Origin of the sequence: Pseudomonas sp. NBRC 100443 (genome assembly GCF_030268185.1) — a bacterium.
Lineage (GTDB): Bacteria > Pseudomonadota > Gammaproteobacteria > Pseudomonadales > Pseudomonadaceae > Pseudomonas > Pseudomonas citronellolis.
This window is the reverse complement of sequence record NZ_BSQE01000015.1, coordinates 57,672-114,869: the sequence shown is the minus strand read 5'-3', so window position 1 is coordinate 114,869 and position 57,198 is coordinate 57,672. Positions and strand designations below refer to the sequence as shown.

The 57,198-nt window shown below is 66.4% G+C and carries 45 protein-coding genes (2 of these 45 running past the window's edge); 28 read left to right on the top strand and 17 right to left on the bottom strand.

Annotation, left to right across the window (positions count from 1 at the left end; all coding sequences use genetic code 11):
- Together QSJ95_RS19880 and QSJ95_RS19875 are read right to left on the bottom strand one after the other, a co-directional pair.
- Positions 1–631: the 5' portion of a YebC/PmpR family DNA-binding transcriptional regulator gene (locus QSJ95_RS19880; protein ID WP_285644778.1), read on the bottom strand. 71 nt of this gene lie to the left of the window's left edge; 631 of the gene's 702 nt are visible here — the first part of the coding sequence; its start codon is at positions 629–631; its stop codon lies beyond the left edge, outside the window.
- Between the two features lie 179 nt (positions 632–810).
- Positions 811–2,208: an aminotransferase-like domain-containing protein gene (locus QSJ95_RS19875; protein WP_285644777.1), complete on the bottom strand. Its 1,398-nt coding sequence runs from the start codon at positions 2,206–2,208 to the stop codon at positions 811–813.
- Positions 2,209–2,374: 166 nt separating this feature from the next.
- Between QSJ95_RS19875 and QSJ95_RS19870 the strand changes: the two genes are divergently transcribed.
- Together QSJ95_RS19870 and QSJ95_RS19865 are read left to right on the top strand one after the other, a co-directional pair.
- Positions 2,375–3,148: a class II aldolase/adducin family protein gene (locus QSJ95_RS19870; RefSeq protein WP_285644775.1), complete on the top strand. Its 774-nt coding sequence runs from the start codon at positions 2,375–2,377 to the stop codon at positions 3,146–3,148.
- An 83-nt stretch (positions 3,149–3,231) separates the two neighbouring features.
- On the top strand, positions 3,232–4,263 hold the full coding sequence (locus QSJ95_RS19865; RefSeq protein ID WP_285644773.1) for an ABC transporter substrate-binding protein: 1,032 nt from the start codon (positions 3,232–3,234) through the stop codon (positions 4,261–4,263).
- Here QSJ95_RS19865 and QSJ95_RS19860 read toward each other — a convergent pair.
- From QSJ95_RS19860 to QSJ95_RS19850, 3 genes are all read right to left on the bottom strand, one after another.
- Positions 4,260–4,889 carry a class I SAM-dependent methyltransferase gene (locus QSJ95_RS19860; protein WP_043273758.1) on the bottom strand — a complete coding sequence of 210 codons (630 nt, stop codon included), beginning with the start codon at positions 4,887–4,889 and terminating at the stop codon, positions 4,260–4,262. The genes QSJ95_RS19865 and QSJ95_RS19860 overlap by 4 nt on opposite strands.
- A gap of 403 nt (positions 4,890–5,292) precedes the next feature.
- The gene (locus QSJ95_RS19855) at positions 5,293–7,059 is read right to left on the bottom strand and encodes an acyl-CoA dehydrogenase C-terminal domain-containing protein (protein ID WP_285644769.1); all 1,767 of its coding nucleotides are present in this window, start codon (positions 7,057–7,059) and stop codon (positions 5,293–5,295) included.
- Between the two features lie 57 nt (positions 7,060–7,116).
- Positions 7,117–8,739, bottom strand: a complete 1,623-nt coding sequence (locus tag QSJ95_RS19850; protein WP_043314566.1) for an acyl-CoA synthetase — start codon at positions 8,737–8,739, stop codon at positions 7,117–7,119.
- 166 nt (positions 8,740–8,905) lie between these two features.
- On the opposite strand from QSJ95_RS19850, the gene QSJ95_RS19845 reads away from it, so the two are divergent.
- The 5 genes from QSJ95_RS19845 to QSJ95_RS19825 all read left to right on the top strand — a co-directional run bounded on the left by QSJ95_RS19845 (position 8,906) and on the right by QSJ95_RS19825 (position 14,152).
- Entirely contained in the window at positions 8,906–11,155 is a 2,250-nt protein-coding gene (locus QSJ95_RS19845; RefSeq protein ID WP_285644767.1) for a PAS domain-containing sensor histidine kinase, read from the top strand.
- A 23-nt stretch (positions 11,156–11,178) separates the two neighbouring features.
- Entirely contained in the window at positions 11,179–11,826 is a 648-nt protein-coding gene (locus QSJ95_RS19840; protein WP_058489422.1) for a response regulator transcription factor, read from the top strand.
- A 451-nt stretch (positions 11,827–12,277) separates the two neighbouring features.
- A complete protein-coding gene (locus tag QSJ95_RS19835) occupies positions 12,278–12,889 on the top strand; it encodes an eCIS core domain-containing protein (protein WP_285644765.1) in 612 nt (203 codons plus the stop codon).
- 115 nt (positions 12,890–13,004) lie between these two features.
- Complete coding sequence (locus QSJ95_RS19830; RefSeq protein ID WP_285644763.1) at positions 13,005–13,901, top strand: universal stress protein; 897 nt, start codon at positions 13,005–13,007, stop codon at positions 13,899–13,901.
- 11 nt (positions 13,902–13,912) lie between these two features.
- Positions 13,913–14,152 carry a hypothetical protein gene (locus QSJ95_RS19825; RefSeq protein WP_009620020.1) on the top strand — a complete coding sequence of 80 codons (240 nt, stop codon included), beginning with the start codon at positions 13,913–13,915 and terminating at the stop codon, positions 14,150–14,152.
- A gap of 10 nt (positions 14,153–14,162) precedes the next feature.
- On the opposite strand, the gene QSJ95_RS19820 is transcribed toward QSJ95_RS19825, so the two are convergent.
- Both QSJ95_RS19820 and QSJ95_RS19815 read right to left on the bottom strand, forming a co-directional pair.
- On the bottom strand, positions 14,163–14,351 hold the full coding sequence (locus QSJ95_RS19820) for a hypothetical protein (protein WP_285644761.1): 189 nt from the start codon (positions 14,349–14,351) through the stop codon (positions 14,163–14,165).
- A gap of 136 nt (positions 14,352–14,487) precedes the next feature.
- Positions 14,488–15,693 (bottom strand): MFS transporter, encoded by a 1,206-nt coding sequence (locus tag QSJ95_RS19815; protein ID WP_285644758.1) that lies wholly within the window; start codon positions 15,691–15,693, stop codon positions 14,488–14,490.
- Between the two features lie 469 nt (positions 15,694–16,162).
- Here QSJ95_RS19815 and QSJ95_RS19810 point away from each other — a divergent pair, with 469 nt between their 5' ends.
- The 6 genes from QSJ95_RS19810 to QSJ95_RS19785 all read left to right on the top strand — a co-directional run bounded on the left by QSJ95_RS19810 (position 16,163) and on the right by QSJ95_RS19785 (position 22,953).
- Complete coding sequence (locus tag QSJ95_RS19810) at positions 16,163–17,338, top strand: acyl-CoA dehydrogenase family protein (RefSeq protein WP_061561579.1); 1,176 nt, start codon at positions 16,163–16,165, stop codon at positions 17,336–17,338.
- Positions 17,339–17,341: 3 nt separating this feature from the next.
- A complete protein-coding gene (locus tag QSJ95_RS19805; RefSeq protein ID WP_009620024.1) occupies positions 17,342–17,977 on the top strand; it encodes a TetR/AcrR family transcriptional regulator in 636 nt (211 codons plus the stop codon).
- Between the two features lie 21 nt (positions 17,978–17,998).
- The gene (locus QSJ95_RS19800) at positions 17,999–19,054 is read left to right on the top strand and encodes a hypothetical protein (RefSeq protein ID WP_285644755.1); all 1,056 of its coding nucleotides are present in this window, start codon (positions 17,999–18,001) and stop codon (positions 19,052–19,054) included.
- Complete coding sequence (locus QSJ95_RS19795; protein WP_285644753.1) at positions 19,054–20,244, top strand: CaiB/BaiF CoA transferase family protein; 1,191 nt, start codon at positions 19,054–19,056, stop codon at positions 20,242–20,244. The genes QSJ95_RS19800 and QSJ95_RS19795 overlap by 1 nt, the downstream gene beginning before the upstream one ends.
- A gap of 151 nt (positions 20,245–20,395) precedes the next feature.
- Entirely contained in the window at positions 20,396–21,733 is a 1,338-nt protein-coding gene (locus tag QSJ95_RS19790; protein ID WP_285644751.1) for an MFS transporter, read from the top strand.
- 332 nt (positions 21,734–22,065) lie between these two features.
- Complete coding sequence (locus QSJ95_RS19785; protein WP_285644750.1) at positions 22,066–22,953, top strand: alpha/beta fold hydrolase; 888 nt, start codon at positions 22,066–22,068, stop codon at positions 22,951–22,953.
- 6 nt (positions 22,954–22,959) lie between these two features.
- On the opposite strand, the gene QSJ95_RS19780 is transcribed toward QSJ95_RS19785, so the two are convergent.
- From QSJ95_RS19780 to QSJ95_RS19765, 4 genes are all read right to left on the bottom strand, one after another.
- Complete coding sequence (locus QSJ95_RS19780; protein WP_285644748.1) at positions 22,960–23,907, bottom strand: aliphatic sulfonate ABC transporter substrate-binding protein; 948 nt, start codon at positions 23,905–23,907, stop codon at positions 22,960–22,962.
- Entirely contained in the window at positions 23,904–24,950 is a 1,047-nt protein-coding gene (mgrA, locus tag QSJ95_RS19775) for an L-glyceraldehyde 3-phosphate reductase (RefSeq protein WP_009620036.1), read from the bottom strand. The genes QSJ95_RS19780 and mgrA overlap by 4 nt, the downstream gene beginning before the upstream one ends.
- A gap of 14 nt (positions 24,951–24,964) precedes the next feature.
- Entirely contained in the window at positions 24,965–26,293 is a 1,329-nt protein-coding gene (locus QSJ95_RS19770) for an LLM class flavin-dependent oxidoreductase (protein WP_009620038.1), read from the bottom strand.
- Positions 26,294–26,386: 93 nt separating this feature from the next.
- The gene (locus QSJ95_RS19765; RefSeq protein WP_285644744.1) at positions 26,387–28,633 is read right to left on the bottom strand and encodes a TonB-dependent receptor; all 2,247 of its coding nucleotides are present in this window, start codon (positions 28,631–28,633) and stop codon (positions 26,387–26,389) included.
- A 216-nt stretch (positions 28,634–28,849) separates the two neighbouring features.
- Between QSJ95_RS19765 and QSJ95_RS19760 the strand changes: the two genes are divergently transcribed.
- Together QSJ95_RS19760 and QSJ95_RS19755 are read left to right on the top strand one after the other, a co-directional pair.
- Positions 28,850–29,899, top strand: a complete 1,050-nt coding sequence (locus QSJ95_RS19760; RefSeq protein ID WP_061561585.1) for a LacI family DNA-binding transcriptional regulator — start codon at positions 28,850–28,852, stop codon at positions 29,897–29,899.
- 417 nt (positions 29,900–30,316) lie between these two features.
- Positions 30,317–30,748 (top strand): transporter substrate-binding domain-containing protein, encoded by a 432-nt coding sequence (locus tag QSJ95_RS19755; RefSeq protein WP_502945287.1) that lies wholly within the window; start codon positions 30,317–30,319, stop codon positions 30,746–30,748.
- Between the two features lie 230 nt (positions 30,749–30,978).
- Here the strand turns inward: QSJ95_RS19755 and QSJ95_RS19750 are convergent, their stop codons facing one another.
- On the bottom strand, positions 30,979–31,893 hold the full coding sequence (locus QSJ95_RS19750; protein ID WP_285644741.1) for a LysR family transcriptional regulator: 915 nt from the start codon (positions 31,891–31,893) through the stop codon (positions 30,979–30,981).
- Between the two features lie 104 nt (positions 31,894–31,997).
- Here QSJ95_RS19750 and QSJ95_RS19745 point away from each other — a divergent pair, with 104 nt between their 5' ends.
- From QSJ95_RS19745 to QSJ95_RS19735, 3 genes are all read left to right on the top strand, one after another.
- Positions 31,998–33,737, top strand: coding sequence for an amidohydrolase (locus QSJ95_RS19745; RefSeq protein WP_285644740.1), 1,740 nt, complete (start codon positions 31,998–32,000; stop codon positions 33,735–33,737).
- Positions 33,738–33,794: 57 nt separating this feature from the next.
- Positions 33,795–34,874, top strand: coding sequence for a C45 family autoproteolytic acyltransferase/hydrolase (locus QSJ95_RS19740; RefSeq protein ID WP_285644738.1), 1,080 nt, complete (start codon positions 33,795–33,797; stop codon positions 34,872–34,874).
- 78 nt (positions 34,875–34,952) lie between these two features.
- A complete protein-coding gene (locus tag QSJ95_RS19735) occupies positions 34,953–36,281 on the top strand; it encodes an MFS transporter (RefSeq protein WP_285644736.1) in 1,329 nt (442 codons plus the stop codon).
- A gap of 345 nt (positions 36,282–36,626) precedes the next feature.
- Here QSJ95_RS19735 and QSJ95_RS19730 read toward each other — a convergent pair whose 3' ends face one another.
- Positions 36,627–37,511 carry a DMT family transporter gene (locus QSJ95_RS19730; RefSeq protein WP_285644734.1) on the bottom strand — a complete coding sequence of 295 codons (885 nt, stop codon included), beginning with the start codon at positions 37,509–37,511 and terminating at the stop codon, positions 36,627–36,629.
- 259 nt (positions 37,512–37,770) lie between these two features.
- Between QSJ95_RS19730 and QSJ95_RS19725 the strand changes: the two genes are divergently transcribed.
- Positions 37,771–38,469 carry a B3/B4 domain-containing protein gene (locus tag QSJ95_RS19725; protein ID WP_285644732.1) on the top strand — a complete coding sequence of 233 codons (699 nt, stop codon included), beginning with the start codon at positions 37,771–37,773 and terminating at the stop codon, positions 38,467–38,469.
- A 94-nt stretch (positions 38,470–38,563) separates the two neighbouring features.
- Here the strand turns inward: QSJ95_RS19725 and QSJ95_RS19720 are convergent, their stop codons facing one another.
- The 3 genes from QSJ95_RS19720 to QSJ95_RS19710 form a co-directional block, all read right to left on the bottom strand.
- Entirely contained in the window at positions 38,564–38,836 is a 273-nt protein-coding gene (locus QSJ95_RS19720) for a hypothetical protein (protein ID WP_009620055.1), read from the bottom strand.
- A 404-nt stretch (positions 38,837–39,240) separates the two neighbouring features.
- Positions 39,241–39,591: a hypothetical protein gene (locus QSJ95_RS19715; RefSeq protein ID WP_285644729.1), complete on the bottom strand. Its 351-nt coding sequence runs from the start codon at positions 39,589–39,591 to the stop codon at positions 39,241–39,243.
- 32 nt (positions 39,592–39,623) lie between these two features.
- Entirely contained in the window at positions 39,624–39,950 is a 327-nt protein-coding gene (locus QSJ95_RS19710) for a low molecular weight protein tyrosine phosphatase family protein (protein WP_024128409.1), read from the bottom strand.
- Between the two features lie 627 nt (positions 39,951–40,577).
- Between QSJ95_RS19710 and QSJ95_RS19700 the strand changes: the two genes are divergently transcribed.
- The 7 genes from QSJ95_RS19700 (at position 40,578) to QSJ95_RS19660 (ending at position 55,058) form a co-directional block, all read left to right on the top strand.
- Complete coding sequence (locus QSJ95_RS19700; protein ID WP_285644725.1) at positions 40,578–42,800, top strand: hypothetical protein; 2,223 nt, start codon at positions 40,578–40,580, stop codon at positions 42,798–42,800.
- 437 nt (positions 42,801–43,237) lie between these two features.
- Positions 43,238–45,649: a DEAD/DEAH box helicase gene (locus QSJ95_RS19695; protein ID WP_285644860.1), complete on the top strand. Its 2,412-nt coding sequence runs from the start codon at positions 43,238–43,240 to the stop codon at positions 45,647–45,649.
- Positions 45,650–46,430: 781 nt separating this feature from the next.
- The gene (locus QSJ95_RS32880; RefSeq protein WP_352230821.1) at positions 46,431–53,483 is read left to right on the top strand and encodes a two-partner secretion domain-containing protein; all 7,053 of its coding nucleotides are present in this window, start codon (positions 46,431–46,433) and stop codon (positions 53,481–53,483) included.
- Positions 53,452–53,805, top strand: a complete 354-nt coding sequence (locus QSJ95_RS19675; protein ID WP_281687718.1) for a MafI2 family immunity protein — start codon at positions 53,452–53,454, stop codon at positions 53,803–53,805. The genes QSJ95_RS32880 and QSJ95_RS19675 overlap by 32 nt, the downstream gene beginning before the upstream one ends.
- A gap of 445 nt (positions 53,806–54,250) precedes the next feature.
- Positions 54,251–54,547, top strand: coding sequence for a hypothetical protein (locus QSJ95_RS19670; protein WP_281687717.1), 297 nt, complete (start codon positions 54,251–54,253; stop codon positions 54,545–54,547).
- Between the two features lie 167 nt (positions 54,548–54,714).
- Complete coding sequence (locus tag QSJ95_RS19665; RefSeq protein ID WP_285644721.1) at positions 54,715–54,846, top strand: hypothetical protein; 132 nt, start codon at positions 54,715–54,717, stop codon at positions 54,844–54,846.
- Positions 54,846–55,058 (top strand): TonB-dependent receptor, encoded by a 213-nt coding sequence (locus QSJ95_RS19660; protein ID WP_009620064.1) that lies wholly within the window; start codon positions 54,846–54,848, stop codon positions 55,056–55,058. The genes QSJ95_RS19665 and QSJ95_RS19660 overlap by 1 nt, the downstream gene beginning before the upstream one ends.
- A 13-nt stretch (positions 55,059–55,071) precedes the next feature.
- Here the strand turns inward: QSJ95_RS19660 and QSJ95_RS19655 are convergent, their stop codons facing one another.
- Positions 55,072–56,031 carry a DMT family transporter gene (locus tag QSJ95_RS19655; protein ID WP_285644720.1) on the bottom strand — a complete coding sequence of 320 codons (960 nt, stop codon included), beginning with the start codon at positions 56,029–56,031 and terminating at the stop codon, positions 55,072–55,074.
- Positions 56,032–56,120: 89 nt separating this feature from the next.
- Here QSJ95_RS19655 and QSJ95_RS19650 point away from each other — a divergent pair, with 89 nt between their 5' ends.
- Positions 56,121–56,990, top strand: coding sequence for a LysR family transcriptional regulator (locus tag QSJ95_RS19650; RefSeq protein ID WP_285644718.1), 870 nt, complete (start codon positions 56,121–56,123; stop codon positions 56,988–56,990).
- A 136-nt stretch (positions 56,991–57,126) separates the two neighbouring features.
- Positions 57,127–57,198, top strand: the start of a protein-coding gene (locus tag QSJ95_RS19645) for an SPFH domain-containing protein (RefSeq protein WP_285644716.1). Its footprint extends 819 nt past the window's final position; the window shows 72 of its 891 coding nt (coding positions 1–72); the start codon lies at positions 57,127–57,129; its stop codon lies beyond the right edge, outside the window.

The following is a 57,198-nucleotide window of genomic DNA, read 5'->3' as shown; positions in this document are numbered from 1 at the left end:
CCTCCAGCTCCGCGCCGGACAGGCTCACCGGGTTCTTCGCCTTGTAGCCGAGCTTGGCCGAGGCGACGCTGAAGCCGTGCTCGGGCAGGGCGCGGCAGACGGCGTCCAGGTCGGTGGCGTCGGTGAGGAACAGGGTGTCGCCGTCTTCCTCGCCCGGCTCGAAGTCCTGGGCGCCGGCCTCGATGGCGGCCAGTTCCGCGTCGGCGTCGCTGCTGGCCGGGGTGGCTTCGATCAGGCCCAGGTAGTCGAAGTCCCAGGCCACCGAGCCGGAGGCGCCGAGCTGGCCCTTGCGGAACAGCACGCGGATTTCCGCCACGGTGCGGTTCACGTTGTCGGTCAGGCACTCGACGATCACCGGCACGCGGTGCGGGGCGAAGCCTTCGTAGACCACGCGCTCGAAGCTGGCGCCGCCGTCGAGCAGGCCGGCGCCTTTCTTGATGGCGCGCTCCAGGGTGTCGCGCGGCATCGAGGCCTTCTTGGCCTGCTCGACTACAAGGCGCAGTTTCGGGTTCATGTCCGGATCGGCGCCATTGCGCGCGGCGATCATGATTTCCTTGGCGAGTTTGCCGAAGACGCGGCCCTTGGCGTTGGCGGCGGCTTCCTTATGTTTGGCTTTCCACTGGGCGCCCATGCTGTTCTCTTGGCTGGTTCATGATGGGCGGCAAGTCTAAGCGCTGGCGCGGCGCCTGGCGATATCCGCCGGATCGGCGCGACTGTCTTGCCGGCTGGACCGGGGCGCTCTTCGTAGGATGGGTTGAGCTTGCGAAACCCATCGGCCAGGGTGATGGGTATCGCTCCGCTCAACCCATCCTATGAAAGCTCGTCCTGGCGGGAGAGGAAGGCGTAGAGCCGTTCGTCCAGCGAGTGGGCGACGTTGAAGCGCAGCCAGGGCACGTGGCGGCCGTCGGGCATGAACAGCTGGCCGGGGAACAGCAGGATCTTCGCTTCCTTGGCCCGTTCGGCCAGATGGGTGGCGTCGGCCACCGCGCGGTGGCGGGCCCAGAGGAACAGGCCGGCGCGCGGTTCGTGGAATAGTTCCAGGCCGGCCGCTTCCAGGCGCCGGGCCACGCTGTCGTGGGCTTCGCCGAGCTGTTCGCGGAGCTGGCGCACGTGCTTGCGCTGGCGGCCCTGGAGGAGGATGTCCAGGGCCAGGGTCTCGGTGAGTTCCGAGCTGGTCAGCCCGGCCACCATCTTCAGCGGCAGCAGTTCCTCGATCAGCTCCGGGTGGGCGGCGATGAAGCCCACCCGCAGCGCCGGGGCGATGACCTTGGACAGGCTGCCGATGTAGATCACCCGCGCCAGCTGGTCGAGGTTGGCCAGCAGCAGCTGGCCGGCGGGGTCGAGGTCGGCGTAGATGTCGTTCTCGACGATCAGGAAGTCGTACTTCTCCGCCAACTGCAGCAGGCGGTGGCTGGCGGCCAGGGACAGGCTGGCGCCGGTGGGGCTCTGCAGCCGCGCCTGGGTGAAGTAGACCCTGGGCCGGTATTCGCGCACCAGTTGCTCCAGGCGCTCCAGGTCCAGGCCGTCGGCGCTGCGCGGCACGCCCAACAGGTTGGCGCCCTGCAGGCGCAGGTTGAGGAACAGGTTGTGGTAGCCGGGCTCGTCCACCAGCACCGGGTCGCCGCGCTGCACCAGGTAGCGCACGGCCAGGTCCAGGGCCTGGCTGGCGCCGCTGGTCAGCAGTATCTGCTCGGGGCTGGCGGCCACCCCGGCGTCGGCCAGGCGGTCGGCCAGCTTGCCGCGCAGGCGCGGGTTGCCCTTGCTGTGGCCGTAGTTGCCGAACTGCGCCGGTTCCTCCCGGGCCAGGGTGCGCAGGCCGCGCAGCAGGCCTTCGCCATCCAGCCAGTGCTCGGGCAGCAGGCCGACGCCGGGGCGCAGTTCCATGCCCAGGGGCTGGAACACCTTGTGCAGCAGCAGGTGGGCGTCGAAGTCGAATTCCGGCGCGGCCTGCTCGTCGGCGGTTTCCCCGGGCAGCGGGCCGCGCACGTAGAAGCCGGCGTTGGGCACGGCGTTCAGGCAGCCGCGCGCCACCAGGCGGTCGTAGGCCTCGACCACGGTGAAGTGGCTCACCCCGTGGGTCTGGGCGAACCGGCGGATGGAGGGCAGCTTGGCGCCGGGGCGCAGGCGCTGTTCGTCGATGGCCTGGGCGATGCCGTCGACGATCTGGGTGACGAGGGGCGTTTCGCTAGTGGGGTCGAGCAACAGCATCGAAGCGTCCGGTGGAAGGGAAACGGAAACTGTACAGGCCGCGCGGCCATAACAGCACTGCAGGCACTCCAGCGCCCCTGTGCATGGCGGCCGGGCGGGCGGCCCAGCACACTGCGGGGCACGACGCGGCAGCCAAGCCGCGCAAGCCTGATAACAAGGAATTGCCATGCGCGACACAGCTTACAGCATCGACCCCGCGAGTATTTCCGCCGAAGAGTGGCAGGTGCGCTGCGACCTCGCCGCGCTGTACCGGCTGGTTGCGCACTTCCGCTGGACCGACCACATCGACACGCACATCTCTGCCCGCGTACCGGGCGAGCCGGGGCACTACCTGATCAACCGCTACGGCGTGATGTTCCACGAGATGCGCGCTTCCGACCTGGTCAAGGTCGACCACGCCGGCGACGTCATCGACCCGCGCTTCGGCCCGGGCAGCGTCAACCGCGCCGGCTTCAACATCCACTCGGCGGTGCACGCCGCGCGCCCGGACCTGGCTTGCGTGATCCACACCCACACCGCCGCCGGCATCGCCGTGTCGGCCCAGGAAGAAGGCCTGCTGCCGATCAGCCAGCACGCGCTGAAGTACCACAACCGCCTGGGCTACCACGACTACGAGGGCATCGCCCTGGACCCGGACGAGCGCTCGCGCCTGGTCCGCGACCTCGGTTCGCACATGGCGATGATCCTGCGCAACCACGGCCTGTTGGCCACCGGGCGCTGCATCGCCGAGGCCTTCAACCAGATCTACTTCCTCGAACGCGCCTGCCAGGCCCAGGTCCAGGCCCTGGCCGGCGGCCGCCAGCTGCGCTACCCGCCCGAAGCGGTACGCGAACGCGTCGCCGTGCAGGAGGAGGAAGCCCTGGCCGGCGGCCTGCACCTGCTGGCCTGGGAGTCGGCCCTGCGCCTGATCGAGGACGGCGCGGCCGACTACCGCAGCTGATCCCTTTTGCGTGCGTCCCGGCCCGCAGAGGCCGGGCGCCTAGCGTGCTTGCAATCTGCCAACAACAAAGCCAAGAGGTGGAAATGAAGAACCCGATAGCGGCGGCCCTGCTCATGGGCCTGGCGTCCGGCGCCATGGCGGCCGACCTGAGTGTGATCTCCTTCGGCGGCACCAGTAAGGACGTGCAGACCGAAGCCTTCTACAAACCCTTCGCGAAGGCCACCGGCAACAAGGTGATCGCCGGCGAGTACAACGGCGAGATGGGCAAGATCAAGGCCATGGTCGACACCCACAGCGTCAACTGGGACGTGGTCCAGGTCGAGGGCCCGGAACTGCTGCGCGGTTGCGACGAGGGCCTGTTCGAACAACTGGACCCGGCGCGCCTGGGCAATGTCGCCGACTATGTGCCGGGCACCATCTCCGACTGCGGCGCCGGCCTGCTGGTGTGGTCCATGGCCATGGCCTACGACGCCAAGCGCCTGACGACCGCGCCGACCGGCTGGGCGGACTTCTGGGACACGCAGAAATTCCCCGGCAAGCGCGCGCTGCGCAAGGGCGCCAAGTACAGCCTGGAGATCGCCCTGCTGGCCGACGGCGTATCCCGGCAGGACATCTACAAGGTGCTGGCCACCCCCGAAGGCGTCGACCGCGCCTTCCGCAAGCTGGACCAGATCAAGCCGTCGATCCAGTGGTGGGAGTCCGGCGCCCAGCCCATGCAGTTCCTCGCCAGCGGCGACGTGGTGATGAGCACCGCCTACAACGGCCGGGTGTTCGCCGCCCAGGAAGAGGGCGCGCCGATGAAGGTGGTGTGGAACGACAGCCTCTACGCCATCGACTCCTGGGCCATCCCCAAGGGCAGCCCGAACAAGCAGGCGGCGGAGGACTTCATCGCCTTCTCGCTACGCCCGGAGCAGCAGAAGATCCACACCGTGAAGCTGGGCTATGGCTCGGTCAACACCAGGACCAACGCGCTGGTCGACCCGGCCCTGGTGGAGCGCCTGAACACCGCGCCGGCCAACCTGGAGCAGGCGGTGCCGGTGGACTTCGCCTTCTGGGTGGACCACGGCGAGGAGCTGGAACTGCGCTTCAACGCCTGGGCGGCCAAGGGCAGCTAGCCGACGCGCCGCCACACGCTGGCCAGCCAGGGCTGCTGCTCGCGCGGCAGTCCGGCGGGCCGGTAGTAGTGTTCCAACTGCTCGAAGCCTGCCGCTTCGAGCAGCTGTTTCCAGTTCTCCCAGTCGTGATAGGAACCGTAGCGCGGGCCGTTCCAGCCCTCGGCGTTGTCCCCGCGCGGGTTCGAGGCGAACAGCACGCCGCCGGGCTTGAGCGCCGCGCGCAGCTCGCCCAGCACCCGCGGCAGTTCCTGGCGCGGCACGTGGAACAGGCTGGCGTTGGCATAGATGCCATCGAAGCGCGCCGCCGGCAGGTCCAGCGCCAGGAAGTCCTGCAACCACACCTCGCAAGCGCTGGCCTGGCGGGCCATTTCCACGAAGTCCGGACAGCCGTCCAGGCCCACCGGCGCATGGCCCAGGGCCTTGAAGGTGCACAGATCGCGGCCGGGGCCGCAGCCGAAATCCAGCAGGGCAAAGGGCGGCTCGCCATGGATGTGCCGCAGCAGGGCGGCGATGTTCTGGCTGACGTCGTGGTCGCGGGTGCCTTCGCGGAAGGCCTCGGCGCTGTCCTGGTAGTGCTGCAGGGTGAGGCGGGAGATGTCGCGGAGGGTCTGGTCGTCTAGGGGCATGGCGGGCGTCGGTGGGTCGCTGGGGAGGTTATTCTACGCCGGGGTTTGGGGTGATGGGGGCTGGGGGGACTTGTAGGAGCGAGCTTGCTCGCGAACGGTGTTCTGCCGGTCGTGGGTGGTGCCTGTGCTGCAGAGCGCCCTCTCCCTAACCCTCTCCCTGAAGGGAGAGGGGACTGTTCGGAGTGCTCGGGTATTTCGGAGTTAGCCGGCAACACTGATGGTCCCCGGCTGAAACCATTCCTTCTCTCGGCACGGACTAGCCCCCTCTCCCTCTGGGAGAGGGTTGGGGTGAGGGGACGGCGTTCATCCCGAACACAACTGCTACCGGCCGACACCGTTCGCCAAAAATAAAAAAGCGCGGCACACCCCGAAGGACTGACCGCGCAACACGCTCAACAGGGAATCAGAACTGCTCAGCCTCCAGCCCATACAGGCTTTCGCTGCCAGCCCGCACCGCGCTGGCCAGGGACTGGGTGCGCGGCAGCAGGCGGGCGAAATAGAAACGCGCCGTCGCCAGCTTGCCCTGGTGGAAGTCATCGGCCTGGCCGCTGGCGGCGCGGGCCATGCGCGCCCACATGTAGGCGTAGGCGGTGTAGCCGAACAGGTGCAGGTAGTCCACCGCCGCGGCGCCGGGTTCGCGCGGGTTTTCCTTGGCGCGCTCCTGGAGTTGCCGGGTGAGGGCTTCCAACTGCTCCAGGGCTTCCAGCAGCGGAGCGCTGAACTCGTCGTCCACCGCAGCTTCGGCGAAGGCGCGGATTTCCCCGGCGAACAGCGCCAGCAGCTCGCCGCCGTTGGCCAGCACCTTGCGTCCGACCAGGTCCAGGGCCTGGATGCCGTTGGTGCCTTCGTAGATCTGCGCGATGCGCACGTCGCGCACCAGCTGTTCCTGGCCCCATTCGCGGATGTAGCCGTGGCCGCCGAATACCTGCTGGCCGTGCACGCAGCTTTCCAGCCCGGTGTCGGTGAAGAAGGCCTTGGCCACCGGGGTGAGCAGCGCCACCAGGCCTTCGGCGCGGCTGCGCTCTTCAGCGTTGTCGCCGTACTTGGCGATGTCCAGTTGCTGCCCGAGGTAGGTGGCGAAGGCGCGGCCGCCCTCGGTCAGGGCCTTCATGGTCAGCAGCATGCGCCGCACATCCGGGTGATTGATGATCGGGTCGGCGGCCTTGTCCTTGGCCACCGGGCCGGTCGGGGCGCGGCTCTGGATGCGCTCGCGGGCATAGCCCACGGCGGCCTGGTAGGACATCTCGGCGCAGCCGATGCCCTGGATGCCGATGGACAGGCGCTCGTAGTTCATCATGGTGAACATCGCCGCCAGGCCCTTGTTCGGCTCGCCGACCAGCCAGCCGGTGGCGCCGTCGAAGTTCATCACGCAGGTGGCCGAGGCCTTGATGCCCATCTTGTGCTCGATGGAGCCGCAGCTGACCGGGTTGCGCGCGCCGAGGGAACCGTCTTCACCGACCAGCACTTTCGGCACGAGGAACAGCGAGATGCCCCGCGAGCCGGCCGGCGCATCCGGCAGCTTGGCCAGCACCAGGTGGATGATGTTCTCGGTCAGGTCCTGCTCGCCGCCGGTGATGAAAATCTTGGTGCCGCTGATTTTGTAGCTGCCGTCGGCCTGGGGTTCGGCGCGGGTGCGGATCAGCCCCAGGTCGGTGCCGGCGTGGGGTTCGGTCAGGCACATGGAGCCGGCCCAGCGGCCTTCGTACATGGCCGGCAGGTACTTCTGCTTCAACGCCTCGCTGGCGTGGGCGTCCAGCGCCAGGCAGGCGCCGGCGGAGAGGGTGGAGTAGAGGGCGAAGCTGGCGTTGGCTGCGTAGACCATTTCCTCGAACTGCACCGAGAGCATCTTCGGCATGCCCATGCCGCCGAAGTCCGGGTTGCCGGCCAGGCCGACCCAGCCGCCCTCGGCGTAGGTGGCGTAGGCCTCGCGGAAGCCGGCCGGGGTGCTGACCGCGCCGTCCTTCCATTGCGCGCCCTGTTCGTCGCCGCTGCGGTTGAGCGGGGCGAGCAGGGTGCCGGTGATCTTCGCCGCTTCTTCGAGAATGGCCTCGGCGGTGTCGGCGTCCACCCGTTCGGCCAGGGCCGGCAGGCGGCGCCACAGGGCCGGGGCGTCGAATACGTCGGTGAGCAGGAAGCGCATGTCGCGCAGCGGAGCCTTGTAGTCGGGCATGAATGTACCTCGGCGCCCCGGTTTGGCCGGGGCGCTATCGCAAGTGGGAAGGGGAGGTCAGAGCTTCTGGGCCCAGTCGCGCAGGACGAATTTCTGCACCTTGCCGGTGGAGGTCTTCGGCAGCTCGGTGAAGACCACGGTCTTGGGCACCTTGAAGCCGGCCAGGTGCTCGCGGCAGAAGGCGATGATCTGCGCCGCCTCGGTGTCGGCGTGGCCGGCCTTGAGGGTGACGAAGGCGCACGGCGTCTCGCCCCAGCGCTCGTCCGGGCGCGCCACCACGGCCGCCTCCAGCACCGCCGGGTGGCGGAACAGCACGCCCTCGACTTCGATGGTGGAGATGTTCTCGCCGCCGGAGATGATGATGTCCTTCAGCCGGTCGCGGATCTCCACGTAGCCGTCGGGGTGCCACACCGCCAGGTCGCCGGTGTGGAACCAGCCGCCGGCGAAGGCTTCCTCGGTGGCGCTGGGGTTCTTCAGGTAGCCCTTCATCACGGTGTTGCCGCGCATGAAGATCTCGCCGACGCTCTGGCCGTCGCGCGGCACCGGCTCCAGCGTCTTCGGATCGGCGACCATCACGCCTTCCAGGGTCGGGTAGCGCACGCCCTGGCGCGACTTGATCCTGGCCCGCTCGTCCAGCGGCAGCTCGTCCCACTCCTCGTGCCAGGCGCACACGGTGACCGGGCCGTAGACCTCGGTGAGGCCGTAGACGTGGGTGACGCGGATGCCCATTTCCTCCACCGCGCCTATGACCTTGGCCGGCGGCGCGGCGCCGGCGACCATGGCGTGCACCGGGTGGTCGATGGCGGCCTTGGCCGAGTCGGGCATGTTGATCAGCGCGTTGAGCACAATGGGCGCGCCGCACATGTGGCTGACGCGGTGCTCGCGGATCAGGGTGAGAATCTTCTGCGGGTCGACGCGGCGCAGGCACACGTGGGTGCCGGCCAGCGCGGTGACCGTCCAGGGGTAGCACCAGCCGTTGCAGTGGAACATCGGCAGGGTCCACAGGTACACCGGATGCTGGCCCATGGACCAGGTCATCTGGTTGCCCAGCGAGTTCAGGTAGGCGCCGCGGTGGTGGTAGACCACGCCCTTGGGGTTGCCGGTGGTGCCGGAGGTGTAGTTCAGCGAGATGGCGTCCCACTCGTCGCGCGGCCAGGCCCAGGCGTACTCGGGGTCGCCCTCGGCCAGCAGGGCCTCGTAGTCCAGGCTGCTGACCGGCTCGCCCTCGCCGTATTCCGGGTCGTCGACGTCGATCACCAGCGGCGGGTGGTCGAGCATGCCCAGGGCGGCGCGGATCACGTCGTGGAACTCGCGGTCGGTGATCAGCACCTTGGCCTCGCCGTGCTGCAGCATGAAGGCGATGGCCTCGGCGTCCAGGCGCACGTTGAGGGTGTTGAGCACCGCGCCGATCATCGGGATGGCGAAGTGCGCTTCGAGCATCTGCGGGGTGTTGGGCAGCATCACCGCGACGGTGTCGCCACGGCCGATGCCGCGCCAGGCCAGGGCCGAGGCCAGGCGGCGGCAACGCTGGTAGGTTTCGCGCCAGGTGCGGCGCAGGCTGCCGTGGATCACGGCGGTGCGGTCGGGGTAAACGCTGGCGGTGCGTTCGATGAAGCTCAGCGGGGTCAGCGCGGTATGGTTGACCGAGGCAGGCGCGAGACCCTGTTCGAAGATCGACATATGGACACCCTGTGGCTGATTGTTAGCTCATTGTTCTTGGCTGCCCGCAGGCGGGTCGGGCGGCTGATGGGGCGATTTATAGCAATGCCGAGATGGTTATGGAAGTACAACCATATGCTTATGGTATAAATACTATATTCCAATAAAAGCACCCGGAACTGCCTCCATGCCTGAACTCAATACCCTGGTGCGCCTGCTCCGCGAGCCCGCGCCGGCCGCCGCCCAGGCCGACGCGCTGCTCGCCCTGTGCCGCGCCCGCGCGCCCCTGGAGCGCGCGCTCTACCTGGCCTGGCGGCCGCGTTCGCGCAGCTACGAGGCGCTTGGCGACGAACGCCTGCCGCCGGGCGCCGGCGACCCGCTGCAGGCCAACGACGAGGCCCTGCATGCGGCCTTCGCAGGCCGCCGCGACATGCCCCTGGACGAACTGCTGGCGCTGCCCGGCTGGTTGGGCGGGCGCCTGCGCCGCGCCGGCTGGAGCCATGGCCTGGCCTTGAACCTGGCGCTGGGCGGCGAACCCGGGTTGTTGCTGCTGGCCGCGCGGGATGCCGCCACGCCCTGGCTGGGTTGGGTCGGCGAGCTGCTGGGTGAAGTAATGGCGCTGGCCGGCGGCGCCCGCCGCACCGCGCCGTTGCTGGCCGCCGAGCCGCTGCCGGCGTTGCTGCTGGATGGCAACGGGCAGTTGCTCGACGGCAACCCGGCGCTGCATGGCCTGGCCGCCGAACTGGGTCTGGACGACGTGCGCGAGCTGCTGCCGAGCAACCACCGCGAGCTGCTGCGCAGCTGCCTGGCCCAGGCCCGAGCGGTGCAGGACGCGCCCAGCGAGCAGGGCGGCCGGCACTTCCTCTGGAGCTTCATCCCCGACGCCGGCCAGGCCGAGGTGCTGGTGCGCGGCCGCGAGGCCAGCGCGCAGATCCAGGGCGAGCGCGAGGCGGCCCAGGCGCGGCGGCTGTACCGGCAGATCATCGAGAACACCAGCGACCTGATCTCGCGGCGCACCCTCGACGGCGTCATCCTCGACGCCTCGCCCTCGTCCTGGCCGCTGCTGGGCTACTGGCCGGAGGAGATGCGCGGCCAGTCGGTGCTGCCGCTGCTGCACCCGGACGACCGCAAGCGCGTGGCCCGCCACACCCGCGATGCCCTGGAGCAGGACGGCTACGCGACCCTGACCTACCGCCTGCGCCACCGCGACGGCCACTACCTGTGGTTCGAGACTGCCAGCCGCGCCATCCGCGAGACCTACACCGGGGCGGTGGTGGAGGTGGTCAGCGTGTCCCGCGACATCACCGCGCGGGTGCGCGCCGAGGAGAACCGCCGGCGCCTGGCCGAGGTGGTGGAGGCCAACGCCGACCTGGTGCTGTTCGTCGATGTCGGGGCCCGCCCCAACTACGCCAACCCGGCGGCGCGCAAGGCGCTGAACCTGGGCGAGGATAGCCTGCCGGAAAGCCTTGCCGGGCTGTTCGACGAAGCCCTGTTGCAACGCCTGGCGGAGGAGGGCTGGAAGGCGGCCGACAGCCAGGGCGTGTGGCGCGCCGAGGGCCAGCTGCGGCCGCTGGGCGATGGCGCGCCGGTGCCGGTGTCGCTGGTGCTGCTGGGCCACCGCGCGGCCGGCGGCGAGCGCTACTACTCGCTGGTGGCCCGCGACATGACCGAGCGCGAACTGCGCGAGCACCAGCAGCGCCGCCACCAGGACGAGCTGGCCCACAGCGCGCGCCTGGTCACCCTCGGCGAACTGGCCTCGGGCATCGCCCACGAGATCAACCAGCCGCTGGCCGCGGTGGTCAACTACGCCGGCGCCAGCCAGCGCTACCTGGCGGCCCTGGGCAGCAACCCGGAGGCGGCGCAGCGCGTGGCCCAGGGCCTGGCGCGCATCACCGAACACGCCAACCACGCCTCGGAAGTCATCCGCCGCCTGCGCGCCTTCCTGCGCAAGGGCCAGCGCCGCCTGCAGGCGCTGGACGTCAACGAGCTGGTGCGCGAGTCCCTCGGCCTGTGCGCCTGGGAAGCGGGGCAGGGCGGGGTAGCCATCGGCCAGGCGCTGGCGGAGAATCTGCCGCCGGTCTACGCCGACCGGGTGCTGCTGCAACAGGTGCTGCTGAACCTGCTGCGCAACGCCATCGAAGCCAACCGCGAGCGCCACGCCGGCGCGCCTTCGGCCATCGCCATCGGCTCGGCGCTGGAGGCGGACGGCCGGCTCTGCGTGTGGGTGGAAGACAACGGCCCAGGGGCCGACGAAGAGACGCTGGGGCGCATGTTCACGCCCTTCTACAGCAGCAAGCCGGACGGCCTGGGCCTGGGGCTGTCGATGAGCCGCGGCATGGTCGAAGGCTTCGGCGGCACCCTGGACGCGCGCCCGGCGGCCGACGGCCTGCGCCTGGAGTGCCGGCTGCCGGCGGCCGGCGAAGGGGGCAGGGCATGATGGAAAAAGCACGGGAGCAAGGCATGGAAGTACCGCAAGAGGCGGTGGTGTACGTGGTGGACGACGACCCGGGCATGCTCGAGTCCACGGTCTGGCTGTTCGAGTCGGTGGGCCTGAAGGCGCTGCCCTTCACCAGCGGCCGCGATTTCCTCGAAGCCTGCCCGGCCGACGCCCACGGCTGCGTGCTGCTGGACGTGCGCATGCCCGGCCTGGGCGGCCTGAGCGTGCAGGAGGAAATGCGCCGGCGCGGCCTGGAGCTGCCGGTGATCTTCGTCAGCGGCCACGCCGACGTGCCCATCGTCATCCGCGCCTTCAAGGCCGGCGCGCTGGACTTCATCGAGAAGCCCTACAACGAGCAACTGCTGCTCGACAGCGTGCAGCAGGCACTGCAATCCCGCGCCCGCCAGCACGCCTCGCAGGCCGGCCTGGGCGAGGTGGACGAACGCCTCGCCGCGCTCACCCCGCGCGAGCGCGACGTGCTGCTGCCGCTGGTGCGCGGCTACACCAACCGCGAGGTGGCGGAGCAGCTGGATATCAGCGTGAAGACCGTGGACCTGTACCGCGCGCGGGTGATGAAGCGCATGCAGGCGCAGACACTGGCCGACCTGGTGGGGATGGCTATTGCCGCGGGGTTGGTGGATCCGCTGAGGTTGCGGCCGGAGGAGGCCTAAAGCACCCTCACCCCAGCCCTCTCCCGCAAGCGGGAGAGGGTGCCGTTCGGCGTCAACCTGTAGGAGCGGGCCCTGCCCGCGATTCGCGCGCAGGGCGCGCTCCTACATTGGAATGGCGTGGGTGGGGTTGCGTAGGAGCGGATCTTATCCGCGATCCGCGCCGGAGGCTCCGGTTATCGCGGATAAGGCCCTACGACTGTACTTGCATGGAGCCGTAGGGCGAATAACCGTTCGCGGTTATCCGCCGATACACCGGGGCCATAGCCAACGCCAAGGTCAACCCTGGCGCCGCCGGAAGCCAAGGCCAAACGGCGGATAACGCCATAGGCGTTATGCGCCCCACGTGAAACGCCGCTGACCACCGGGGCATTCCCGGGAGCTAACCCCCCATCGCCGTTGTCTGAAGCAAGGCGGGTATACTCGCCCGCCTGCCCGAACCCAGGAGCCCCGCTTGTCGAAGTCCCGTCCGTCGCGTCCGCTGCTTTCACTGCTCCTTGCCGCCGGCCTCAGCGCCAGCGCGGCGCTGTATGCCTGCCCGGCCGGGCAGTCGGAGGTCTGCCTGGGCGGCTGCATCTGCGTTGCCGACCCCAATGGGGTGTTCGGCGTACTCCAGGAAGATGCGCGCAACGTCGCGGCACCCGCCCTGGCGCAGTGGCTCAGCCAGTCCCGCGAGCGCATGGTGGCCGCCGGCGTGCAGCCGCTGCCGCTGGACCTGCGCGCGCAACTGCAGGCCTGGTACCCGGACGACCTGCTGCAGGCGGTGCGCTACCGCGTCGGCCAGGGCCAGGACGTCGACGCCGCCAGCGCCATGCTGCAGAACCAGGACGTGGTCGCCGTGACGCTGATCGACGTAGTGGTGTTCCGCAACGAGGACGACGCGCTGCACAACCTGGCGCTCTGGGCCCACGAGCTCAAGCACGTGCAGCAGTACCGCGAACTGGGCGTGGACGGCTTCGCCCGCCAGTACGTGCGCAACTTCAGCGCCCTGGAAGACCCGGCCTACGCCATCCAGAACCAGGTCTCCCGGGAAGTGCGCAGCGCCCGGGCGCCGGCCGGCGACTAGCCGGGTTCGCCGCCGGTTGGCAGGCGCTGCGGCGCGTTTGATGCACATCAAGGGGCCGATAACGACGAAGGCGCAGGCTTAGGGCACAACCCCTGTCCCCCTCCGGAGGTCCCCCATGAACGCCTACACGCGCCTGCTGCTGATCTGCGATCCCCTGCTCCGTGACTCCGCCGCCATGGCGCGGGCCAAGGCCCTGGCGTTGGCCGGTGGCGGCCAGTTGCACATGGTCACCCTGGATGCCCTGCCGGTCGGCCTGGGCGTGCTCGACAGCGTGCTGCAGACCCGCGCCCGCGAAGAAACCCGCCTGCGCCAGGAGCGCTGGCTGGAGGAACGCGCCGGGGAGCTGCGCGCCCAGGGCATCGAGGTAGGCGTCGAGGCGATCTGGACCGAGAACCCGCTGGAGGAGGCACTGCGCCTGGTGGAGCAGCACGGCATCGACCTGGTGGTGAAGGACAGCCAGTACGAGCCGGCCCTGAGCCGGGCGATCATGACGCCCCTGGACTGGCAACTGCTGCGCCGCTGCCCGGTGCCGCTGCACCTGGTCAGCACCGCCGACAACCCGCGCCCGCAGCGGGTGCTGGCCGCGCTGGACCTGTCCCAGGACGACGTGCTCGTCGACCAGCTCAACGACCATATAGTCGAGTCGGCGCAGGCCCTGGCCCGGCAGTGCGGCGCCGAGCTGCACCTGCTGCAGGCCTATGACCTGGCCAGCGGCTACCTGGCCTATGCCGCCGGGCCCGTGGCCTGGTCGCCGGAAGTCGCCGAGCAGATGAGCGGCCGCTCGCGCCAGCGCATGGACCGCATCGGCGAGCGCTTCGGCGTCGGCCGGCCCTACCAGCACCTGGTCAAGGGCGCGGCCACCCAGGTCATCAGCGAGTTCGCCAACGAGAAGCGCTTCGACGTGGTGGTCATGGGCACCCTCTACCGCCCGGGCCTGGCGAAGATCATCGGCAGCACCACCGAACAGGCGCTGTACCGGGTGCACTCGGGCATTCTCGCGGTCCGGCCCTGAGGCGCGCGGCCATGAAGATGGTCGCGTTCCTCGCCCTGCTGCTGTCGCTCTGGGCCATCGCCGTGGTGGCCTGGATGATGCTGCGCTACACCCCCGCCGGCGGCGACGCCCAGTACGTGTTCCTCTGGGACCGCTGGGAGAACCGCGTGTGCCTGGTGTCCATCGGCAACCCGTCGCGGATCATCTGCGACCCGCGCTCGCTCTGGGTGGAACAGCAGAAGGACGACGGGCCCACGGCGCGTCGCCCTTGATAGCAGGCGCTCAGCCGCTGTGGCGCCGTTGCTCGGCGTCGCGGCGGCGGGCCTCGGCCAGCGCGTGGGGCGCGGCCAGGCGTTGCTGCAGGCGCTCCAGGTAGTCGCGGGCCTGGGTTTCGTCGTGGAAGGGCACCCGGAACTGGTCGAGCTGGACGTAGCAGTGGCCATCGCGGGTGTGCAGTAGTTGCGTGCGCATGAAAGCCTCCTGGCGGAGCCGGCGGGGAAGTGGACTGCAACCACTTGTACGCCGCGCAGGGGGCGACGGCTTGATCCGCATCAACCCCGCGCAGCGGGCGCTGCCGGCCACAGCCGGACGGCAGCGCGGCGCTTTCTCAGCAGTCGCCCTGCAGGGCGGCCCTTTCCTGGCGGCGGCTGGCGGCCAGGGAGATCGACCAGAGCACGAAACCGCCGATGGCCAGCAGGCTGCCCACCCAGCCCGGCGAGGTCCAGCCGTAGCCGGCGGCCAGGGCCAGGCCGCCGAGGAACGGGCCCAGGGCGTTGGCGAAGTTGAAGGCCGAGTGGTTCAGCGCCGCGGCCAGGCCCTGGGCGTCCTCGGCCACGTCCATCAGGCGCGTCTGCAGCACCGTGCCGAGGGCGCCGCCGAAGCCGACGAAGAACACGCAGACCGCGATGCTCCAGATATTGCCGGCGGTGAACGGGAAGATCGCCAGCACCACTGCGCTCCACACCAGCAGGCCGCCGGCGGTGGGCATCAGCGCGCGGTCGGCGAGCACCGGGATGAACATGTTGCCGAGGGTCATGCCGACGCCGAACACCGCCAGCACCAGCGGCACCACGGCGGGGGAGACGTGGGTGACCGCGCCGAGGATGTCGGCCAGGTAGGTGTACACCGCGAACAGGCCGCCGAAGCCGATGGCGCCGATGCCCAGGGTCAGCCACACCTGGCCGCTCTTGAGCGCGCCCAGCTCGCGCAGCGGGCTGGCGCCGGCCTCGGGCGGCGACCAGGGCGCCAGCAGGCGCACGCAGAGCATGGTGGTCACGCCCAGGGCGGCGACCAGCGCGAAGCTCCAGCGCCAGCCCAGGGCCTGGCCCAGCCAGTTGGCCAGGGGCACGCCGACGATGGTGGCCACGGTCAGGCCGAGGAACATCCGCCCGACCGCCACCGTGCGCCGGTGCGGCGGCACCAGCGAGGCGGCCACCAGCGCGGCGATGCCGAAATAGGCGCCGTGGGGCAGGCCGCTGATGAAGCGGAACAGCAGCATCCAGTGGTAGGTCGGCGCCAGCGCGCTGAGGCCGTTGCCGATGGCGAACAGCCCCATCAGCAGCACCAGCAGGGTGCGCCGCGGCAGGCGCGCGCCGAGCACCGCCAGCAGCGGCGCGCCCACCACCACGCCCAGGGCGTAGGCGCTGATCACATGGCCGGCGGTGGGCGCATCGATGCCCAGGGCCGGGGCGAAGAGCGGCAGCAGGCTCATGGTGGCGAACTCGGTGGTGCCGATGGCGAAGCCGCCCACGGCGAGGGCGAATAGCACCAGGGCCGCACCGCGGCTGCGCGGTTCGGTTGTGGAGGTAGTCATCAGGGGTCCTTTGGTCTTATGCGGTGCGCCGGGGCGCGGCTGTCACGGGGAGCACGGTCAAGGCAGTGACCGACAGCGAAAGGACGCACAGGATAGCAGAAGGTTCCGCCGGGGTGGACGGAAGGCTCGGAATAGACGGGTAGGGCGTTGGTCGTTTGGGCTGGGTAAAGCGGCATCCATGTCTGTAGGAGTGTTCCTGGTGGGCGTGTCTGTCAGGGTGATGGGTATCGCTTCGCTCCACCCATCCTACGTCAGGGTTGGCGCTGCTTTGCGGGACGGAGGTTGGGTCGGGAAGCGTCGGCGGAAGGGGGCTGGAGAGGGGCGGCATCTTGCCTGGCGGGCAGCGGGAGGGGCTGCCGGCGGGGCGATGACGGATTTGGATACTGAGTAGTATGTTGATCGCAAGACGGGATTCCGGCCTGCCCGGGATGCGTCGTCACTTTCCAAAAACCTACTCGGTAGTATTCCCATGAGCATCATCTGGAGCCCACCGCTGACCGCCGACGAGCGCCGCTGGCAGGAGATCGCCCGGCTGCTCGGCGAGCGGCATTTCCGCCCGCTGGCCGCCGAGATCGACCGCGACCAGCGCTACCCGCTGGAACACCTGCCCGTGCTGCTGGAAAACCGCCTGAGCGGCATGTTCGTGCCCCGCGAACATGGCGGCGAAGGGGCATCGCTGTGCGCGCTGGTGGCCGTGGTCGAGGAGCTGGCGCGCGGCTGCGCTTCCACCGCTGCGATCATGGCGGCCTTGTCCCTCGGCGCGTTCCCCGTGCTGCTCGGCGGCAGCGACGCGCAGAAGCGCCGGCTGCTGGGCGGGCTCGCCGAAACCGGGGCCGCGGTGAACTTCGCGCTCAGCGAGCGTGGCGCCGGTTCCGACCCCGCCGCCCTGCAGACCACCGCCACCCGCACGGGCAAGGGTTGGCGGATACGCGGCGAGAAATGCTGGCTGGGCAACGGCGGCCACTCCCGGCACTTCATCGTCTTCGCCGCCACCGGTGAGAGCGCCGGCAGGAAGGCCATCAGCGCCTTCGTCGTGGCCCGCGACGCCGAGGGCGTGGTGATCGACCACTACGAAGACAAGATGGGCATCCGCGGCACCACCACCACCAACCTGAAGCTGGACACCTACGTCGAGGACGACGCCATCGTCGGCGAAGCCGGCAAGGGCCTGGGCCTGGCGCTGGCCACTCTCGGCGTGGGGCGCGTGGTCATCGCCGCCCAGGCCAACGGCATCGCCCTGGCGGCATTCGAGGAGGCCGCGGCCCATGCGGTGGAACGCAGCACCTTCGGGCGCCCGATCATCGACCACCAGGGCGTCGGCTTCAAACTGGCCGACGCCGTCACCTCGCTGTCCGCGGCCCGCATGCTGACCTACGAAGCCGCCCGCGCATACGACCGCGGCGATGACATAACCGGGCTGGGGGCGATGGCCAAGCTGTTCTCCAGCGAATCTTCCCACCGCATTGTGGACGATGCCCTACAGATTCTGGGTGGCCGGGGCTACGTAAAGCCCAGTGCGATGGAACGTTATTATCGCGACCAGCGGATCACCGAAATCTACGAAGGCACTTCGGAGATCCAGCGGGTGGTCCTGGCGCGCCAGGTAAAACATTCGTTGTGTGCAAACCCGAACAAGAAGGAATGAAGTGTGGCCAATAAATCCGTCCGTTACGAAAACATGCCGCTGCGCCAGTCGGCGATATTGGATGCCGCGGCAGAGGCGTTTTCCAGAGTTGGTTATGAAGCAACTTCGATCGATTACGTGGCGGATCAGATTCAGGCTACCAAGGGCAGTGTCTATTACTACTACCGGAGCAAGGGGGACCTGTTCGCCGCTGTGCACCGGCGGGCCATGGAAATGAACCTGGAAAGCGTTGCGCCGATTGCCGCGGACGTAGCCCAGAGCGCGGACCAGCGGCTGCGGCGGATGGCGGTCGAGCATACCCGGCTGATGATGGAATACACGTCCTACCAGCGGGTGACCGTGCAGGGCGTCGAGATGCACCTCACCGGCAGCCTGACCGATGCCCAGCGCGCGGAGATGCAGCGGCTCATCGTCATGCGCGACGAATACGAAGCGCTGTTTCGCGAAGTGATAGAGGAGGGAATCGTCGCCGGCATATTCAAGTCCGTCGATTCGCACCTGTTGGTCAAGCCGCTGTTGGGGGCATTGAACTGGACGACCATGTGGTATCGCCGCCAACCGGGCGAAACGGATATGCAGCGGCTGAAAGTTGCAGAAGAGATTGCGGATTACGTCGTAGATGGTCTCAGGCAAACCTAAAACAACTAGAAGGTAGTAGAGATGAATACGGTAGTCGATAAAGAAACCAGCGAGGCATGGCATGCGGTAGCGCACTGGTACCACTCGTTCTTCACCGGGATGGTACTTTCCTCGGTGACCCGGCAAGGCACATCCCGCGCGGCGGAACTGGTCTACCAGGTGTTCTGCCGGCAACGCTCGGAACGGTTCCTCCAGGGCCTGGCGAAACTGGGCATCGACAAGCTCCCGCCCGCGGTGGCCGCCGCGCAATATCACTACCTGTCGAACAACATCGGCGGCGTCTGCGTCGAGTACATGTACGAGAGCGACCGCAAGGCCTGGGTGCGCTACACGCCGCCGCGCTGGATCTGGTCGGGCACCGCGCTGTGCGGCATCCCCTCGGAGGTTTCCGCGGCCATGCTGCGCGGCTGGCATGCGCAGAACGGCGTCACCCTGGGCAACCCGCGCCTGGGCTTCGTCTGCACCAAGCAGACCGCCGATGGCCAGTCCGGCCTGGAAGGCTACTACTACGAATACGACGCGCCCCTGGCGCCCCACGAGCGGCTGCGCTTCGCCCGCCACGAAGACGCCCCGGACTTCGACGCGGCCGCCGCGCCCACGCTGCCCTCCAGTGATTGGCCGCAGGCGCGCATCGAAAAGGCCAGCCGCAACTATGCGATGGAATACGTGCGCTCGACCCTGCCCACCGCCGTCGACCTCTTCGGCCCCAGCGAGGCGGTGAGCGTGCTGCGCCTGTCGGCGCGCCAGGTCGCCATGCAGTGCTATCACGAGACGGCGGCGCGCCTGGGCGTGGCGCAGGACAAGTCGCTGCACGCCTTCGTCGACTTCCTGGCCAGGCTGGCCCGGGCCCAGGGGGACGAGGTCAGGGTGCAGGAAACCACCGACGGCTACGCCATCAGCCAGCGCGGCTGGACGCTGTTCGGCCAGGCACAGGCCCTGCACCCGGCGGTCTTCGACATCTGGAACGGCCTGCTGGAAGGCGCCGCCGATGCGCACAACCACCGGCTGGCGCTGAGCGTCACCCACAAGGACCTGGCCAACGGCCGCTTCGCCTGGCACGTCGGGGGAGCTGTGTGATGGCCGGCGCACTGGAAGGACTGCGCGTCATCGACGCCTCGCGGGTCCTCGCCGGGCCCTTCGCCGCGCAGATACTGGCGGATCACGGCGCCGACGTGGTCAAGGTGGAAGGCCCCGAGGGCGACGAGTGCCGGGGCTTCGGCCCGCCGTTCGTGGAGGGCAGCGCGGCCTATTTCAACGCGGTGAACCGCAACAAGCGGGCGATCACCCTGGACATGGGCTCCGAGGCCGGCCGCGAAGTGTTCTGGACGCTGCTGGAAAGCGCCGACGTGCTCATCGAGAACTTCAAGGCGAGCACCCTGCGCGCCTGGGGCATCGAATCGCCGCTGGAGATCACCCGGCGCTTGCCCCGGCTGGTGCATTGCCGCATCACCGGCTTCGGCGACGACGGCCCGCTCGGCGAACTGCCCGGCTACGACGCCGTGGTCCAGGCGCTGTCCGGCCTGATGAGCATCAATGGCGAACCCGGGCGGCTGCCGGTCCGGCTGGGCTCGCCCATCGTCGACATGTGCACCGGCATGAACGCGGCGCTCGCGGCCCTGCTGGCGCTGCACGAGCGCAACGGCAGCGGCCGCGGGCAGATGGCCGACGTCGCCCTGTACGACAGCGGGGTGAGCATGGCGCACCCGTACCTGGCGAACTTCCTGGCCTCGAAGGTGCCGCCCAGGCCGGTCGGCAATGGCCACCCGAACATCGTGCCCTACGACCTGTTCGAGACGGCGGGCGCGCCGATATTCGTCGCCGTGGCGAACAACCGGCAGTTCCGCCTGCTCGCCCAGTTGCTGGGGGCGCCCGGCCTGGCGGACGATGCTCGGTACGCCAGCAACGGGCTGCGCGTCGAGAACCGGGCCGCGCTCGAAGTCGAGCTGAAACGGCTGTTCGGGCAGGTCCGCGGCGAGGCGTTCGGCGAGGAACTGCTGCGCAAGGGCGTGCCGGCGGCGGCCATCCTCGACGTCGGGACGGTGGCGCAGGCGCCGCATACGCTGCATCGCCACATGGTCATGGACGAGGAGGGCTACAGCGGCCCGGGCATTCCGGTGAAGCTGGCGCGCACGCCGGGCGCCCTGCGCAGGCGGCCGCCCCGGCTCGACGAGCACCGCGACGAAGTGCTCATGGCGTATGGCTTTTCCGCCGCGCAGATAAAGGCGCTCGCCGAGCGCGGCGTATTCGGCGCCGAACGGGAGCCTTGAGGCCTCCCGCGCGTCTTTCGCGCCTGGGCCGGCCGCGAGGCTGACCCCGCACTCACCAGCACGATCAATCGAATAGCGGCTGTCCCTCTGCGAAGAGCGGGCAAGGGTTTTTGCATGCTTTTCGCAGGCAGCCAACGGGTGGAGAACAACGATGCAATCAGCAACCCCCGCAATAACGCTGGCCGAACTGAACCCGTCGGACGTCGACGCGACCTATCGGAAACTCAACCTGAGAATCCTGCCTTTCCTGTTCATCTGCTACGTGCTCGGCTTCATCGACCGGGTGAACATCAGCTTCGCCCACCTGGAGTTCAGCGCCGACATCGGCCTCAGCGAAGCCGCCTACGGCTTCGGCGTGGGCCTGTTCTTCGTCGGCTACATCCTCTTCGAAGTGCCGAGCAACTTGTGCCTGCAGCGATTCGGCGCGCGGGTCACCATCTCCCGGATCATGATCCTCTGGGGGCTGATCTCCACCTGCATGATGTTCGTGCAGACCCCCATGCAGTTCTACATCGCGCGCATAGCGCTGGGCTGCGCCGAGGCGGGCTTCCTGCCCGGGGTGATTCTCTACCTGACGTACTGGTACCCGTCCGGGCGCCGCGCCCGCGTCACCTCCAGGTTCATCCTCGGCATCGCCGCGGCCGGCACCATCGGCGGCATCGTCTCCGGCTGGATCATGCACAACATGGGCGGCGTGTACGGGCTGAAGGCCTGGCAGTGGCTGTTCCTGCTCGAAGGCTCGCCGTCCATCGTCGCCGGCGTCATCGCCTACTTCTACCTGGCCGACAAGCCGGAGCAGGCGAAGTGGCTCAGCCCGGCGGAAAAGGCCATCGTCCAGGCGCACCTGGCCGAGGACGCCAGCGCCAAGGCCGCCGTCGAGAAGGGCCACGACTTCTCCGCGGCGCTGCGGAACCCCTGGGTCTACATCGCCGCCTTCGGCTACTTCGTCATTCCCTGGGCCGGCTCGGTGCTGAACTTCTGGGCCCCCACGCTGATCAAGCAGTCGGGCGTGACCAACGTCTGGTACATCGGCCTGCTGTCCGCGCTGCCCTGGCTGGTCGGTGCGGTCGGCATGCTCATCGTCTGCTGGAACTCCGACCGGGTGGTGGAGCGCCGCTGGCACTTCATGGCCTGCATCCTGGTGGTGGCCGGCGCCGTCGCCGCCATCGGCTACCTGCCGTCGAACTGGACGCTGTCGATCGTCCTGCTGTCGATCATGTGCGTCGGCTATCTCTCGGTGACGGCGTTGTTCTGGACCATTCCCACCGCCTTCCTGTCCGGTACGGCGGCGGCCGGAGGCATTGCGCTGATCAGCAGCCTGGGGCAGGTGGGCGGGCTGACCGCGCCCATCGTCATCGGCTGGGTGCGTGGGGCGACGGGGAGCCTGTCGTGGGGGATGTATACGGTTGCGCTGGTGTTGATCGCGGGGGGCCTGACCATACTGCTGGGGATTCCCAGGCGCATGTTGCGGGAGAACAAGGCGAAGTAGGGGCGAGCTTGCTCGCGAACGGTGTTCTGCCGGCTGGATTCGGGGCGTGTCCTGAAGAGCGCCCTCTCCCTAACCCTCTCCCTGAAGGGAGAGGGGACCGTTGGGCAGACGTTGATGTTCTGGAGTCAGCCGGCTAGCGCAGAGATTGCCGGCTGAAGCCATTCCTTCTCTCGGCACGGACTAGCCCCCTCTCCCTTCAGGGCGGGGCGCGCAGCCGAGGGCTGGGGAGAGGGAGCAGAGTCGACCAGACACACCAAGGCAACGACATATCACCACTCTGAAAATAATGATTATCATTCGCCATCTACCGCCACACCCCACCAGGACACCCCATGCCCCCAGCCCCCGCACCCACCCAGGGCACCCCCGGCCTGGCCCCCACCCGCGATGGCCGCGAGCTGTTCTACCAGACCCTCCCAGGCCCGGCAGATGGGCAGGCGCCCACCGTAGTGTTCGAAAGCGGCCTGGCTGCCAGCCGTTCCTTCTGGGGGCTGGTCCAGCCTTTGGTGGCGCAGTGGACCCGCGCCGTGGTCTACGACCGCAGCGGCCTCGGCCGCAGCCCGGCGGACGCCCAGCCGCGCAGCATGCAGCGGATGGCCGACGACCTCAACGACCTGCTCGACCACCTCGGCCCCGGTCCCTTCGTGCTGGTGGCGCACAGCGGCGGCGGCCCCCTGGTGCGCGCCGCCACCGCCGCGCGGCCGGAGCGCATCGCCGGCCTGGTGCTGGCGGACGTCTCCGACGAAGCCTGCGAACTGATCTTCACCCCGGCCTTCCGCCGCCTGGAGAAGTTCGCCCACGCGGCCAGCTGGATGCTGGCCCGCTGCGGCTTGCTGGAGCGCTGCTACCGCAAGGCCATTGCCGTACTGCCCGAGGACGTGCTCGCCGACCTGCGCCGGGAAGGCTTCAGCATGCCGGTGATGCGCACCCGCGGCGCCGAGCTGGCCGGCCTGGTGGCGGCGCTGGAAACCTATCGCAACCAGCCGCCGGTGCTGCCGGATATCCCACTGACAGTCATCTCCGGCGCCCTGGCGGACTTCGGCATGAGCGAGCGCATCCGCGCGGCGGCCAACGCCGCCCATGCCTACCGCGCCCGGCAGTCGCCCCAGGGCCGCCATGTGCTGGCCGAGCGCTCGGGCCACGGGCTGATCCTCAGCGAGCCGGCGCGGGTGGCCGAGGAGATCGCGCGGCTGCTCGGCGTGGCGGATGCCCGTGGCTGACGCCGCTCACGGCCCCGGCCGCCAGACCGCCGGGGCGATGCTCACGGCGCGCGGCAGTATGCGGTTGGCGTAGAACAGGTCGGCGGTGCGTTGCTGGGCGGCGACGTCGGCGTCGTTCAGCGGACGGATCGGCGAGGCCGGCGGGCGGTGGCTGAAGGTGAGTTCGATCACCTGGGGCGACAGGCCGGTGACGCGGGCCATGATCGCCACGCTGCCGGCCTTGTCGCTGCGCGTCAGGGCTTCGGCCTGGGTGAAGGTGTCCAGCACCTGGCGCAGGAACTCGCCGTTGCGCTCGGCAAAGGCGCGCGAGGCCAGGTAGAAGGGGCCGGACAGGTCCAGGCCCTCGCCGTTGGCCAGCAGCCGCGCGCGGCCTTCCAGTTCCAGTTGCGAATACCACGGGTCCCAGATGGCCCAGGCATCCACCTGGCCGCTTTCGAAGGCGGCGCGGGCGTCGGCCGGGGTCAGGTACAGCGGCTGGATGTCGCCGATGCCCAGGCCGGCCTTCTGCAGCGCGCGCAGCAGGGTGTTGTGCGAGCTGGAGCCTTTCTGGAAGGCCACGCGCTTGCCTTTCAGCCCGGCCAGGTCATGGATCGGGCTGTCTCGCGGCACGATGATCGTTTCCGCCTGCGGCTTGGCCGGCTCGGTGCCCACGTAGAGCAGGTCGGCGCCGGCGGCCTGGGCGAAGATCGGCGGGACGTCGCCGCTGCCACCCAGGTCGATGGCACCCACGTTCAGCGCCTCCAGCATCTGCGGGCCGGCGGGGAACTCGACCCAGTCGATTCGGGTGTGCGCGAAGCGCTGCTCCAGCAGCCTGTGCTCCTTGGCCAGCACCTGGCTGGTGGAGGCCTTCTGGTAGCCGATGCGCAGTTGCGCGGGGGCGTCGGCCCAGGCGCCGCCGGCCAGTGCGAATAGGGTGAGCAGGGCCGCCAGGCGGCCCTTCAGGTGCTTGGTCATGCGTCCTGCCAGTCGGTGGAGGGTTTTTCCCAGAGGTTGATCCCGCCTTCCACGGCGTGGCGGTCGATTTCCGCCAGTTCCTCGGCGCTCAAGGCCAGGTTGTCCAGGGCGGCGACGTTCTCGTGCAACTGCTGCGGGTGGCTGGCGCCGATCAGCGCCGAGGTCACCCGCGGATCGCGCAGGGTCCAGGCCAGGGCCAGCTGGGCCAGGCTCTGGCCGCGGCGCGCGGCTATCTCGTCGAGCGCGCGGGCGCGGCGCAGGTTGTCCTCGGACAGGTGCTCGGGGCGCAGCGAAGCGCCGCCGGGGCGGTTGATCCGCGCGTCCTCGGGCACGCCGTTCAGGTACTTGCCGGTGAGCAGGCCCTGGGCCAGCGGGGTGAAGGCGATGACGCCGGCGCCGAGTTCGTCGGTGGTGGCCAGCAGGTCCTTTTCCACCCAGCGGTTGAACAGGTTGTAGGCCGGCTGGTGGATCAGCAACGGCACCTTCCAGTCGCGCAGCAGCGCCGCCAGCTCGCGGGTCTTGCCTGCGGAGTAGCTGGAGATGCCCACGTACAGCGCCTTGCCCTGCTGCACGGCGCTGGCCAGGGCGCCGGCGGTTTCCTCCAGCGGCGTGTGCGGGTCGAAGCGGTGCGAGTAGAAGATGTCCACGTAGTCCAGGCCCAGGCGTTGCAGGCTCTGGTCCAGGCTGGCCAGCAGGTACTTGCGCGAGCTGCCGCCCTGGCCGTAGGGGCCGGGCCACATGTCCCAGCCGGCCTTGGTGGAGATGATCAGCTCGTCGCGGTAGGCGGCGAAGTCCTCGCGCAGCAGGCGGCCGAAGTTGATCTCGGCGCTGCCGTAGGGTGGGCCGTAGTTGTTGGCCAGGTCGAAGTGGTTGATGCCCAGGTCGAAGGCGGTGCGCAGCAGCGCGCGCTGGGTGTCCAGCGGCGTGGCATCGCCGAAGTTGTGCCACAGGCCCAGGGACAGGGCCGGCAGCACCAGGCCGCTGCGGCCGACGCGGCGGTAGGGAAGGCGCTGGTAGCGCTCGGGGGTGGCGAGGTAGGTCATGGGGGACTCCGTGTTCAGGCAAATCGGTTGGCCGGGCGCGCCAGGCCCAGGTGGTCGCGCAGGGTGCTGCCGGCGTAGTCGCGACGGAACAGCCCGCGCCGCTGCAGCTCCGGCACCAGCAAGTTGGCGACGTCTTCCAGGCCGCCGGGCAGGTGCGGCACCAGCACATTGAAGCCATCGGCGGCGCCCTGTTCGAACCAGGCCTGCAGCTCGTCGGCGATGCGTTGCGGGGTGCCGACCAGGCTGTAGTGGCCGCGCCCGCCGGCGATGCGCCGGCCGAGCTGGGCGAGGCTCAGGTTCTCCTTGCCGGCCAGTTCGGTGAGCAGCAGCTGGCGGCTGCGCTGGCCGCTGTCGGTCAGCGGCAGTTCCGGCAGCGGGCCGTCCAGCGGGTAGGCGGACAGGTCGAAGTTGCCGAGCATGCGCGAGAGCAGGGCGACACCCACTTGCGGCTCCACCAGTTCCTGGAAGGCTTCCTGCTTTTCCTGGGCCTCGGCTTCGCTGTCGGCGACCACCACGTATACGCCGGGCATCACCTTCAGTTCGTCCGGGCGGCGGCCATGGCGCGCCATGCGGCCCTTGAGGTCGGCGTAGAAGTCGCGGGCGGCGGCCAGCGAGGTCTGCGCGGTGAACACCACTTCGGCGGTCTGCGCGGCCAGCTCGCGGCCGGTTTCCGAGGAGCCGGCCTGGACCACCACCGGGCGGCCCTGGGGCGAGCGCGCCACGTTCAGCGGGCCGCGCACCTGGAAGTGTTCGCCCTGGTGGTCGAGCTGGTGCAGTTTGGCCGGGTCGTAGTATTGGCCGCTGGCCTTGTCGCGCAGGAAGGCGTCGTCCTCCCAGCTGTCCCACAGGCCGTTCACCACGTCGTGGAACTCGCGGGCGCGGGCATAGCGCTCGGCGTGGCCGAGGTGCTCGCTGCGATTGAAGTTCAGCGCCTCGGCGGCGTTGTCCGAGGTCACCAGGTTCCAGCCGGCGCGCCCGCCGGAGAGGTGGTCCAGCGAGGCGAACTTGCGCGCCACGTGGTAGGGCTCGTTGTAGCTGGTGGTGACGGTGGCGATCAGGCCGATGCGCTCGGTCACCGCGGCCAGCGCGCTGAGCAGGGTGAGCGGTTCGAAGTGATCGGAACGGGCCATGCGGCTGGCGATGGGCGCGCTGGGGGCGGCCACGCTGTCGGCGACGAACAGGGTATCGAACTTCGCCGCCTCGGCGATCTGCGCCAGGCGCTTGTACTGCTGGAAGCTCAGCCCGGCGTCGGCCGGTACGTCCGGGTGGCGCCAGGCGGCGACGTGGTGCCCGGTGGCCATGAGGAAGGCGCCGAGGGAAAGGGTGCGGTTGCTTGCGGTCATGCTGGTGTCCTCTGCGGAAGGGTGGCGCACGCCGGGCGGGACGGTTTCTTGGTTGGCGCCCCGCCGGCGAGGGCGGGGCGCAGGTTCCGCGGCTCAGAAGTCCTTGCGCAGCTCGAAGCCGAAATAACGGCCGTCGTCGCGCGGCACCAGGCGGTAGACGTAGCTCCCGCCGCTGGCCAGCAGTGGCGAATAGGACTTGTCGGTGAGGTTCTTGGCCAGGAAGGCCACGCGCCAGCCGGCGTTGTAGTCGGCCAGGGCCACGCTGGCATTCCAGATGCCGTAGGCGCCCTGGATGGTGTCCGGGTTCTGGCTCAGGTCGTACTGCACCTTGTCCTGCCAGCTGTAGTCGGTGCCCAGCTCCACATCCAGGCCGTTGTCCAGCGGGATGTCGTAGTCGGCGCGCACGTAGCTCTTCCAGTCCGGCGAGAAGGGCAGCGGCTTGCCGTTGACGTTGCAGCTGGCGGCGGCGCCCGGCGGGCAGCTGAACTCCTCGATGCGCGCGTGGGTGTACGCCACCGAGCCGGACAGCTTCAACTGGCGGGTGGCCTGCCAGGCCAGGTCGGCCTCGGCGCCTTCGGTCTTCACCGAACCGGCGTTGATCAGGCGCGTCACCACCTGGTTGGCCACGGTGTCGTAGAAGTTCGCCTGGTAGTTGTCGTACTCGGTGTGGAACACCGCGAAGTTGGCGCTCAGGCGCTTGTCCAGGGCGGTGGCCTTCAGGCCCAGCTCCCAGGAGTTGGAGGTTTCCGGCTTGAGCGCCTCGGTGTCGCGCGGCTGCATGTTGAAGAACACGTTGTAGGCCGGGCCCTTGTAGCCGCGCGAGTAGGTCAGGTAGCTGGTGAGGTTCTCGCTCAGGTCGTACTGCACACCTAAACGCCCGGACCAGCCGTCTTCGTCGGTGGAGCCGGAGCTGTGGGTGGACGGCTGGATGCCGGTGACCGCGGTGGCCGAGGTGGACACCCGGCGGTGGTCGTATTCCAGCTCGTCGTGGGTGTAGCGCAGGCCGGCGATGCCACGGAAGGCCGGGGTGAAGTTCAGCGTCGCCTCGCCGAAGGCCGAGTAGCTGTCGCTGGTGGTGCCGTAGCCGGCCACGCCGGTATCGACCGAGCCGGTGGTGGTCAGGGTGCGGCGGTAGGTCTCGTCGTCCTTGGCGTGCATGTAGTACAGGCCGGTGACGTACTCGGCGAACCGGCCCTTGGGCGAGGCCAGGCGGATTTCCTGGGAGTACTGGTCGTAGGCCAGCTCGCCCTTGTCGTGGGAGCTGGGGAAGGCCGCGCTGACCTGGGACAGGCGGTCGCCGTCCTGGTACTGGGTGTTGTCCCAGCCGCGCCAGGCGCTGATCGAGGTCAGGGTGTAGTCGCCCAGGCTCCAGTCCAGCTGGGCCGACAGGCCCTTGTTGGTGTCGTCGACATGGGTGCGGTAGTCGGCGTTGATCTTGCGGTTGTCGCTGTCGGCCACCACCGGGCGCAGGGCATTGGCGAAGGCCGCGCTGCTGGTGCTGGTGATGACGCCGCTGGGGCTGTCGTCGTTGGCCTGCATGTAGTCGGCGATCAGCGTCACCTTCAGGTCGTCGCTGGGCGTCAGCTCGAACTTGGCGCGCGCGCCCTTGCGGTTGTAGCCGTTGACCTCGTGGCCGTTGTAAACGTTCTCCACGTTGCCCTCGTAGCTGCCCAGCAGGGCCGTGACGCTGGCCTTGAGCTTGCCCGGCACGAGGGTGCCGCCGATGCCGAAGCTGGTGCGGTTCTCGTTGCCGCCGCCGAAGTGCGAGTAGTCGACGAAGCCGCTGGTTTCGTCCGGCACCGCCCGGGTGACGATGTTGAGCACGCCGGCCGAGGCATTCTTGCCGAACAGCGTGCCCTGCGGGCCGCGCAGCACCTCGATGCGCTCCAGGTCGAGCAGGTCCAGGGTGGCCATGCCGGGGCGGCCGTAGACCACGCCGTCGACCACGGTGGAAACGCTCGGCTCGACGCCCGGCGAGGTGCTGATGGTGCCCACGCCGCGGACGAACAGCGAGGTGTCCTTGTTCGAGGCGCCGGCGCGGTAGTTCAGCGTCGGCACTTCGCTGACGAGGGTCGAGACGTTGTTGCGGTTGTCGCGCTGCAGCTGCTCGCCGCTGATCACGCTGACCGCCACCGGCACCTTCTGCAGCGATTCCTCGCGGCGCGTCGCGGTGACGGTCACGGCATTGAGGGTGGGGGCCGCTTCCTCGGCCTTGGGCTGCTCGCCATCGGCGGCCTGCGCCGGCAGCTGCACGCCGCCCACCAGCGTGGCGATGGCCAGCGCCAAGGCGCTGAGCCGGGGGAATTGATCGTGGGCGTTCGCCCGGTACTGCTGAGTCATGGCCACTCCTGGATTGCCCTGGTCCGCCGCCAGCCTCTTGTGCGGGCCGCTGCGGCGCCTGTTCGCGGAAAACTTCACGAGCGCTCGCTCGTGCGAGTGGCCGATGGATGAAGAAGGCTTTTTGTCAGCGGCAAAGCTTGTTTGTTAGCGCTAACATCGGCGAGTATCCGGATCACGCTTTAGAGCGTCAAATACTGAAAAATTACTTTTATATTCCTGAAATGGAGGTCGTCACTGGACAGTCCCCGCAAGCGCCGCGGCGCCGGCCGCGTCACCCTCACCGCCGTGGCTGAGCGCGCTGGAGTGTCGGCCATCAGCGTGTCGCGCTACTTCAACCAGCCGGCGAGCCTTTCCGAGGAGCTGCGCGAGCGCATCGGCGAGGCGGTGGCGGCGCTGGGCTACGTGCCCAACCAGGTGGCTGGCGGGCTGGCCTCGGCGCGCGGGCGCATCGTCGGCATGGTGGTACCGAACATCTCCGGGCCGATCTTCGCCGACACCATCCAGGCCTTCAGCGACGTCCTGGCCGCGGCCGGCTACCAGCTGTTGCTGGCCTCCAGCTACTTCGACGGCGAGAAGGAAGAGAGCGCCGTGCGCGCCTTCCTCGGCTGGAACCCGGCGGCCCTGGTGCTGACCAGCCACTTCCACACCCCAACCTGCGAGAAGCTGCTGGAAGACGCCGATGTCCCGCTATTGGAAATGTGGGACTACCAGCCGGCGCGCCGGCCCATCCAGGTGGGCTTCTCCCACTACCAGGTGGGCGTGGACGCCGCGCGCTACCTGCACGGCAAGGGCTACCGGCGCATCGCCTTCGTGCAGAACAGCGCGCCGGGCGACTACAGCGCCCTGGACCGCCGCGACGGCTACGCCGACACTCTGCGCGCCCTGGGCCTGCAACCCTGGATGTTCGTGCCCACCGCCAGCGCCCCCTTCGAGGCCGGCAAGCAGGCGATGGAAGCGCTGATGGCGCGGCGCGAGCGCCCGGACGCCATCGTCTTCGCCAACGACAACCTCGCCGCCGGCGGCCTGCTCGCCGGGCAGCGTGCCGGCCTGCGCATCCCGCAGGACTGCGCGGTGCTCGGCTTCGGCGACTACCCCTTCGCGCCCATGCTGCTGCCCAGCCTCACCACCCTCAAGCCGCCGGCCCGGGAAATCGGCGAGATCGCCGCGCAGCGGGTGCTGCAGGCCATCGGCGCGCAGCCGGCGGAAGGGGTGGTGGAGCGCCTGAACCTGCTGCAGTGCCGGGTGGTGGAGCGGGAGAGCTGCTGAGGCAGCGAGGCGATGCCCATTGCCGTGGCCGCATGGGTTTCGCCAAGGCTCAACCCATCCTACGAAAAGCACTTCGGCGCGGCCGGTGCGAACAGCCTCGTGGGATGGGTTGAGCGAAGCGATACCCATCGCCGTGGCTGGTGCGAACAGGGGACCAGTCATATTGGCTGAAGGAAAGGCCATACGCCTGCCTAGCCGACGCTCCGTCGAGCCTCTAGACTCGTCCTACGCCCCGATCGCTACGAGTCGTGACCTTGCCCAGTGCAATAACAAGATCCTCGCCGCTCGCGCGCACACTCCCGACCCTGGCCCTGACGCTCTTCCTCGCGCTGCTGCCGGCCCTGGCGCTGGCCGGAGCGCGAGGTCTACGCCTACTTCTCCGGGGCCATCCTGCAGCCCTCGCGGAACATCCTGTTCATGCGCAAGGGTGACCCCGCCCGGGACGGTCTGCATGGCCTGCTGGACCTGTTGGGCACCTCGTTCCGCCTGGGCGCGCAGGTCGGCGTGAGCTACGGCGAGTCCTACCAGCAACTGCTCGCCAACCATGACTTCGCCAGCCGGGTATTCTTCAACCCCAGCCGCGGCAACCTCTGGCACATGATCGACAAGGGCCGCCTCGACGGCATCATCGCCGACGAGAACAGCGGCCTCTACGAGCTGGAGCAACTGGGCCTGAACGAACGCATCGGCCCCACCGCCGTGGTGGTTTCCAGCGATGCCGCGGAAGTCGCCTTCAGCAAGCGCACCACCACGCCGGCATTCGTCGAGCGCTATGCCCGGGCGATGCGCGAGCTGGTCGAGGGCGGGGAGTACCAGGCGATCCTGCAGCGCTATCTTAGCCCCCTGTAGGAGCGCGCCCTGCGCGCGATTTCGCGGGCAGGGCCCGCTCCTACAGGTCAGGCACGGTATGCCTCCCCCGTAGGTGCGGACCTTGTCCGCGATAACCGGATGCCCCGGCGCGGATCGCGGATGAGATCCGCTCCTACGCTGCCCCACCTACGCCGTTCCCCTGTAGGAGCGCGCCCTGCGCGCGATTCGCGGGCAGGGCCCGCTCCTACAACAGCGTCATGCGCCGGGCCTCAGCCCAACCCCTGCGCCCGCAGGTGCGCCTTCAGGGCCTCGATGAATACCCGCACCTTGCGCGTGTTGCGCCGGTGCGGCAGGAACAGCACGTGGATGGTGGCGCCGAAGGCGCTCTGGTCGCGCCAGCAGTCCGGCAACTGCTCCACCAATTCTCCGCGGGCCAGGTATGGCAGGGCGCTCCATTGCGGCAGGAACTGCACGCCGTGGCCGGCCTGCAGGCAGGCGAGCAGGAAGTCGTAGTTGTCGCTGGCCAGGCGCGGCACCGGCTGCTTCAGGCGGATGCGCTCGCCGTCGCGGTTCACCCACCAGAAGTTCCGGTTGAGCATGGGGTGGCGGAAGATCAGCCAGTCGTGCTCGGTGTAGTTCTCCAGGGTCACGTCCATGCCCTTGCGCGCCAGGTATGCGGGGCTGGCGCACAGCAGCAGGTGGTTCTCCAGCAGCGGCTGGGCGATCACCCCGGGCAGGTCGACGGGGCCGTCGCGCAGGGCCAGGTCGTAGCCACCTTCCACCAGGTCGGCGAACTCGTCCTGCAGGTCCACCTCCAGGCGCACCTGCGGGTATTCCTCGAGGAAGGCGCCGCACACCTGGTTGAGGAAGGCCGGGGCGAAGGAGGGCGGGGCGGCGATGCGCAGGGTGCCGCGCAGGTCCTTCTGCAACTGCTCCACTTCCGCGCCGGCCGCCTGCAGGTGCAGCAGCGCCTGGCGCGCGCCCTCCAGGTAGATCTGCCCGGCCTCGGTCAGCGCCATGCGCCGGGTGGTGCGCTCGAACAGCCGCGCGCCCAGTTCCGCCTCCAACTGCGCCACGCCCTTGGTCACCGCCGAGGGCGTCTTGCCCAGGTGTTCGGCGGCGCGGCTGAAGCCGCCGTGGTCGGCGGTGGCGACGAACATGGTCAGGGCGGTCATCTTGTCCATTTATCTATTCCTGTCAGGCACAGAAGTTGTGCAAAAATTCGGCATTAAAGCCGTGCCGGGCTTTGGTTAACCTGCGTTCACACAACAAGAACCTGGGCGAACCCATGAAAATACTGATTCCGGCGCTGGTGTCCATGGCCTGTGTTTTTTCCTCAGCGGAAAGTATGGCCGCCGCTGACCTCATCCTCCATGGCGGCAAGGTCTACACCGCCGAGCCCGGCCAGGGCCTGCAGCAGGCGGTGGCCATCGAGAACGGCAAGGTCCTGGCGGTGGGCAGCGACGAGCAGGTGCTGCGCCTGAAGGCCGCCGGCACGCGCATCGTCGACCTGCAGGGCAAGGTGCTGATGCCCGGCTTCATCGACTCCCACAGCCACACCGTGAAAGGCGGCCTGCAGATGCTCCAGGCCAACCTCGACGGCGAACTGCTGCCGGTGCCCGAGCTTGAGAAAAAGCTGCGCGAATGGCGCGACAACGGCAAGGCGAAGCGCGGCGAGTTCCTCAGCGTCGGCGGCCTGCCGTCCACCTACTGGGGCGACATCCCGGCGCTGGAGAAGACCTTCAACCAGGGTGAATGGGCCCAGGTGCCGATCCTCTTCGTCGGCTGGGACCTGCACACCGGCTGGGCCAACCAGGCCATGCTGAAACTCGCCAAGGTGGACGCGGCGAAAGTCGCAACGCTCAAGGGCGAGGAGAAAGCCACCCTCGGCGTCCACGCCGACGGCACCCCCAACGGCTTCCTGGTGGACGCCGGGCTCTACCCGCTGCAGGCCCTGCTGCCGCTGCCCAGCACCGAGGAGCTGACCCGCGGCGCCTACGCCGCGCTGCGCTACTACAACAGCCTGGGCATCACCGCCTGGATGGACCCGCTGGCCAACGAAATCCCCGGCGCCGACATCACCAACGCCTCCACAGGCGTGCTGCCGATCTACAAGGCGCTGGCCGAGAAGGGCGACCTGTCCGCCCACGTCGCCGCGCTGCTGATGGCCGACGCCAAGGCCACCCCGAAGGACCTCGACGAGCTGGACAAGGTGCGCCAGCAGTTCCTCGGCGTGCCCAACCTGACGCTGCCGGGCATCAAGGTCTTCGCCGACGGCGTGGCCGAGGTGCCGGCGCAGAGCGCGGCCATGCTCGAGCCCTACAAGAACTCGCACAAGTTCGGCGAACTGCTGATCGACCCCAAGCACTTCGGCGAGCTGGTCAGCGCCGCCGACGCCCGCGGCTGGCTGGTGCACGTGCACGCCATCGGCGACCGCGCCATCCACGAGGCGCTCAACGGCATGGCCCAGGCGCGCCGCGACCGCCACAGCGGCATCCCACACTCCATCACCCACCTGCAGATGGTCAACCCCAAGGACTTCGACCGCTTCAGGCAGTTGGACGTGATCGCCTCCATGCAGCTTTACTGGGCCAGTGCGGATGAATCGAGCATCGACCTCGTCAAACCCTACGTGGACGCCATGGTCTTCATGTACACCTACCCGGCCCATTCCCTGCTCAAGCACGGCGCCACCCTCGCCGGGGCCAGCGACTGGCCGATCACCACGCCCGATCCGTGGAAGGCCATCTACCAGGCGGTGACGCGCAAGGGCCCGAAGGGCGTGCTCAACGCCGACGAAGCCATCGACCGCCAGGTGATGTTCCAGGCCTACACCCTCAACGCCGCGCGGATGATCCGCCTGGAAGACAGCATCGGTTCGCTCAAGCCCGGCAAGCAGGCCGACATGGTGGTGCTGGACCGCGACGTCTTCACCGCGGAACCCGAAGCCCTGCGTGACACCCAGGTGCTGACCACCTGGTTCGCCGGCCGCGAAGTCTACAGCCGGCCGCTGACGGCCCAGCGCTGATCAGCCGGGCGGGGAAGCCCGCCCAGCGTTTTTCCAAATCGACAAAGGAGCCTTGCAGTGATCATCCATTCCTTCGTGAGCGAAACCCGCGAGCCGTTCGAGCGCGGGCGGCAGATTGGAGAGCGGTGGGCGGAACAGATTCGGCGCACCGTGGCGCTGTACCTCGACTTCTTCCCCCGCGTGGGCGTGCCCGCCGAGCAGGTGCGCGGCATCGGCGAGGCCAGCCTGGCCGCGCTGGACGCCTGGTGCCCGGCGCTGGCCCGGGAGGTCGAAGGCCTGTCCGCCGGCGTGCAGCTGCCGCTGTGGCAACTGGCGGCGCTGAACGCGCGCACCGAAATCCTCGCGGTGATGCCGGCGCAGCCGCTGGAAGGCGAGTGCTCCACCGCGGTCTACGCGCCCCATGGCGCCGCCGCGCCGCTGAGCATCCAGACCTGGGACTGGCACGACAGCCTGGTGCCCCACGGCCTGCTGCTGCAGCTGGTCGCCGGCAGCGGGCTGACGGTCAAGCTGTTCACCGAGTTCGGCATGCTCGGCAAGATCGGCGTCAACAGCGCCGGCCTGGGCATGCACTTCAACATCCTCCACCACGCCGGCGACAACAGCGAGGCCGGGGTGCCGGTGCATGCCATCGCCCGCCGCGTGCTGGAAGAGGCCACCAGCGTGGCCGAGGCCATCGAGCTGGTGGGCTCGGCCCGCGTCAGCGCCTCCACCGTGCTGACCTGCTTCAGCCGCGACGACGCCGAACTGCGCGCCGCCAGCATCGAGATGAGCCCGGCGGCCACCGCCGTGGTGCCGCCGCGCGCCGACGGCTGGGTGCTGCACACCAACCACTTCGTCGACCCGCAGCAGGCCCGCGGCGAGCGCACCGCCGACGTTTCCACCACCTACGCGCGCTTCGACCACCTGGCGGCCATGGCCCCGGGCATGGCCCGCGAGGGCCTGGCGCAGCGCGCCGAAGCCTTCTGCGGCGAGGCCGGCGAGCAGGCGGTGGTGTGCTTCCACCCGGACCTGTCGCAGCCGGACACCGAGCGCTGGGAAACCCTGCTGACCATCGGCCTGGACAGCGTCGGCTGCAACCTGGAGTACCACGCCGGCAACCCGAAGGCCCTGGCCCGCGACGGCTCCCTGCGCTTCTGAGCTGAACGACCCACCCCCGCGGCGGCCATCCGGCCGCCGCGCGGAACACTGCTGCCACAAGAACAAGAGCAGACCACCATGATCGACCACACCCCCACGCCCGGCGCGCGCTCGGCGTTCAAAACCTTCTGCGTTTCCGGCATGGGCACCGCGCTGGAGTTCTACGACTTCGTCATCTACGGCTACGCCGCCGCCCTGGTCTTCCCCAAGCTGTTCTTCCCCGGTATGGACCGTCTCACCGCGGTGCTGGTGGCCTTCGCCGCCTTCGGCGCCGGCTTCTTCGCCCGGCCCCTGGGCGGCGTGGTGTTCGGCCACCTGGGCGACCGCTACGGGCGGCAGAAGGCGCTGGTAGCCACGCTGCTGCTGATGGGCATGAGCACCCTGCTGATCGGCTTCCTGCCGGACTACGCCAGCCTCGGCATCGCCGCGCCCATCCTGCTGGTGGGCCTGCGCCTGGTGCAGGGCTTCGCCGCGGGCGGGGAGTGGGGCGGCGCCGCGCTGTTCGGCATCGAGGTGGCGCCCCGCGGCCGCCGCGGCCTGTGGGGCAGCTTCACGAGCATGGGCATCGGCATCGGCGGCATTTTCGGCTCCGCGGTGTTCGCCCTGGTCAGCCTGGCCTTCGACGACGACCTGGGCGGCATCGCCTGGCGCATCCCGTTCTGGCTCGGCGGCGTGCTGGTGCTGGTCGGCCTCTACGCGCGCCTGCAGAACCCGGCGCCGGCGCAACCGGCCAAGGCCCAGCCCAAGGCGCGCCTGCCGTTGCTCGAAGCCCTGCGCCAGCACCCGCGCGAACTGCTGCTGTGCACCGGCATCGCCTTCGGCTACATCACCGTGGCCTACATCAGCACCTTCTTCCTCGCCTACGCCACCGACATCGGCTACAGCAGCAGCCAGGCCTTGCTGTTCGACTTCGCGCTGTCCATCGCCATCGTCATCTCGGCGCCGTTCTTCGGCCACCTGTCCGACCGCTACGGTCGCCGCACGGTGATGATCTTCGGCGCGGCCATCATGGCCCTGGGGCTGTTCGCCTTCTTCCCGCTGCTGGGCACCCACCACCTGGCGCTGGCCCTGCTGGCCTACCTGGCCGTGGGCTTCTTCATGGGCGCCACCCAGGGCCCGATCCCGGCCTTCCTCGCCGAACAGTTCCCGCGGCGGATGCGCTATTCGGGTATTTCCGCCAGCTATCAGCTGGGGGCTGCCCTGGGTGGTGGTACCGCTTCCAGCGCGGCTACCGCGATCCTTATCGCCAGTGGTCACCAGCCGGTCTACGTGGCGCTGTATGGTGCGGCGGCGATGGCGCTGGTGGCGGTTTGTTCGTTGGTGATGCGTGAGACGGCGTATCTGGAGATGGATGAAGTGGACAGGGGCGTGGCGTCGACGGGGGAGGGGGTGCGTAGTTTGTCCTGAGGCGGGGAGCTTTTTTGTAGGAGTGAGCTTGCTCGCGAATGGAGTCAACCGGCGGTGGTGGTGCTTTGGGTTGACTCCGTCCCCTCTCCCCAGCCCTCTCCCTGAAGGGAGAGGGGGCTAGTCCGTGCCGAGAGAGGGAATGGTTTCAGCCGGAAACCTTCGGTGTTGCCGGCTGACTCCAGAACACCCAAACACACCGAACGGTCCCCTCTCCCTTCAGGGAGAGGGTTAGGGAGAGGGAGCGGTATCAAGCCCAGCTCCAGCGCAATCAGGTAACTCTGTTCGCGAGCAAGCTCGCTCCTACAAAAAACCAGAACCCGAAGCCCGAAGCCAAAGCCCCCAACCTCAAACCGCCCCCCGCCGCCGCACCCCGGGCACCAACCCCAGCACCAACGCACACCCCGCCAAAATGATCAGCGCCCCCAGCCCCTGCACCAGCGACAGCGGCTCGTGCAGCCACAGCGCCCCCACCAGCACCGCCACCACCGTCACCACGAACTCCACGCTGATGGTGCGGGTGGCCCCGATGCGGGCGACCAGGTGGAAGTACACCACGTAGTTGAAGGCGCTCATCATGCAGCCGCACAGCAGCAGGTAGAGCACGTCCAGCACCGAGGGCACGCCCGGTGGCGGCACCCAGTACAGCAGCGGCAGGGTCAGCAGCCCGCCCACCAGGAAGGCGCCGCAGGTCACCTCCCAGGGGCCCGCCGTGCGCAGACGCAGCGCCGCGTAGTTGCTGCCGAAGGCCGCGCACACGCCGCCGAAGATCGAGGCCGCGCAGCCGAGCATGAAGGAAGGCGTCACCGGCACCGCCGGGAAGCCCACCAGCAGGAGCATGCCCAGCAGCCCCAGGGCCAGCCCGAAGGCCCCGGCCAGGGTGATGCGCTCCAGCCCCCAGAGGCGGCCGATGACCATGGAGAACAGCGGGATGGCCGCCACGAAGATCGCCGCCATGGCGGTGCCGATCAGCGGCGTGGCGAAGGTCATGCCGATCAACTGGCCGGCCACCGTGGTGGCGCCCAGCACGCACAGCGGCCGCCACAGGCCGCGGAAGTTCAGTACCCGCCCGCTCAGCCGCGCCGCCGCCAGCAGGGTGAGGCTGGCGATCAGCGCGCGGAAGCTCACCGCGCCCACCCAGCCGAAGCCGGCTATCGCCTTGAGCAGCACCAGGAACGACAGGCCCCAGGCCACAGCGAGATACAGGTAGGCGACGAGATCGCGAGGTTGCATGGGGCACCGGCAGAAAAGGGAAGGGGACACGCGAAAGCGCCCCGGCGGGGCGTGCCTATCTTGTCCGAACGGCCAGCTCGGCGGGAAGGGGGCTGTCGCTTCTGGCTGCCTGCATGCCGCAGCGATGCCGGCCGGCGTGTATTAGGAAAACTGATCGCGCATTCGCTGAAATCATCGGAGTCGATCTGGAGTGCGCCCCGCCGCGGTGCTAGAAATAGCCCGCGCCAGCCCCTTCGACTGCCGATAGAGAGACGCCCCGATGCAACCCGTACTGCCCCTGATCGAGCCCCAGGTCGCCCGCCTGGCCCCCGGCTTCCGCGCCCTGAGCCTGACGGTCGAGGCCGCGCCCATCCTGCACCCGGAGGTGGCCGGCCAGGCCGTGGAGCGCGCCTGCCGGGTGCTGCTCGACGGCGGCCCGGCCTGGGCCGAGGCGCATATCGCCGCCTGGGCCGAGGTGTTCCGTGGCTTCGGCGCCAAGCCCCAGCGCACCCCCTGCTCGGTGGAAGCCCTGCGCAAGCGCGTGCTGCGCGACGGCAGCCTGCCGAGCATCGACCCGCTGGTCGACCTCTACAACGCCATCAGCATCCAGTACGCGCTGCCGGTGGGCGGCGAGAACCTGGCCGCCTACGTCGGCATGCCGCGGCTGGCCATCGCTGACGGCAGCGAGCCGTTCGACACCTTCAAGGAAGGCCAGCCGGCCAACGACCCGCCGCTGCCCGGCGAAGTCATCTGGCGCGACGACCTGGGCGCCACCTGCCGCCGCTGGAACTGGCGCCAGGGCGTGCGCACGCGCCTGGACGCCGAGGCCCGGCAGATGTGGTTCATCCTCGAAAGCCTGCCGGCCATGCCGCTGGAGGCCCTGCACGAAGCCGGCGAGCGCCTGGCCGAGGGCCTGCGGCAGATGATGCCGGGCGTGCGGGTGGAGCAGCGGCTGGTGAGCGCCACCGGAGCGAACTGACCCGGCTACCCATTGCCCATCAAAGCCGAAGGCCGGAGCCCGCGCCTCCACAAGGAAGCACAGGCCCCGGCCTTCGGCCATCCAGGCGGCGCGATCAGCCGCCGCTACGCTCGGCCCGTTGCTGGGCCAACTCGTACAGGTGGCGCGCCTCGCCGGCCAGCGGCACCAGCGCCGAAGCCAACCGCGAGGTTTCCTGCACCAGCACGTCGTCGCCATCGTGGCATTCCAGCACGTGCAACAGGTCCTCCAGCGCCGCCAGGCGGCGCGCGGCGGCATCGTACAGATGCGCCGCGGGCGCGCCGGCATTCACAAACAGAACATCCTCGAAGGACTGATGGTGCAGTGGCACCAGTTTCGGATCAGCCATGGCACACCTCCAGGGCGAGGGCGCAGGGCAGGGGGGACGGCAAGGTGAACACAGCAAGATGTAAGCGACAGTGCATTTCCGTTGCTCCTTCTGGGAGGGAGAAACCGCCAGCCCGGAAAGAGGGGCGGCGGATCGTGCGGGGGTCGCAGTACCGGGACGAAACGCGCAAAGAACCGGCCAGGCTTCGGGGCCTGCCCCGCACGACCCGCCATGACTGCACGATGCAGCAGGCAAGAAAAAGCGCCTTTGCAGGTGCCGAGGCGCTTCGTGCACGCAATTCATCCGACGGGCTGCGACACCCGGCCACGGGATTGACCGTGACAGGGAGCGAATCTAGCGACGGCCTTTGTAGGCCCACAAGGGAGAATGTGGGTGGGAAATTTCAGGTGAATCCGCAGCCCGCATCACAGGCCGAAGAGGTAGCCCAACACAGCCGCCGTCATGGCCAAAGCCGACACCACAAAGGCCGGCCTGGACGTAACCAGCCTCAAGAAAAGCTGCCGGTTCCGCCGACGTATCTCCACCAACTCCCGCGCCGCCTCCGGATGAATGTCCCGGAGAAGCTGCTGGCTGCTATAGATCAAATGCCGCGCCTGCCCAAGCTCGCTCGCATTCAGGCAGACAATGGAAAACATCGCCTCACCCTCTGGGTTGACGCCGGTGTTGAAGACATAAGAATCCAGCCCATGCCTGCGCAGCGCCGAGTTCAGGTACTCGGCGAGGGCTTCTTCCTTGAAGTCGAGGAGGGTGTACATGGGGTAGTCCGCCTATTCGTTTTGTGCGCGCCTCAGACGGCAAGGCAGGACGTCACCATATCGTCGAGCATGTCCACCAGTTCAGGATCCATGAAGCGGTAGTCATCGGGAATATCCAGAACGTGAAGCCGCTTGTGTTCAAGCAGCCGGGCATATTCCGCCCGCAGACGATTCAGGTGCTTGCGCTCCATCACGAAGATCACATCGGCCCAACGGATATCCGCCGGGCCGACGGGTTTGCGGGCGTTCGGGCTGGTGCCTGCCGAACGGGCATCGAAGCCGGGCCGGCGGCGCCAGATAGCTTCCGCGGTAGGGCTGCGCCATTGATTTCGGCTGCAGATGAAAAGCAGGTTGGTCACTCTTGATCCAGCAGTTGTTGGACGGTGCGGATGGGATAACCCAGGCCAAGTTGGCGGGCCCTGAACAGCTTGTCGGCACGGGTATATAACAGCTTCCAGTTCTTTTCCGGCCGGGGCCGCGGCGGATGAAACGCCTTTTGGGGGGCATGTCTACGGGCCTGCGAGCGTCTCCAGGCGCGAGTTCTTTCCATGGTCATATCCTCGTGAATACCGGGTTCAGCAGCCGCGGTAATACGGGATGGGGCGTATGGTAGGCGTGAATTGGTGCGCTGGCCAGGATGGGTGAGACTGCGATTGCTCCTAGCCGAGCCTGGAACTGCCATGTACTTGTCTGTTGTTTACTGCAAGCGTCGGATTTGGGTCGCTAGCTGCCTCTAGCGTGGGGCACCAATCGGCCAGAAGTGGCCATTCAGCCCCTTTTCCTGAAATGCGCCAGCGTAAGTGAGTCCGGCAACGAGCAAACCCTGGCCGTGCGGACAAGAAATTAACGTGGCTGTTTGCCTTTACCCACAAGGTCAGTCTGGATAATGTGACGGAGGACACAGGCCACAAACCTAGGAGGCAGCGCTAACCCTAGGTGCCACGGTTTGGGCAGGGTTGGACTGGTTTCGTCGCCATGGAGTCGGTATGGAAATGGATTGGGAAACGCTGCTAGACGAGCTGTGGAGCTATGCCGCATCGGATCCAAAAGAGTTGGAGACGAAGATTCGTTCGTGCCTGAAAGGCCACTCCTCCGAAGGCTTACTCCAAGCCATTTCGCTTCTGATTACTCAAGGGCAGCATGCCACCGCCAGAGCACTCCTCACCGAGTTTCTGAAAAGTCATCAGTCAGTGGACGATATCCAGCGCAGGCTTGAATTAATCCTGCACTTTAAAAAGCATCGTACCCCACAAATGCTCTCGATCAAGAGCAAGCAACGCAGCAAAGATCTGCTCATCAAAGACGTCAACGACTTGGTCGCGTCTGGAAAGTTGCAGGCTGCTGAGTTGCTTCTTCTAGACGCAGTTGAAGCGCTTGAAGAATCTGATTCCCTGAATCTGCTCAGCCGTGTGTACATGCTGCAGCGGCGCCCCGTGGATGGGGCAAAGGCTATGCAGCGTGCTCTCCTCCTGAAACGCCAACAACAGGCCTTTGTCGAGGTTGAACCTGAGGAATCGATAGACGACTTGCCAACAGACCGTGACCTGGAATTCCTCAATGACTCAGCTGAGCGCCTAACACCCCTAGAAAACCCAACAGCCCCGACCAATAAGGCGTTGACTGAGACAGTCGATGATTCATTCAGCTTCATTCAGAACACAGCGTCTGAATACCCCTCATTGAAAACTAACGGTTGGTGGGAGGGGCAATCAGAATCAATGCCATCTGAGGCTTCAATATGCCTCAATGAACCTGAGGCCGATGAAGAATCTGATACGGCTCCAGTTGCCACAGACGGTGCCTCTGATGAGCATGCGAATGGGGATGAGAACTCCCAGTCTTCCTCCACAAATAACACTCTCAAGCTCGCCCATCCACGGAAGGAGACAGAGGTTGGAGAAGCGTCAGCCAAGGTCAAGGTATTCAACAAGTCAGGGCGCTCACTAATCTCTGTTCGAGCAACAGATTTGACCGCTCCAGAACCATCGGATTCTGATGAGTCTCAATTGCAGCCAGCGCCATTGCCGGCCCTGGAAGTTCCTGCTTGCACGTCTCAAACTCACAATGATGTATCTGACGAGAACGATGAGGATGAGGAATACCTGACGCCAACCGAGCTAGAGCTGAACACCCCGAGCTTGCTCCTGCCGAGTTTGAGGCTTGACGATCCGGAAGATCACATCGATTTTGATCATGACTTGCAGGATCTGTCGATTTTCGAGCTTGGGGCTGAACAGGAAGAAGACCTCCATAGTGTTGTGGATGACTTTCGTGACCTTGAAGATGACTATGCGGCTTACGCCTTTGACCCGGATGAAGTCTTTGACAGCGAGGAGACTCTGGTTAGCGAGCCCGATAATGGGCCTGTCGAAAAACTCTCCCGCGAAGATCGTGCGCTCCAGAAAGCCGCTGAGTTGATCGGAAAAACCAATTGGCCGCTTAGTACGCTGCCTCTGGTTCAACAGATTTTTTTCACGAGCGGAGGCGGGCAGACACGCCTTGCCCTTGAAAGAGAAATCGAAAAAGGGATGACTCCCGCCGAGTTGGTTCTGGCAGCTCATATCAAGGTAGTCTGGGCAGAGAACGACATTTACTGGATGGCTTTTGATAAAACCGGCAGCAGTCGTCTGTCTCACTATGTACTGTCCTGGCCGACAGCCTTGCTGATTATCCGTTCTTTTGAATCTCTGCCACAAGTGGAAGAAATCGAGGTCTTCCTCGAAAATATTTTTACATCCTGGTACGAGAACATCACCCTGCGTCGCGCGTTTAAAGCGTTTGCCCAGTATCTGTGGTTCCGGTTTGCCAATTTGGAAGGTTGCTTACCTGCCAATCAGCTCTTTGACTTCTGCGACCCTCACGAACTGCCTGCTGAGGAGTACAGCGATCTGGGTCTGTGCGACACCCTGGAGTACGAGAAAACCAAAATCCTTAAGGCGTATGGTGTATTTCAAACCAAGCACCCGCAGGAGCCCGGCTGCTACTTCAGTGACAAGCCGCCAATTGTAGTAGAAACACCATCGATCTTTTCCAAAAAGCGTTCGAAGAAACCGGCTGAAGACGCTGGTAAGCCTAGCGACATTGGGGCCGAGGAAGAGAGCATTGACGATGATTCGCAAGGCGCTCCACCTCAGTGGTCAGCTGCTTCGCCCGCATCTGCCTTGCACGCACAAAGTACCGACCAACCCTCGCCAAGCATTGAACCGTAAGGATAAAGGACTAGCTCATGAAGCCCCTCAATCTTACCCACGTTCCAGGTTGCTGGGTCAGCCAAACATTACCCAGCGGCCAGAATGAACGCCGGGGCATCGTCAAAATGGCCATTGCTAAAGAAGCCGAAGATCAGCTTCAGGTTCACTGGTTCAGTCCGGAGAAGAAACTGGCTTATGTTGATGCATCTGCCGTGCGCTCGGGCTTTCAAAATGGCATGGACGTGGTCGACGAAACCCCAGGGAACGGTATTCGCTCACTAGGACAGGGCGTCATCATGCAGCAGCGTACCTTGGCAGGCAGCGAGCAAGTATTGGTCGATTTTCCTGAGCGTGGTGAGCGTCATTGGCTGCCTTATCAATACCTGCGTCAGGTAAAGGGCGTTAAGCATCGCTTTGTCACCGCCAGCAAAGGCGAAGTACACGATGCTGAGCGTATGCGCCTGCGCATGCTAGCCCATGCCATCAAAGTATGGAATGAAAACACCGGCGCCCTTTCCCACCTAGGGATTGATCCTCTCCCTCACCAGATTCATCTGGTGCACCACATCCTCGCTTCCGGCAATTTCAATTGGTTGATTGCGGATGACGTGGGATTAGGTAAGACCATTGAGACCGGCATGCTGTTGCATGCGTTGAGGCAACGTGACTTGGTCAAGCGCATCCTGCTGATCACTCCCGCAGGGCTCACCAAACAATGGAAAGAAGAGCTCTACGATAAGTTCCAGCTGGATGAATTCAGAATTTACGGGGAGGACTTTTCTATTGATGAGCCCCGCGAATGGAGTATGTATAAATTTGTCATCGGCTCCATGGACCGACTCAAACAGGAGGATCACTTGGAAAGTCTGCTCCAAGCGGAGCCCTGGGATCTGGTGATTTTTGACGAAGGGCATCGGCTCAGCCGCCGCCAGTACGGGCAGAAACTGGACAGCTCTGAACGCTATGACCTGGCGAAGAACTTACGCAGCCAAACCAAGCACATGCTGTTACTGAGTGCGACCCCTCACCAGGGTATGCAGGATAAGTTCGTCGCACTGCTAGAGCTGCTGCGCCCTGAGCGCCGTAGCGAACTGATGGCGCTCAACCTGAAGCCTGAAATTCTGCACGACATGGTATTTCGTAACCACAAAGCTGACGTAACTGACGCAGAAGGGAACTTCATCTTCCAAGGCAAGATCACCAAGGCTTTGAAAGTGCCTAACAGCCCGGAGTCCGTCGAGTTCGATAAAACGCTTCAGGACTATCTGCGTAAAGGCTATGCCGCAGGTGAGTCGCTAGGCCGTAAAGGCAACGCCATTGGGTTCGTCATGACGGTTTATCGTAAACTGGCGGCCTCCAGCGCAGCAGCCATTCACCGGGCCCTGTGTAATCGCCTTCAGCGCCTGATCGACGATCAAGCAAACGGTACGTCTACAGACGAGCCCAGCGATGAGCGCTACCTAGGTGAGTGGGAAGAACAGTTCACCAGCGATGCACGTGAGTTCTTTGCCGGTGAAATCCAGTTGTTGGAAGACCTCATTGAAGAGGCCTCTGCACTGAAGGCCAACGACCTCAAACTGGAAAAGTTCATTGACGACATCATCGTCAAAATTCACGTAGCCAACCCTGACGAGAAAGTGCTGATTTTTACCGAATACCGCACCACCCAGAATTACCTGTTGGAGGCTTTGACTGAGCACTATGGCAGCGGCCAAGTCGAGCTAATCAATGGCTCCATGCAGCATGCTGAGCGGCGGGAAGCCATTAAGCGCTTTGAGGAACAGGGGCGCTTTCTGATCTCGACTGAGGCGGGTGGGGAAGGCATAAACCTCCAGAGCAAGTGCCACATCATGGTCAACTATGACTTGCCCTGGAATCCCATGCGCCTTGTACAGCGCATTGGCCGCCTGTATCGCTATGGACAGAAGAAGAAGGTTGTTGTGTTCAACATCCAGCAAACTGACAGCCTGGATCAGAATATCGTCGACCTAATGTATGAGCGAATCGACAGCGTGGTGACTGACCTGGCCGAGGTTCAACAGCATGAATTCAATGATGGCCTGAAAGACGAAATCCTAGGTCAACTGGCCGAGTTGATCGATGTGGAAGATATCCTGCAACAAGCCACAAAACTTGGCATCGACCGAACCCGAGAGCGTATCGATGAAGCGTTGAAACAGGCTCGCAGTGCTGCCGCCATACAACGAGAACTGTTTGTCCACGCCGCTACCAGCGACCCAAATGAACTGCGTGACGAGCTGGAAATCACTATCGAGCATCTCTACAGCTTCGTCTTGGGAATGTTCGAACAACTGGGCATCGAGGTCGCGGAACGCAGCCATAAAGAGCGGCTTTTGCGTATTAGATTGTCCGAGCAGGTGATGCGCGACATGGGGCTTTCCCCCAAAGCCTCTCAGCGTATGGACGTGACCTTGGATCGCATACTGGCCACAAACCGGCCTGACACCCACATGCTCGACCTCAACTCCAAGCTGATGCAGTACCTGCTGGGGAAGGCCTGTGAGTACGACTTTGGAGGTTTGGCTGCGATGCTGAAAGCGCCAGAACTAGGGGAAGGGGCTCTACTTGGAGCCATGCTGCGCTGGCAAGGCCCACAGGGCAAACGCATGCGACAAGAGTTTGTAGCCATTCAGATTAACGGCGGCAAAGCCAAACTAAACCCTGCAAAAGCCAGCCAATGGCTGCTGACACCTGCCGAGCACAGCACTTTGAACCCCGACACTGAAGCCTCAAAATTGCTGTTCAAAGCCGCAGAGGAAATGGCTAACCAGCGACTGGCAGATGCCAGTAACCGCTACCTGATGCCAGAGAACTTGGCCTGGGCCGCTGCAGGCTGGACGCAGTAGCACTGAGCTAGCTCACTTTAGATCTAAGCGCCGCTCTGTTTTACTTGGAGAAGAGACAAGTTATCTATTGGGCAGAATGACCGCTTCTGGCCGAAAGCGGACATTCAAAGCAGAAAACGGGGCCGGCGCTGGCGAGCATCAGGATGTGCACCAGGGTACCTGCTGGCGCCATGACATGGAGAGGGCGTAGTGTCGGGCGATAATCAGGACGATTTGGAGCAGTCGGATGGTGCTTGTCAGGACGGTTGCCTTCACTGCCATCTGGGTGGCCTTCTGGTATTTCAGCTCGACCTTCTACATGGGATATATCCATGACGTCGGCGGTGCTTATTGGTCCATGGGCGTTTACGCGCTCCCCGTTTTTGTCCTGGCCTATACAGCCGCTGATTGGAAACTCGCACGCACGTCATATGGCCGAAGGCATCCTTCGTTGACCTTTGCAGGTCTGTGCGCTCTCGGCGTTGCCCTCTATTGGCCAGGCACCATGGCCGTTCTGTGGGGTGCCAAGTACCTCGCTTCATACGGATAGCAGTGGCTGGTCTGTCCTGTCGGCGATTGGTCCGTTCCGTGGAGCAGCCCCGTAGGATGGGTTGAGCGAAGCGATACCCATCGCCACAGCCGCGTGCGAAGTGCGCCCTGGCGCACCTGGGGGCGGGGAGTTCCGCCAGGCGGCTTGATTCGGAAAAGGCTTACGCAAGGGGGCTGGAACTCCTCAAGGCCTCACGCCGAGTAGGGGAATAGAGTCCGCCGGGTCAACGATTACCCCGCGCGAGCCCCCGATATGGACATCCGCCGCTCTCTCCACCAGGCCATCGCCAGCGCCCTGGCCGGCCTTCTGTTCCTCAATCCGATAGTCGCAGCCGCCGCCCAACTGGCGGTGGACGCGGCCGCCGGTGGCAACACCAGCCTGGGCGCAGCGGGCAACGGCGTGCCCATCGTCAACATCGCCACGCCCAACGGCAACGGCCTCTCGCACAATAAATTCAGCGACTACGGCGTTGGCCAGCAGGGGCTGATCCTCAACAACGTCACCGGCAAGACCGCCAGCACCCAGCTGGGCGGGATCATCATCGGCAACCCCAACCTCAAGGGCCGGGCGGCGCAGAAGATCCTCAACGAAGTCACCGGGGCCAGTCCCTCGCAGCTCAAGGGCTACACCGAAGTGGCGGGGCAGGGCGCCCACGTCATAGTCGCCAACCCCCACGGCATCACCTGCAATGGCTGCGGCTTCATCAACACCCCGCGCGCCACCCTCACCACCGGCAAGCCGATCCTGGCCGGCGAGCGCCTGCAAGGCTACGACGTGAATGGCGGCGAGATCGCCATCGAAGGCGCCGGGCTCAACGCCAGCAACCTCGACCAGTTCGAACTGATCACCCGCAGCGCCAAGCTCAACGCCGACCTGTACGCCAAGCAACTCACCGTGGTGGCCGGCCGCAACACGGTGGACGCGCAAACCCTGGCCGCCACCGCCAAGCCCGACGACGGTAGCACCAAGCCGCAACTGGCCATCGACAGCTCCGCCCTGGGCGGCATGTACGCCAACACCATCCGCCTGGTCGGCACCGAACAGGGCGTGGGCGTGAAGCTGGCCGGCAACATGGCGGCCAGCGCCGGCGACATCCGCATCGATGCCAACGGCAAGCTGGAACTGGCCCAGGTAGCGGCCAGCGGGGACCTGGCGCTGAAAGGCCAGGACGTGGCGCTGAACGGCCCGGCCTATGCCGGGGGCAGTGCCAGCGTGCAGGCCAGCGGTACGCTGAGTAATGCGCAGAGCCTGGCGGCGGGCTCGGCCATCGAACTGAAGGCCAACCAGCTCAGCAACGACGGCGTGATCGAGGCCGGCGTCAATGCCGACAACAGCCGCAACGCCCGCGGCGACGTGGCGATCGATGCGCAGAACCTGCGCAACAGCGGCAGCCTGATCGCCACGCGCCAGCTGCAGGCCCGCGCTGCTGTGCTCGACAACCGCAACGGCCAGATCGGCGGCCAGCATATCCACATCAGCGGCGGTGCCCTGGACAACCGCCTCGGCCTGTTCGCCGCCGAACAGAGCCTGCGCCTGGACCTGGCCAGCCTGGACAACCGCGAGCAGGGCCTGCTGAGCAGCCAAGGCGGGCTCACGGGACGCGTCGGCAGCCTGAACAACCAGCAGGGCGGCATCACGGCCCGGGCCGTCGAACTGCAGGGCGACAGCCTCGACAACCGCGGCGGCCAACTGTACGCCGAGACCGAACTGGCGTTGGACCTCGGCGCCAACCTGGATAACCGCGGCGGGCGCCTGGAAGGCCAAGGCGTGCAGGTGCGTACCGCCAACCTGGACAACTCCGCCGGCGGCATCCTCAGTGGCGCCGGGGGCTTGCTGCAACTGGCCACCGGGCACTTCGACAACCGCGCCGGCATCGCCCAGGGCGCCGCGCTGCGGCTCGACGCCGACAGCATCGCCAACAGCGATGGGCACCTGGCAGCCACCCACGGCGACGCCCGGGTGAACAGCGCCGGCTTCGACAACCGCGCCGGCGGCCTCTTCGCCAGCCAGGCCCTGGCCCTGTATGCCGGCGACTTCCTCAACCACGGCGGCCAGGTTGGCGCCCGGGACATCGACTTCAGCCTGCGCGGCACGCTGGACAACACCCACGGCCTGATCGAAGCCGGCAACCAACTCACCCTCACCGCCGCCGGCCTGTCCAACGCACAGGGCCGCGTGCGCGCCCTTGGCCAGCAGGGCGCCACGCGCCTGAGCATCGGCGGCTTGCTGGACAACCGCGAAGGCCTGCTGGAAAGCGCCGCTGCCGACCTGCTGCTCGCCAGCGGCGACCTGCGCAACGACGATGGTAGTGTGCGCCACCTGGGCAATGGCGGGTTCGGCATCGACCTGGCGCAACTGGGCCTTGCGGGCGGCAGCTTCGTCACCAACGTCGCGCTGAACCTGAGCGCGGCCAGCTGGAGCAACCGCAGCAGCCTGCAGGCGCGCGAACTGAGCCTGGATATCGGCCAGTTGGAACAAGCGGCCGAGGGACGTCTACTGGCCAGCCAGGCCCTGCGCGGCACGGGCGGCGACTGGCGTAACGCCGGCCTGATCGCCAGCGACGGAGACCTGGCGCTGAACCTGGGTGGACGCTACAGCGGCAGCGGCCAACTGAGCAGCCTGGGCGAGCTCGGCCTCGATGCCGCCAGCCTTGCCCTCGATGGCAGCGCCAGCATCATCGGCGGTGGCGCCACCCGCATCAGCATTGGCGGCAGCCTGGACAATGCCGGTCGCATCACCGCGGCCGGCGACCTGCTGGCCCGCGCGGCCAGCCTGAACAACACCGGCACCCTGGGCAGCGCCGCCGACCTGCGGATCGAGAGCGCGGACCTGCTCAACGAAAACGGCCTGCTGTTCAGCGGCGGCGATATGGCGCTGCGGGTGGAGCGCTTCGTCAATCGCTACGCCGACGTCTACAGCCTGGGCGCCCTGGACATCGCCGCGGACGACCGGCAAGGGCGCGCCCGTGTGGTGGAAAACCGTTCGGCCACCCTGGAGGCGCAGGGCGACCTGGCGATCGCCAGCGACAGCCTGAAGAACACCCAGGACAGCTTCCGTCTCGGGCAGAAGCTGATCTCCGGGGAAATCATCGTTCGCTGCTACGACTGCTCCGGCGACCACTACAACGTCGACTACATCGCCCGTGAGGTCTATGCCAGCGAAGTGCAGGAGGCATCCCCGGCCGCTTTCATCCAGGCCGGCGGCAACCTGCGGGTGGATGCCCAGGACTTCGAGAACACCGCGAGCACCCTGGCCGCCGGTGGCGACATCGCCATCAGCGCCAACAGCTTCGTCAACCAGGGCATCAGCGGTGGCGAGAGCATCCGCACGCGGATATTCAACAGCGGCAGGGTCACCGACGGCACCGTCGAACGCTTCGTCGGCCATTACGTCCTGCCCTACAACCTGGCGAACAATGCCGACCCCTCGGTGTTCCGCTATTGGGACAACCTCATCGGCGGGCTCAACCAGGGCACGGTGACCCCCACCGAACTGGCCAACGGTCTGCTCCTGCACGTCTACCGCGACGCCAATGGCAACCTCCACCGGCCGATGCACGTGCCGGACTACCAGGCCAACCACTACGACCCGGACAATCTGCTGGAACTGCCGTCGGCGCTGTACGACCTCGGCTTCCTCAGCGACGTCTGGGAATACCGGCCGGGCGGCGCCACCTCCGCCAACGCCGTCATCCAGGCGGCTGGCGCGGTGCAGATCAGCGCTGGCGAGCGCCTGGACAATGGCGTCATCCACCCCGGCATTGCCTACGACGGCGGGGTGGCGCGGATCGAGGCCGTTCAGGTCGACGGCCAGTCGCAACCTCTGGTCGTGGTGCTCAACCCACAGCTGCCACCCGACCTCGCCCAGCAGGCGGTCAACCCCATCAGCCTGCCGGGCTTCCGCCTGCCCCAGGGCGAGCATGGCCTGTTCCGGCTCAATGCCCCGGACAGCGGCCACCCCTACCTGATCGAAACCAACCCGGCGCTGGCCGAGCTCAAGCAGTTCCTCGGCTCCGACTACCTGCTGGCCCAGCTGGGCTACGACCCGGCCCAGGCGCAGCAGCGCCTGGGCGACGGCCTCTACGAGCAGCGGCTGATCCGCCAGGCGCTGGTGGCGCGCACCGGCCAGCGCTTCATCGCCGGGCTGTCCAGCGACGAAGCGCTGTTCAGGTACCTGATGGACAACGCCATCGGCTACAAGGACCGCCTGGGCCTCAGCCTCGGCGTGGCCCTGAGCGCCGAGCAGGTGGCGGCGCTGACCCACGACATCGTCTGGCTGGAAGAGGCCGAGGTGAATGGTCGCAAGGTACTGGTGCCGGTGCTCTACCTGGCTCAGGCCGAGCATCGTCTGGCACCCAACGGCGCGCTGATCCAGGGGCAGGATCTGGCGCTGATCAGCGGCGGCGAACTGAACAACGCCGGCACCCTGCGCGCCAGCAACGACCTCGGCGCCACTGCCGCCAACATCGGCAACAGCGGCCTGATGGAAAGCAACCGGCACCTGCAACTGCTGGCCACGCAAAGCATCCGTAACGCCGCCGGCGGCATCATCAGCGGGCGCGATGTCAGCCTCGCCGCGCTGACCGGCGATGTCGTCAACGAACGGACCCTGACCCAGGTGCAGGGCCAGGCCAGGGGCGCCAGCCTGCGGACCAGCCTGCTCGACAGCGCCGCGCGCATCGAGGCCGGCGGCGACCTGTCGATCAGCAGCGGGCGCGACCTGCTCAACCTGGGCGGCCAGTTGCAGGCCAAGGGCGACATCCAACTGCAGGCCGGGCGCGATGTGCTGATCGGCGCCGTCGAGTCCGTCGACAGCAACGCCCGCCAGGACAAGCGTCATAGCTGGGAACAGACCGAGGTCCGCCAGCACGCCGCCGGCGTCCAGGCCGGCGGTGACCTGCAGATCAGCGCCGGCCGCGATATCGGCGTGCTGGCCAGCCACCTGGAAGCCGGCGGCGACGCCAACCTGGCCGCCGCCGGCAACCTGCTGCTGGGCGCCGCGCAGGAACAGAGCAGCCGCGAATACCACTACCGGCGCAGCGGCAAGAAGGTCGACAGCGAAGACAGCCGCGTCAGCCAGCGCGGCACGACCCTGAACGCCGCCGGCGACGTCACCCTCAGCGCTGGCCAGAACCTGACCCTCGAAGCGAGCCAGGTCGGCGCCGGCAAGGAAGCCTTCCTGGTGGCTGGCGACAAGCTGCAGCTGCTGGCCGGTCATGACAGCGAACACTCGCTGTACCAGAAGCAGAAGAAGGGCAGCCTCGGCAGCAAGAGCTTCAAGCGCGACGAAATCACTGACGTGACGGCCGTGGGCAGCCAGGTCAGCGCCGGCGGCGACATCACCCTGCTCAGCGGCGGCGACCAGAAGTACCAGGCCGCGAAGCTCGAAAGCGGCAATGACATCGCCCTCGTCAGCGGCGGCAGCGTGACCTTCGAAGCGGTCAAGGACCTGCACCAGGAAAGCCACGAGAAGAGCAAGAGCGACCTGGCCTGGCAGTCCGCCAAGGGCAAGGGCCAGACCGACGAGACCCTACGCCAGAGCCAACTGATCGCCCAGGGTGAACTGGCGATCAAGGCCGTGGAAGGCCTGAAGATCGACATCAAGCACATCGACCAGAAAAGCGTCGGGCAGACCATCGACGCCATGGTGCAGGCCGATCCCGACCTGGCCTGGCTGAAAGAGGCCGAGGCGCGGGGGGGGGTGGATTGGCGGCGGGTGCAGGAGGTGCATGACTCCTTCAGCTACAACAGTTCGGGGTTGGGCGTGGGGGCGCAACTGGCCATCGCCATCGTGATGGCCGCCTATGTCGGGCCGGTCGCCCTGAATGCCATGGGTGGTGGTACCGTTGCCGCCGGTGGCGCGGCCGTTGCCACGGGGGCCGCGACCAACGCCTCGATCAGTCTGGTGAACAACCGCGGCGACCTCGGCGCGGTCTGGCAGGACACCACCTCAAGCGATGCCCTCAAGGGCTACGCCATCTCCGGCATCACCGCCGGTCTGACCCAGGGCTACTTCAACGATTGGACCGGCGCCCCCAGCGACATCACCGGCAAGATCACCATCGACCTGGGCTCCCTCAAGGGCATCGGCCAATTCGCCGCCAGCCAGGGGCTGCAGAACGGCACGGCATTGGCGCTGGGCCGGATCATGGGGCAGGGCGGCGACCTGGGCGATGCCCTGCAGAGCACCCTGCTCAACACCCTGGCCGCCGTCAGCTTCAACGCCGTGGGCGACTACACGAAGGGCGTCTACGCCGACGGCAGCATCCAGAAGGTGATGATCCACGCCATGGTCGGCGGCCTGCTGGCCGAAGCCAGCGGCGGCGACTTCAAGACCGGTGCCCTGGCGGCGGGTGCCAACGAAGCCCTGGTGGACCAACTCGACACCTGGGTGGGCGGCGACAAGGTCCTGCTCGACATGACCTCCCAACTGGTCGGCCTGCTGGCGGCCTCGACCCTGGACGGCGCCGATGCGCAAAGCCTGCAGACCGGGGCCTGGGTGGCGCAGAACGCCACGCAGTACAACTACCTGAATCATGACGATGGCGAAGGGTTCGTTGATGCCATGCAGCAATGTGGTAACGACGAAAGCTGCCAGCGCAAGCAATGGGATTCGAACTTCAGTCAACTGAGTCAAGCCAACTTTGATGAGGCCATGGCCACTGGCGGTGGGGTATGGGCCAAGGACCAGATGCTACAGATTGCGGGCGGTCTGGCGGCGCTGGACTCATTAGCATGCACGACGACGGCCTGCGAGCAGTACAAGTTCACCCTGATCGACCGAGGATTGACGAGCTATGCACGCTTGGCCGATGTGGCCGGCGAATGGGAACCCGTTCTTGGCGCAATCGGCGGTGTAGCTGCCGGGGTTGCCGGATCGCGTCCCAGCGGTAATGGCTCGCGTCCGCTAGGCAGCACCCCGACCGTGGGTTCGGCCCAGGTTGAAAAAGCCTATGCTTACTGGGTTAAGGCAAAAGCGGATGGCGTAAAAGGAGTAAGTAAGCTCCCTGTTCCCAGCGATCTTCCGAAAACCATACATATGGGGCAACAGGGAAAACATATCAAAGGTCACAGTAACTTTATAGCGGGCCGTAGTTACTTTAATGATGGTATCGATCCGATAGAGCTTTTGAATGGAGTACACAGTGGAAAATATCCAATTGTAGGTGCCGGGGCTCGTGGTAACCCAATTGTTGATTTTGGACGGCCAATTGGAGTCGATGGGCGGACAGGGATGACTGTTACCAAGGGTCAAATTCACTACGGAAAGAATGGTGTCCATATTGTTCCTGATGCGAGGAATTAAAATGCCTTTTGCTGCACAACTACCCGATTGGATTGTGGCTTGTTTTCGCATCGCTCTGCTCGGCGAAATTTATCCTGACATTAGGGCTATTGCTATCGGATATGACGAGAATGGTTCGGTGTTGATTCGATACTATCTTGATCGTCAGCCAACAGAGCTTGACTTGGAGAGTCTGGGAGTCGTTGCCGTAAACTTTGACTCGCTGGGAGGAAAAAGGCAGGTTATCAAAAAAATTGAGATTGAGTGTATCCATGCGGATGGCCCTAGGAGTGAGTTGGATCCGCTTAGTGGGTTTGTATATTTTAGGCGAGAGTTTGGTTGAGCTTGTTTCAGCGAAAAGGGAAGGATTTATTTTTTACTCCAGAGTTAGTTGACTGGGTAGGGTTAGAGTGCAGAAAATAAGTCTCCTTTTTGAAGGCAAGCTGTAAAAGGTTTTTATGAGGAGACTGATGGGGATGATGTTGTGATTTTTGTGGCGAAAGAGTCTCGTGGAAAGGTAGCGGCTGGAGATATTGTGACAGCCATCAAGCCGTCCTCTCAGCAAATGAAGAACTTTGGATTATGAAGACTATTGAAATCCTTGGTATTTGCTGGGCGTTTATAGATGACTCTAGTGGTGAAATTTATCAAGATGAGGTGGGCGGTCTAGTCTTTTATGGGTATTGGCGTGAAAGGGTCTCCAGCGAGATTGTCGGTAATGAGTCCTCGTTTGAACTGTCTGGGAAGGTAGTGCTGATGTGAAATTTCGAAAGTGGGAAGGCGAATGTATGAGCAACCTTTCTGCTGAGGTGAAAATAAATATGTGGCCCGATGAACTTAAGTGGTTGTCATATGTTGAACGATCACTAAGGTGGTTTGTTGAACATGGAGCGATTGTCTCTTGGTGTGGATCGGAGCTATGTAGTCCTTCTCTAGATGTCTTCTCTTCAGGTGAGGGTTCCGGTTCGGTGTATGCAGCCTATAGTGAGGATCTTGGTTTTGTTTGCGGTTCTGGGTTGGAGGAAGAGTATCAAGATATTAATGCATCACAATTGGATGAATTCAATAAGATTGTGCTTGGTTAGTCATCGGTGCAAAAGGTAGCTTCGGCGCAGAAAACGCTATCAATCAGGGTTGGCTCAGTTCTCAGTTCTTGGCTGAGGAAGTCGCGAGCGGCCATGCGTTCCAGAAGCATGTGGTCGAGCGGTAAGAGTTTGCTGGCCGCGAACACCAACTGATCGGCGAAGACCAGTTGTACGGTCCCTTAGAGTTGTTCGGCCGCCAGCACGAGCTGACCCTCGGCGCCAACTACGGCCGCTCGCACCTCAAGGCCGGCGCCGACACCATCGCCGCCAACGGCTACTACACGCCCTGGTGGACCTGATGGCCAGCTACGACATCGACAGCCACTGGAGCACGGCGCTGAACCTGAACAACGTCACCGATCGCAAGTACCTACTGTCGCTGTACGAAAGCACCACTACCGCCAACTATGGCGCGCCGCGCAACCTCACCGCCTCGGTAAGCGGAGAGCTCTTTCTGTTTTCGGCAGCGGTGAGCAGGGTCATGAGAGCGGGTACAAAAACCAGGGATTGAGGATCGGCTGACATCAAGTCCGCTCCCTTTCCCCATTGCGCTCGGTGAACCAGATGGCAACGGCCATCACCGCGACGCCCATCAACTGCAGAGCACCCAGGCGCTGCCCGTAGAACAGCCAGTCGATGACGATGGCCACGGCCGGGTAGATGAACTGGTAGACCGCGATCCTGTCGGTGTTCAGGCGCGCCATGCCGGCGTACATCAGCGAATAGGCGAGCCCGGTGTGGATCAGCCCCAGGCCTGCCAGCCATGCCCAGGAGGCGCCCCATTGCGGCCAGCCGTGGAGCATGGGCCACGCCAGCAGGGCCAGCGTTCCGATCGCGCACTGCCACCAGGCGAGGATGCCGGCCGACATGTGCCGTAACCGCCGGGCGACGATGGTGACGCAGGCGGTGCAGAAGGCGCCGACCAGGCAGAACGCCACGCCCCACCAGTAGCTCGCGGGGTAGGCCTGGTCCGCGCCGAACAGCGAAAGGTGCTCCAGTATGCCGGTCGCCAGCACCAGGCCGGCCATGGCGACGAGCACCGATACCACGCGCCGCTTGGCAGTCGGCTCCTTCAGATACCAGGCACCCAGGATCAGCACCCACAGCGGCTGCACATGGAAGAGCACCGTGGCCACGCCTGCGGAGGTGTGCTCGATGGCGGCGAAGAACAGGCTCCAGGCCAGCACCATCAGGCCTCCTGCTGCGAGCAGCGCGAAGGTCGCCTTCCTGCCCGGGAGCAGGCTGCGCAACTGGCGGCGACAGGCTGCCCAGAGCGTCAGCCCCAGCAGGCCGAAGGCGCAGCGGAACCAGGTCGCGGTCAGCGGATCGGCGCCGGACTGGTGCAGGAAGAGGCCGATGGTGCCCAGGACGACGCTGCCTAGTACGAAGGGCAGCGTTCCGCCGGTGACGTCGGAATGGACGTGTGCGGCTTGCTGGCTGAAGGCCGAAGCCTTCGGCCCCGCCATTTGTTCATGTGCGTTCATGCGGCGAGTGTGGGACTGGCCCGTTGGAACGAGAAGCGCATAATGCCGCATGCAAGTATTCGATAAACGAATTTAAAGGGCCGATCAAGATGATGCCGCGTGACCTGCAGCTGGACTGGCTGAAGTGCTTCGTTTCCGTGGTCGATGCGGGCTCGCTGTCGAACGCGGCGGGCGAGGTGCATCGTTCGCAATCGGCGGTCAGCATGCAGCTGAAGAAACTGGAAAGCGCCCTGGGCCGGCAACTGTTGGTACGCGGCCCGCGCAGCCTGCAGCTGACCGCGGACGGCCAGACGCTGCTGGGCTTCGCCCGCCGCATGCTCGACCTGCACGCCGAAACCCAGGCCGCCTTCCATGGCGAGGAACTCAGCGGCCGGGTTCGCCTTGGCGTGCCCGACGACTACGCGGCCAAGTACCTCACGCCGGTGCTCAAGCGTTTCGCCCAGCGCTATGGCAGCGTGGAAATCGAACTGAACTGCGAGCAGTCGACGGCGCTCATCCCGCGGGTCGCCAGTGGCGATCTGGACCTGGCCCTGGTTTCCCGCGACCACTCCCGGCGCGGAACGCTGCTGTTCCACGAACCCATGGTCTGGGTGGGCTCGCCGCAGTTCGAGCTTTGGCGGCGCGACCCGCTGCCGATCGCGGTCTACGAGAGCACGAGCCTCGCACGGCGCAGCGCGATCAACTCCCTGGCGCTGCAGGGCCGGCGCTACAAGGTGGTGTACAACAGCTCCAGCCTCGCCGGGCAGCTCGCCGCGGTGGAGAGCGGCCTGGCGGTGGCGGTGCTGACGCAATGCAGCGCCCCCGATCACTTGCAGATACTGGGCGTCGAGCAGGGGCTCGGCCCGCTGGAGCCCATGGAGGTCGCCGTCTATCGAAGCCGCGCTTCCCAGGGCTCCAAGGCCGTGGACAGCCTGCGGAGCCTGTTGATCAGGACGTTGAGGTTGTCGAGCGAGGGCTGAAGGATTGCTGGTGGAGTTCGCCTCCTTCGGGGCGAGCGACATTCGATGCTGGTGCCGGCCCAGGTCGATCCGCTAGGCTTGCCGCTCCCGGCGCAGGTGCCGGGCCCCAGGAACGCCACTTTCAAGGAGATGCCCCATGGCGAACATTCCCCAGGCGCTGCCGCGCGCCTTTCCCCTGAAACTCGTCGCCGGCGGCCTGATCGGCCTG

What these genes read in the sequence shown, in the direction of transcription:
- QSJ95_RS19875 (WP_285644777.1), bottom strand. Translation starts at nt 2,208, where the DNA reads ATGCTGTTGCTCGACCCCACTAGCGAAACGCCCCTCGTCACCCAGATC.
- QSJ95_RS19870 (WP_285644775.1), top strand. Translation starts at nt 2,375, where the DNA reads ATGCGCGACACAGCTTACAGCATCGACCCCGCGAGTATTTCCGCCGAA.
- QSJ95_RS19865 (WP_285644773.1), top strand. Translation starts at nt 3,232, where the DNA reads ATGAAGAACCCGATAGCGGCGGCCCTGCTCATGGGCCTGGCGTCCGGC.
- QSJ95_RS19860 (WP_043273758.1), bottom strand. Translation starts at nt 4,889, where the DNA reads ATGCCCCTAGACGACCAGACCCTCCGCGACATCTCCCGCCTCACCCTG.
- QSJ95_RS19855 (WP_285644769.1), bottom strand. Translation starts at nt 7,059, where the DNA reads ATGCCCGACTACAAGGCTCCGCTGCGCGACATGCGCTTCCTGCTCACC.
- QSJ95_RS19850 (WP_043314566.1), bottom strand. Translation starts at nt 8,739, where the DNA reads ATGTCGATCTTCGAACAGGGTCTCGCGCCTGCCTCGGTCAACCATACC.
- QSJ95_RS19845 (WP_285644767.1), top strand. Translation starts at nt 8,906, where the DNA reads ATGCCTGAACTCAATACCCTGGTGCGCCTGCTCCGCGAGCCCGCGCCG.
- QSJ95_RS19840 (WP_058489422.1), top strand. Translation starts at nt 11,179, where the DNA reads ATGGAAGTACCGCAAGAGGCGGTGGTGTACGTGGTGGACGACGACCCG.
- QSJ95_RS19830 (WP_285644763.1), top strand. Translation starts at nt 13,005, where the DNA reads ATGAACGCCTACACGCGCCTGCTGCTGATCTGCGATCCCCTGCTCCGT.
- QSJ95_RS19825 (WP_009620020.1), top strand. Translation starts at nt 13,913, where the DNA reads ATGAAGATGGTCGCGTTCCTCGCCCTGCTGCTGTCGCTCTGGGCCATC.
- QSJ95_RS19820 (WP_285644761.1), bottom strand. Translation starts at nt 14,351, where the DNA reads ATGCGCACGCAACTACTGCACACCCGCGATGGCCACTGCTACGTCCAG.
- QSJ95_RS19815 (WP_285644758.1), bottom strand. Translation starts at nt 15,693, where the DNA reads ATGACTACCTCCACAACCGAACCGCGCAGCCGCGGTGCGGCCCTGGTG.
- QSJ95_RS19810 (WP_061561579.1), top strand. Translation starts at nt 16,163, where the DNA reads ATGAGCATCATCTGGAGCCCACCGCTGACCGCCGACGAGCGCCGCTGG.
- QSJ95_RS19800 (WP_285644755.1), top strand. Translation starts at nt 17,999, where the DNA reads ATGAATACGGTAGTCGATAAAGAAACCAGCGAGGCATGGCATGCGGTA.
- QSJ95_RS19795 (WP_285644753.1), top strand. Translation starts at nt 19,054, where the DNA reads ATGGCCGGCGCACTGGAAGGACTGCGCGTCATCGACGCCTCGCGGGTC.
- QSJ95_RS19790 (WP_285644751.1), top strand. Translation starts at nt 20,396, where the DNA reads ATGCAATCAGCAACCCCCGCAATAACGCTGGCCGAACTGAACCCGTCG.
- QSJ95_RS19785 (WP_285644750.1), top strand. Translation starts at nt 22,066, where the DNA reads ATGCCCCCAGCCCCCGCACCCACCCAGGGCACCCCCGGCCTGGCCCCC.
- QSJ95_RS19780 (WP_285644748.1), bottom strand. Translation starts at nt 23,907, where the DNA reads ATGACCAAGCACCTGAAGGGCCGCCTGGCGGCCCTGCTCACCCTATTC.
- mgrA (WP_009620036.1), bottom strand. Translation starts at nt 24,950, where the DNA reads ATGACCTACCTCGCCACCCCCGAGCGCTACCAGCGCCTTCCCTACCGC.
- QSJ95_RS19770 (WP_009620038.1), bottom strand. Translation starts at nt 26,293, where the DNA reads ATGACCGCAAGCAACCGCACCCTTTCCCTCGGCGCCTTCCTCATGGCC.
- QSJ95_RS19765 (WP_285644744.1), bottom strand. Translation starts at nt 28,633, where the DNA reads ATGACTCAGCAGTACCGGGCGAACGCCCACGATCAATTCCCCCGGCTC.
- QSJ95_RS19755 (WP_502945287.1), top strand. Translation starts at nt 30,317, where the DNA reads ATGCGCAAGGGTGACCCCGCCCGGGACGGTCTGCATGGCCTGCTGGAC.
- QSJ95_RS19750 (WP_285644741.1), bottom strand. Translation starts at nt 31,893, where the DNA reads ATGGACAAGATGACCGCCCTGACCATGTTCGTCGCCACCGCCGACCAC.
- QSJ95_RS19745 (WP_285644740.1), top strand. Translation starts at nt 31,998, where the DNA reads ATGAAAATACTGATTCCGGCGCTGGTGTCCATGGCCTGTGTTTTTTCC.
- QSJ95_RS19735 (WP_285644736.1), top strand. Translation starts at nt 34,953, where the DNA reads ATGATCGACCACACCCCCACGCCCGGCGCGCGCTCGGCGTTCAAAACC.
- QSJ95_RS19730 (WP_285644734.1), bottom strand. Translation starts at nt 37,511, where the DNA reads ATGCAACCTCGCGATCTCGTCGCCTACCTGTATCTCGCTGTGGCCTGG.
- QSJ95_RS19725 (WP_285644732.1), top strand. Translation starts at nt 37,771, where the DNA reads ATGCAACCCGTACTGCCCCTGATCGAGCCCCAGGTCGCCCGCCTGGCC.
- QSJ95_RS19720 (WP_009620055.1), bottom strand. Translation starts at nt 38,836, where the DNA reads ATGGCTGATCCGAAACTGGTGCCACTGCACCATCAGTCCTTCGAGGAT.
- QSJ95_RS19715 (WP_285644729.1), bottom strand. Translation starts at nt 39,591, where the DNA reads ATGTACACCCTCCTCGACTTCAAGGAAGAAGCCCTCGCCGAGTACCTG.
- QSJ95_RS19700 (WP_285644725.1), top strand. Translation starts at nt 40,578, where the DNA reads ATGGAAATGGATTGGGAAACGCTGCTAGACGAGCTGTGGAGCTATGCC.
- QSJ95_RS19695 (WP_285644860.1), top strand. Translation starts at nt 43,238, where the DNA reads ATGCGCCTGCGCATGCTAGCCCATGCCATCAAAGTATGGAATGAAAAC.
- QSJ95_RS32880 (WP_352230821.1), top strand. Translation starts at nt 46,431, where the DNA reads ATGGACATCCGCCGCTCTCTCCACCAGGCCATCGCCAGCGCCCTGGCC.
- QSJ95_RS19670 (WP_281687717.1), top strand. Translation starts at nt 54,251, where the DNA reads ATGAGCAACCTTTCTGCTGAGGTGAAAATAAATATGTGGCCCGATGAA.
- QSJ95_RS19660 (WP_009620064.1), top strand. Translation starts at nt 54,846, where the DNA reads ATGGCCAGCTACGACATCGACAGCCACTGGAGCACGGCGCTGAACCTG.
- QSJ95_RS19655 (WP_285644720.1), bottom strand. Translation starts at nt 56,031, where the DNA reads ATGAACGCACATGAACAAATGGCGGGGCCGAAGGCTTCGGCCTTCAGC.
- QSJ95_RS19650 (WP_285644718.1), top strand. Translation starts at nt 56,121, where the DNA reads ATGATGCCGCGTGACCTGCAGCTGGACTGGCTGAAGTGCTTCGTTTCC.